Genomic DNA, 56,900 nt, shown 5'->3' on the forward strand with positions numbered 1-56,900 from the left:
CAGGTCGGTCCCACCACGACGCTTGTCAGGTCCAAAACGCGAATACCCGTAAGTGGCTGATGTGTCACCGGCTCTGCCTCCCTGGTTGCGCTTATTTGGAATCGACGAGAAATCGGTCCGTTGCGCCGCATGCCCGATCATTCGGCACATGATTTATCAAATTCACATATGAAATATCCGACTCTGGGTCCATCTCTATTTTCATCAATGAATATTTGACTTCATATATGAAACATCGTAAAGGCAACCTCAATTAACGAAGGAGGAGGCTCTCATGTTGATGAAGGGCAAGGTCTGCGTGGTCACAGGTGCAGCGTCCCCACACGGGATTGGCTGGGCCACCGCCAACATGCTCGCCGCAAACGGAGCTCAAGTCGCGATGCTCGATATCAGCGAGCGGGTGAACGATGCCGCTCGCGAACTTGCAGGTATCTACTCGCAGTCGTCGGCCCTGGGACTGCATTGCAATATCGCGTCCCCCGCGGACTGCGATGCGGCCGCGGCAAAGGTCATGCAGGCCTTCAATAGGATCGATGCTCTGGTTCACTGCGCGGGCATCATTCGCTCCGGCAGACATGACGAAATCAGCAGCAAGGACTTTGATGAAGTCATCGCCGTCAATCTGACGGGCGCCTTCAACGTGATCCGCTCCTTCTCCGCTCCGATGGCCGCGCAGCGCAGCGGCTCTATTGTCAGCGTCGCCTCGGTGGCAGCACAGCGAGGTGGCGGACTTGTAGGCGGCGCGCACTATGCGGCGTCGAAGGGCGGCGTGCTCAGCCTCACTAAATCTCTCGCCCGCGAGCTTGGACCGGCAGGCGTTCGCATCAATGCGGTTTGTCCTTCGCTGATCGAGACCGATTTCGTGAGCAATGCTGTCTCCAAGGATCGCATACACGAACTCACGGCTGGGATACCGCTTGGCCGCCCCGGTCGGCCCGACGAGGTCGCCGCAGCCTGCATGTTTCTGACTTCCGACCTTTCATCCTACATCACCGGCGCAACGTTGGACGTGAACGGCGGCAGCCACATTCACTAACCCTCGAAGTCCCCATCAACGGAGAACCCCCATGGCGACGCACTTTCACCACATCAACTTCTGCGCCAAAGACCCAACCGATCTCGAGAATTTCTACAAGGATGTGCTCGAGCTGTCAGAAAGCAACGCCTACACCGGCAATCAGAAGCAGATCAAAAATCAAGGATACGGCGGACGGGTCGCCTTCCTGACCGATGGCACGAGCGAAATGCATCTGTCCACGCTCGACTTGAACGTGGCGTTCCGGACCAAGCAGGCAATCAACCCGCTCGAGCGAGGTCACATCGCATTTCGGACGGATGACATCGAGGGCATCAAGCGCCGTCTGACCGAGCACGGCGTGCCTTATGCGGACTTTGGGGCATGGGCTATCGAAGGATGGAACCAGATTTTCTTCCACGACCCCGAAGGCAACATCGTCGAAGTACATCAGGTCGGAACGGCCAAGTCGTAACCGGCCACGACCGCGCGCTCGATCGTCGGTTGCGCGTCCCCCGAAAAAAATCAGAGAGGAATCAAGCAATGTCGGCGCTCGAGCATGGTTTTGCGGACGTGAAAACCGCGAAATCATCAGGGTTCTCAGCGGTGGCCAGGAGAGCGGCAATCAGCAGTGCGCTGGGTTCTGCTCTCGAATGGCTGGACTTCACCGCATATGGTGCGGTCGCGGCGACCGTGCTTCCCGCGCAGTTCTTTCCAACGATGGATCCGGGCACCGCCATCTTGGCCTCCTTCGCCACTTTCGGCGTCGGCTTCTTCGCCCGTCCGGCGGGCGGCCTAGTGCTCGGCGTCCTTGGGGATCGGCTGGGACGCAAGAGCGTCCTCCTGTTCACCTTGATCCTGATGGGCCTCGCTTCATTTCTGATAGGTTGCCTTCCGACCTATGCCAGTATCGGCTTGTGGGCACCCGCATTGCTGGTCGCGCTACGGTTTATGCAGGGTTTCGCATTGGGTGGAGAGGCGACCGGCGCCCAGCTCTTGACCATGGAGCACGCCCCTGCCAATCAACGCGGTCTGTTCGGCTCCTTCATCAACATGGGCGCGCCGGTGAGCCAGGTCTTGGCCAACTTGCTGCTGTTCCTGATCGCGGCAACGATAACGCCCGAGCAATTCATGAGTTTCGGCTGGCGCATTCCATTTCTGATGAGCCTGCTGCTCGTCATGCTGGGAGTCTATATCCGCCTTAAGGTCGAGGAGACACCGGCATTCGAACACATGAAGGCACATGAGAACGACGGCCCGCGACAGACTTCACCGCTCGCCGTACTCCGGACTCACGGAGGCACGGTCCTTCGCTTGACGCTCTTTTGGGCAGCGCCATCTGCCTGCTTCTACGTCGTCACAGTCTTTTCGCTCGGCTACGTGACGAAGACGGTCGGCGTGTCAAACCAAACGGCGTTCCTGTGCCTCATGGGGGCCAATCTCGTTGCTGTCATCACCACCGCTATCGGAGGCGCGGCGAGCGATCACTTCGGTCGTAAACCACCGTCCATCGTTGCCTCGATCATTATGCTCGTGATCGCACTGATTTATTTCCCGCTACTCGGGACCGGCAACGTGTTTCTGATCTTCCTCGCGATGTCTATCTTCATCGGAAGCATCCAGGCGCAGAGCGGCATATTGCCAGCCTTCTTTGCCGAGCCATTTCCCACGTCCGTGCGCTATACCGGCTCTGCCTTGGCTTACACAACTGCCAACTTAGCATTTTCCGGTCCGGCTCCGTTCGTCGCCGCTTGGTTGATGCAATCATCTGGAGGACAGGTCTGGGTTCTTACCGTGATGTGCCTCGCACTCATCGTAATGTCCCTGATTGCCTTGCTGGCCAGCCCCGAAACCCGCAACTTCGAGCTCGACCGCAGCGAATAGCAGTTGACCGACGCCACCGGGTGAACCGGCGTAGTCATTGCGTACAAACCATAACGCTGTTCGGCAGGGGATGAAGAGATGGACCGAGCCGATGGAAACGAGCATCGAGTCGTGCGGCAGGAGGCATGCAGCCTCGCCACCGTTCGGCGCGTTGCCGCCATGCTTGATCTCGACCCGGACAAATGGACCGAGCGCGACGTATTGCCTCGCGGTTGGCAATTCATCCTGCTTGGTGCCGATACGAGGCGCTCGGCGCTTCGCGACGACGGTTTTCCGGGCCTTGGCGTCCCCCTGCCGGATCTGGGCCTGCCCAGGCTCATGCTAGGTGGCCGAAGCGTGCGCTACAACGGAGACATCCGGATAGGCAGCACCTTTCGTCGGGAGAGCTTTGTCCACAAATTGTCGCATAGGGAAACGGCGAATGGTCCGATAGCCATCGTGACGCTCGCCCACTCACTTTACGACGCGGCTGCGCCGCACCCAGTGCTGACGGAGGCGCAAACCTACATCCTTATGAGCGCCGGACGCGCGACCAAGAACGAAGTAGTATCTGCCCCAGCGGAGCTGCCCGCAACGCTCAAGCGCGTGATTCCCGACGAGACATTGCTATTTCACTACTCGGCGCTAGGCTTCAATTCCCACCGCATACATCTTGATCGGGAGTTTGCTCGCGAACGAGAGGGCTTTCCCGACCTCGTCGTCAATGGCGGACTCGTCACGCTTCTCATGACGGAATTGCTCAGAACCGAGCTAGGCGGGCGCCTCCGTGAGATGACATCGAAGCATGTGGCGCCCCTGTATTGTGGCCGGCCGATCCTGCTCGGAGCCGATCGGCAAGGCGGGAAATGGACGTTACGAGCCTTCGATGGCGAGGGGCGCCTGGCTGTGGATATCCAGGCCGAGGTTGATGAGAACGAGGCTTCGTCATGAAAAGCGTCGAAGCACGACAGTAACGATCGAACCCACGCCGATCTCAAACGAGCGAGGCCGAACGCATCGTGGGCCTCGCCCCACTTGCCTCTGCGAGACTAGATCATCCGATCGGCTTTCTCGCGAAAAGCTCGCGGAGTCACTCCCGTATCCCTGCGGAAACAGCGTACGAAATGGGACGGATCGGCATATGCGAGATCATATGCGATCTCGCCGATCGGTTGATCTGAGAATGCAAGCCTTCGCTTGGCTTCGGTCAACACCCGCTGCCTGATCAACTGGCCGGCCGTCACGCCCCTCAATCGCTTGACGTGCTTGTTGAGACGATCGGATGACATCGCAAGCTTCCCGGCGTAGAAGGTTAGCAGCCGGTGGCTACGAAAGTTGGTCTCGATCAGTTTGAACAGCTCGTCGATTACCGCATCGTCGTGGCACGCCGTCGTTAGGTCGCGATTCACGATCAGGCGCCTGACCTCGACTGCGATCAGAGCAAGATAGCTAATCATCGCAAGTCGGAAGCCCTCACGAGATAGAAAGCGCTCTTCGCTCAGGTAACCGCACAATTCGGATAGACGTACAATTTCCCTGGCGTCCCCGACCGAAACCACGGGCCCGGTCGTCAAACGCTTGAGAGGAGCAATCGTCTCGCCCAACGGGTCGCCGAACGCTCTGGCGATATCCTCGGTGAAAGTCACCACCCACCCGGTCGTCGACTCCTGAAACCGAAATCCGTGAGCCGCAGTTGGCGGAACCACGATGATGGCGGGAGCAGAAAAGATCGCGCTCGACGTTTCGTATTGTATCTCGCCGCTGCCCCCCTCGATCACCAGGATCTGCAGCAAGTTGGCGTGGCGATGCACGCCGATCCTCCAATCGTGAAGCGAACAACGCGATGCGATCGTCTCGGCGTGGACGAAGTTGAACGCGCGTGGATCAGGCGGGTCGCCGTAGAGGTGAAATAGCGGCAGGTCCATCGAACGGCTCCCCTGGCACGAGCGACTGACCGACGATCCTAGACCCACGCGATTGGGGCCGGAATATATACTGTCGAATGTTTGCGCCGACTGGACAGGATTGCGCGTTTGGGATTGATTTAAACTGGCATGACTCCTTCCTGAACCGACGTGACCTCATGTTTACCGACCTCAGCAGCCGTAACGAGAGCTTCGAGAAGTTTCTGAGCACGTTCAACCAGCTCGCACCGCACGCGCGGATCGACCTCGACAGCGGCCAGAGCGCATTTCGCTGGAGCGGCACCTTTGCTGCAACAAGCGGCTTCTCTTGGTGGGAGGTCGGGTCAGAGATCGACTGGACGTGCCGATTCCCGCAGCAAAAGGAGAGACTCGGCCTCGTCCTACCGAGCGCTGGCACCGTGCATGCCAAAATTCGAAACCGGACGATCGTGATCGACCGCGACTCCGCGCTCGCGCTGAGCGTGCCGGACGTGAGCTCGATCTCCTATGCCGGCCGGGGTGGCCATGGACACGTCACGCTCGAATTCGACATGGCTCTCGTGCAGAAGACACTGTCCGCCAGCTTCGAAGGCGTGGCACTGCGAAACATCGAGCTGAGTCCGCAACTCGGACTCGCCGGTCCGGCAGGGCGGATGCTGAGGATGCTCAGCGAAGCGGTCGGATCTGGGATGCGCGACACCTTGTTACGATCCGACAAATCCATGGCATTGCTCGGCGAATCCATTTTGCGATTGGTTCTGCTGGGCTTTCCCCATTGCCTCGGCGATCGCCTGCTTCGCGACACGACGAACGCCGCACCGCACCAGATCATGGACGCGATCGATTTCATGCGCGCCAACATGCACCAGCCGCTGACTTTGAGCGAGATAGCGGGCGCTGTCGGTATAAGCATCCGATCGCTGCAATATGGATTCCGCCGATATCGAAGTGTAACGCCGCTCGCCTATTTGCGAGAAATACGGATCGAGGCGGTGCAGGCGGAATTGTCGTCGCCGCTGAATGCGCTATCGATCAAGGACGTGGCGCTGAAGTGGGGGTTCACCCACATGGGGCATTTTGCTGCCAGATATCGTGCAGCTTACGGCACGGCCCCTTCAGAAACGGCCCGCCTGGCACGAGCCGGGTCCGCAAGGTAGCTCTCCGCGTCGATCGGCCGCCGCAAGGCCTAGCGGTCCCCACGCGCGGGCGCCCTGATCGCACCCAAGGGTCCGCAGCACGCTTCCAACGAAAAAATTGCGGTCGTCGAATGGTTTTGTTCCATCCGGCGACGCTCTTGTTCTAAGGCCCTCCGCGCCGTGATGCTACCAGTTGTAGAAAATCACGAGCAAATCGGGGAGGACCTTCATGAAGCGTCTAGCAGCTACGCTGTGTCTATGCATACCGATCATCACGCCCGCCGCAGGAGCCAGCTCACTGCCGGATCATGCAGAGGCCAACGCTGCGCCGTCATGCGCAAGTCTTTCCACCGACCCGCGGTTTGAACTGAAGGGCAATCCCGCGATCAAGTCGGTGACCAGCACCATCAAGACCACCGCGGCGCCAGCCAACAAGCAGTACTGCAACGTGACGCTGGTCTATGGCACCAATCCGAACCAGAACATCACGATCGCCGTCGGCTTGCCACTAAGCACGGCTGACGGCGGGGCGGGCGGCATCGAAGGCGCATGGAACGGCCGAACCGAGGGGCTCGGTGGCGGAGGCTGCTCGGGAAATCTCAATGTTGATGCAGCTGTGAACGCGGGCTACGTCGGATCGGGCACAGATGGTGGCCACAGCGGCGGCGATTGCACGCCAGGCGTGAACACAAATCACACCTTCAATCTCGAATTCATTCAGGACTTCTTCCGCGTCGGCATCAAGCAGCAGATCCTCTGGTCGAAACGCATCGCGACATCCTACTACAGCAAGCCGCCGAGCTATAGTTACTGGAACGGCTGCTCCACGGGTGGCCGCCAAGGATATCTCCTGGCCCAGGAACTCGGTAGTCAGCTCGACGGCGTTCTCGCAAGCGCGCCCGCGATGTACTGGACCCGTTTCCAGACCGCGCAGATGTGGGGACAGCTCGCCATGTTCAATCTTGCCGGCGAATCCCCGAGTGGCCCGATTCCTCCGGCCAAGCTCGTTGCAGTGCAGAAATCGGCGATCGCCGCCTGCGATGCGAATGATGGCGCGACCGACGGCATCATAGACGATCCCCGAACCTGCCATTTCAGCGCCAAAGCCAATGTGTGCGGACAGCCCGGCGCGCCGGCGGCTCCGGCCTGTCTGACGCCGGAGGAGGCAACCGCGGTCGACGATATCTGGGACGGACCGCGCAATAAGCACCACGACCGCATCTGGTTTGGGTTGGATCGCGGCAGCGACTTCAGCATCCTGGATGGGCCGACCCCGTTCGCGCTCGGCGTCACCCAGTTCGAATGGAATCTGATCGATCCGAGCTTTGCTCCGCCGTCGACCAAGTGGACAACGGTTAACCTCGGCGGCAAGGATCTTTCCTATCCTGACGTGGCGCAAGCCGGCTCGCGCAATATCGCGGACGTCACCGACACCTTCGGTCCACTCGACGCCTTCAGGGCGCGCGGTGGAAAGATGCTTACTTTCGTCGGGGCGAACGATCAGTTCATCTACCCACGTGGCGTGATCAACTACTACCGGCAGATGGCGGAGCGCTATCAGCGGCGGGGCGATCGCACCGGTTTCGAGGGCGTGCAGAGCTTCTACCGCCTGTTCCACGCGCCCGGCGTCGGTCACTGCGGCGCGCCTATCTTCAGTCTGGGCACCACCGGACCCTGGCCGCAGAACGGCGCCGACTTCGCGGCCCTCGTAAATTGGGTCGAAAAAGGCGCCGCGCCGAACCAGGTGATTGGTCAAAGCCTGTCACCGGCTCTCTCACGGCCGCTGTGTCCCTATCCGCAGACTGCGAAGTACAAGGGGACCGGCAACGTCAACGACGCCGCCAGCTGGAGTTGCGGTGGCAATCTCGAGACCAGAGAAGCCGTCTGCCCTGACGTCCTCGTGAAGTACAAGGATGAGGTCGATGGACCGCTCGACTATCAGGCAAGTGCTGTCGATCCGAGCTTCTGCAAGAGCAGACGCATGGCCGGGGACGACGACGGCCGCCATGGATCCGACTGACGGCCGGTTCTCCACCGAGGCGTGCGCAATGCGCGCACAACGATGCGTGAGGCCAAACATCTTCGAAACACTCCGCCTCGACACGAAGGAATGCGCGATCGTCGCCGTTCGCCCGATGCGCGCACGCATTCCGCAACTGGTTGCGGGTGATTTGAACCTACGACACCAAGTCATTGATTTTGCTGGAGCGGGCGTTCGATCTCAAAAACAAAACCCAGCAATCCATTGAGATTGCTGGGTTTTCATATCTCAAATTGCTTTTTCAGGCGTTCGCTTAGCGTTGCCCTCCGAAGGCAAAGGTCACACGTTCGAATCGTGTCGGGTGCGCCAGTTTTCTTTAGTTTACAGTGCGGTATGCGCGCCTTAACCGAAACTCTTAGCTCTGTCTCATTTGAGCGAGTAAGCAATCTGGAAGAAAATCGCCGCCGAGTGCAGATTGCTTGATGGCGAGCCAAGGCCCTATTACGCGCGCCAACGCGCGGGTTCTTGCTTTTTTCTGGTTGCGGAGACATGCACCCATCTCAAATTGCTATTCGGAGCAGCGGCTTGAGCTGCGGCCGGCGTGGAGCAAAACATCGATTGCAAGGTTCATTTACGGCTTCAGCACGATCGCACCGGCCGATTTTCCGGATTCAAGTGCCTCATGCGCCTGGGCGACATCAGACAGGGCGTAGGTCTTCCAGATCGCAGGATGGATCACGCCGCGTTCGACCGCGTCGAATACATCGAGGACACGCTTTCGATATTCCTCTACATCGGTCGCGTGTGCCGGAAGGCCCGGACGCGTCAGAAACAGCGAACCTTTCGCATTGAGCGTGCCGACTTCCACCGGCGGAGGGGATCCCGACGATGCCCCGATGGAGACCAGCGTGCCACGCTGATGCAGGCTATCGAGAGACGCCGCGAATGTCTTGCGCCCGATGCCGTCATAGATCACGTCGGCCTTGTGACCATTGGTTACCCGGGCCACATCCGCCGGCAGGTTGTCGCTCCAGATCAGAACGTGTTCACATCCCGCCTCCTTCGCACGCGCGACGCTCGCTTCCTTCGACACCACGCCGACAACTGATGCGCCGAGATGCTTCGCCCAGGGGACGAGCAACTGTCCCAGCGCTCCTGCGGCTCCGTACAGCAACACGACCGTCCCCGGCCCGACCGGAAAGGTGCTCTTGATGAGGTATTGAGCGGTGATGCCCTTGAACACCACGGCAGCCGCAGCCTCGAAACTGATGGTGTCGGGAAGCTTCACCAGGCGATTTGCGGGATACAGCCGCCCCGTCGCGTAGCTGCCCAAGGGACCAAGGGCATATGCGACCCGATCACCGGCCACGACATTCTCGACGTCGGGGCCAACCGCGGCGACGATCCCCGCCGCCTCCAGTCCAAGTCCGTTCGGCAGAGGAATCGGGATGGCCCCGTTGCGTTGCGTCACATCGAGATAGTTGACGCCGATGGCGTGCTGTTCGATCCAGGCCTGGCCGGGACCGGGGGCGGACTGTTCAATTTGTTCTAGCTCGAGGACCTGAGGTCCTCCGGATTGCTTCAATCGAATTGCGTGTGTCATGTTGTCCTCCAGATCGTTGGGTTGCTGGTTAGGGAAGCCGGCGGACCGGGCCGGCGTTCGCAACGGGTGGTCGCCTGCCTCCGTCTCCATCGCTGTCGTCAGCGTGGATCGGGACGACGGTCGAGATGAGCTTGCCTTTCCGAAGTGGGCCGCGCGGCTCCGCGTGGGGGGCGCCGGCGGGTGAAGCGCGCCGACAGCCCCGAGCGCGACTTCGGCGAATGGTGGAAACGCGCGCCCGAGTTCGAGGTCGTGCGCGACTATTTGCGGGTCGAGGACGAGGCCGGTGCGCGCTTCTGGGCCGATGCGCGTGGCGAGCACATGGCCCAGCGCCACCGCGACGATGCACAGCACGACGGTGATCAGCACGTTGCCCATGGCACCCACCCAGTCCCCGGCGCGCATCAACGCCAGCGTCTGCAGGCTGAACGAAGAAATGTGGTGAAGCCCCCGCACAAGCCGACCATGATGAAGGTACGTAGGTCGGCGCTCCCCGGCAGCGGGCCTCTGGGTAACGTGAGTGTCGAGAAGAATCCGATGATGAAGCTGCCGACGATGTTGATTAGGATCGTGCCCCAGGGGAACGGCTCGCCCAACGCGCGGTCGGTGACCAGCCCGACCCAATAGCGGCCGACACTGCCGATGGCTCCGCCGGCGGCGACGCAGAGATAGGGAATCATAAACGTACGCTCCTGTTGGAACCCCCAGCAGCGTGACGATCGGGCCTGGACAGGTCCGGATAGGGATTTCGGCCCGGGCTCATCCCTTCCAGTAACGAAGCCAGGTGCAAGATTGTCGACTCCGCCAACCGCGGCGAGCCGCGCTGGGTCGGCACGCACGCGGTGTCGATTGAGTCCTTCACCGTAAAAGAGACAACGTGTCGCGGCCCTAGACCATTACTCCGCAGCACCGCCGCCTCGGGCGCCTTTGCGTCGTCGAGCGCGTCGGCTGCCAGCGACACAATCGCATTGATCTTCGAATCCACGGCGCTGATGCGGGCCAGATGCGCTTGCACGACCTGGACGGAGACCTCGTTGCTCCGGATCGGTTCGGCCAGCTTGGTGGCGTCTGGATAGATGATTTTAGAACCCATCTCGGAACTCCGAATTTCGCCCGGTTGATGATTGATCGGTGTCGCTGGCGCGCTTAGGCGGAGCGGAGCGCCGGCATCGCCACGCGTCGCACGATGTCGGGGCCTCATTTTCGTCAGAGGTTCGGATGCAGGTTCCGCACGGTGCTGACGCTTTCGAGCAGCGAAGCCAGGTGCAGGATCGTGGACTCGGCCTGCCACTTGGCGATGACCTGCACATTAATCGGCAGCCCTTCCTTGCTCGTACCGAACCGCATCGCCAGGCCGGGCAAGCCGGTGACGTTGAGCGGCACAGTCGCACCCTGCAGGTAGGTGGCATCCACGGTCTGGCCGTCGATGGTGAACTTCTCGACGCCATGCTTGTGGGCCGGGATCGGCAGCACGTGGGTAATCAGCGCGTCGTAGCGCGAGAAGTAGTCGGCATAGCCGTCGCGCAGCCGCTCGGCCGCCTGCTCGGCGTCGATATAGTCCTTCATCGACGTGTCGGGCAGCGAGAGCATGGTCTTGGCCATCTTGTACATTTCGTCCTCATGGCCGGCCGTTGCCTCGGCAAACGCGGGCTTCATCTCCATCACATGGAGGCGGTTGAACACGTCGAGGGGAAAATCGCGCTCCAGCGCCGGGATGCTCACCTGCTCGACAAATACGCCGATGTCCTTCAGCGCCTCGGCCGCGACCTTGACGATCGCCGCCACCTCGGGATCGACTGGCCCCAAGCCGGGTCCGACCATCCAGCCCACCCGGAGCTGGCGGTAGGGTGAGCGGCCGATGCCGGCATCGAACTCGACGGTGCTCGTGGCAAATCCGTCCTGGCCGTCAGGCCCGACCAGTTGCGAGAAAGCGAGCGCGATGTCGCGAACCGAGCGCGCCATCGGCCCGACATGCCAGAAGCGGCGCGGCACGCGCGGCCAGATGCCGGTCATGGGCACGCGGCCATGGGTCGCCTTCATTGAGGTAATGCCGGTTTGCGCGGCCGGTCCGCGCACGGAGATTGCGAGATCGGTGCCGATACCGATTGGCGACATGCCCGCCGCGATCGCCGCCGATTCACCGCCGCTCGAACCGCCCGGAGTGCGGGTCACGTCCCAAGGGTTGTTCGACCGGCCCGTGAGCAGGTTATCGCTCTCGATCCAGTAGGAAAATTCGGGAAGGTTGGTCTTCGCCAGCAGGATGCCGCCTGCCTTCTTCATTCGCGCGACGCTCGTCGCGTCGACATCGGGAACGCGCCCCTTGAAGATCGGCGAGCCGCGCTGGGTCGCCACATCAGCGGTGTCGATCGAGTCCTTTACCGTAAAGGGGACACCGTGCAGCGGGCCGAGTGCGTCGCCCGCCAATACCGCTGCCTCCGCCGCCTTTGCGGCTTTGAGGGCCCCGTCCGCGAGCGTGACGATTGCGTTGATCTTTGGGTTCACCGCCGCGATGCGATCCAGGTGCGCCTGCATGACCTCGACCGGCGAGACCTCCTTGGTGCGGATCAGCTCGGCCAGCTTGGTCGCGTCGGAAAAAAGGATCTCTTTGGTCATAGCTGTTCTCCTACCTGTTGGTTATTGCGGAAACTCTACCTGTCACTTGGTAGGTCGGAACCTAGGCCTTTATTTCGTCCGGAGCCGCCCACCGAGCCTACTTGCGGTTCGGCACGGTCTTCTGCTGCACCTTCTCGAGCAGCCTCTCTGCGGCCGCATAAGATGACGCGGGGTTTTGACCGGTGGTGAGCAAGCCATCGGTCACAATGAAAACGCCCCAGTCCTCGCTACTTTCGAACTTGCCACCTTTGGCCTTGAGTTCGTCCTCGACGAGGAACGGCACGATATTGGTGAGGCCCACTCCTTCCTCCTCGCTGTTCGTGAAGCCGGTGACGCGCTTACCGTCGACGAGCGGACGGCCAGCGGGCGTCCTGACGTGGCGCAGTGCGCCCGGAGCGTGGCATACCAGCGCCACCGGCTTGTCGGCGGCGAGAAACGACTCCAGCAGCCTGATAGAGTCTTTGTCCTCGGCAATATCCCATAGCGGACCATGGCCGCCGGGATAAAACACTGTGTCGAAATCCTCATGGCGGACGGAATCGAGCCTAACGGTCTTTGCGAGCAGTGCGCTTGCCACCGGATCGGACTCGAAGCGCCGTGTGTGATCCGTCTGAAAATTCGGCTCGCTGCTCTTCGGATCGAGCGGCGGCTGGCCGCCCTTCGGCGAGGCGAGTGTGATCTCCGCACCGGCATCCTTGAACACATAGTAAGGCGCGGCCAATTCCTCGAGCCAGAAGCCGGTTTTCCGCCCGGTGTTTCCCAACTGATCGTGCGATGTGAGAACGAACAGGACCTTCATTATATTTCTCCGTGTGTCATTGAGGAACTCAATGGCCGTTGGGATGAGCTTTCCGTTGCTTGCTAAGGGGCCGCGGTTCCGCAGCCCGCGTACGGTTTCTGTGGCGCGTACTCGTTCCTTCCGGCCTTTATGCGGATGAATGTCGCGAACAGGGCTCGCCGTCTCCAGTAGCGAGATGCGGATTAGACTGAAACGATGGATTCTTTTTCGAATAGCTTGACGACAGCGGTCATATTGAGTTCGCCAAGATTTTCGGTGATAGCCTTCTGGACCACACCCCGCACTGCGCTGACGGTAGGTACAGATGCATCTCCACCCGCGGTCTTCACCGTGTAGCCGAGGTCCTTTGCGAGATACTTGATTGGAAAATGCGACTCAAAATTACCGCTGAGCATGGATTCGGTATCGCTGGTCAGATGAGCGCTCCATAGCGGCGTAGCTGCCACGGCATCCAGCACCTGTTTGGGATCGACGCCCTGCCTCTTGAGCATGCCAATCATCTCCGCAATGGCGGTCAACTGGACGCCCATCAGCGCGTTTGTGATCAACTTTGCCAGTGCCCCAGCACCCACCGGCCCTGCATGCTGAACGCTGGAACTCATGCTCTTGAGCAGGGGCTCCGCGTGTTTGAGCGTCTCTTCGCTGCCTCCGACCAAAAATACTAACTTTGCAGTCTCGGCCTGCGGGGTGCTGCCGGATACGGGCGCTTCCAACATTGCGGTGCCGGCATTGCTTATGGCGCTCCCAAGTTCACGAGCCCACGCGGGGGTTATCGTAGAGCACTCGATAGCGACAGCCCCCGGCTTCATGTCTGCTAGTGCGCCGGTCGTTTCGTCCAGCCAGACCTTGCGCGAAATCTCATCATCACGAACCATCGTAAGGACGAAGTCGTTACCTTCCGCCGCTTCCCGAGCGGAAGCCGCTGTCTTCGCGCCGATATCGGCCAACTTCTTGACCGCGTCCGAAGCCCGGTCGCACACCGTGACCTCGTGGCCCGCCTTGAGCAGATTAGCCGCCATGTGCGACCCCATCGCGCCCAGTCCGATAAATGCAGCCTTGCTCATGTTTACATCCCTCTCCGCGCACGCTCAGCGAGCGCCGCTTATTGCTTCCATTTCGTTTTCGTCTCGTGATCCGAGCTGCGAATATTCCCTATAGATTCTCTATCCATACCGTTTGCGGATTGACAAAAGCATGGGCTCCGAAACGAGAGAGCTCCCGGCCATACCCGCTATTCTTGACCCCGCCGACCGGGACACGGGGATTGGACGCCGTGAAGCCATTGATGAACACGCCACCGGTGTAGAGCTCACGCGCGATCTTGCGAGCCGCATCCACGTCCCTGGTCCATATATTGCCGCTGAGACCGAACTCGCTTGCATTCGCCGCGTCGACGGCAGCGTTGATGTCCGGGACGCGGGTGATCGCGGCAACGGGACCGAAAGTCTCTTCGTCGAAGGCGGGCATACCTTGCGTCACTCCGCTGAGTACCGTGGGCGTGTAGAAGGCTCCTTTGCCTTCCGCAGGTTTGCCCCCGCACAACGCCCGTGCGCCCTTTGCAATGCTGCCTTCCACCTGTTTATGCAGAGAGTCCCGGAGATCAATCCGTGCCATTGGTCCCATCTGGGTTGCTGGATCTGTCGGGTCGCCAACCCGGATCGCCTTTGCTGCTTCCACAAACAACTTTTCAAAGTCATCTGCTATTTCTTCGACCAAGATGAACCGTTTTGCCGCAAGGCAGACCTGACCCGCATTGCTGAAGCGGCTCGTGATGCCCGCCGCAACGGCCTTGGGTATGTCGGCATCTTTACAGACGATAAAAGCATCAGAGCCACCCAACTCCATGATGGTCTTCTTGATCACTTTTCCGGCCTGTGATGCGACTGCAGAACCGGCTCGCACGCTCCCGGTAACGGAAGCTCCCTGAACACGCGGATCATTGATGACGTTGACGATATCCTCCGTCTTCAGAATTAGGTTCTGAAACACCCCTTCGGGAAAGCCGGCTTCACGCATCACGCGCTCAAATTCGAGCGAACTTCTCTGCGTGTTGGTGGAGTGCTTTATCAAGACGACGTTTCCTGCCAGGAGCGTCGGCAGGGCCATGCGGGTCAACTGCCAAATCGGAAGATTCCATGGCATGATCGCAAGTATCGGGCCGAGCGGCAGATACGAAACGTATGCTTCAACCTTTCCCGTTGGAGCGGGTGCATCCGCAAACATTTGCGGTCCGTGCTCGGCATACCAATCCGCTTCCATGGCGCACTTCTCAATCTCTGCTCCGGCTTCGGCCGAAACTTTCCCCATCTCGGCTGTAATCACTTTCGCGAGTTGGGCCTTCTGCTTCCTCAATGTCGCTGCGAGGTCGGAGAGGAACTGTGCACGCTGATGAACGGACACCCGTCGAAAGGATTGGAAACTTTTATCGGCGCGCGCGAGCACGGCTTCTGTTTCCAGGGGAGAAAAAACGGAGAATGTCTCAATCTGCTCTCCTGTGGCGGGATTCACGGTCGAAAAGCTGGACGAATTCATGTGCTCTCCCTGAAACTTGACGCTTGTGCGATTGCAAACTCGGTCACGCGAGTTTGGATCTCGCGATGTTCGGCGAGCCCGTCCTAGTTCAGTAACGCCGTGACCGCGCTACCAATCGGGGTGCTGCCTGCGGTCACTTCAAGAATTCGCCTCCGCACAACCGAGTGGAGGAGGGCTGCAATCGTCGCAGCCACGTCGTCTCGGGAAATATCCACATGAATCTCAGCGAGTCCCAGACTAACGCTTCCGGTCCCGGGATCGTTCGTGAGTGCAGAAGGCCTTAGAATTACCCAGTCGAGTTCGCTACGGACAAGATCCACGTCTGCCCTCTTTTTAGCTGCCATGTAGTGTTCGAAGCTTTTCGGCATATCTCTTTCTCGCCATGCTTCGGGAAATACTGAAACAAGGAGGAGCCGGGATATACCCGCCGAGCGAGCAGCGGCGGTCGCTTTGCGAACTCCATCACCGTCAACTGCATCGATCATCTTGTCTTGGTCATGTGCTCCGGCACCTGCGGCAAACACCATGACGTCTGATCCAGAAGCCGCAGACGCCAGCTCCTGCTCAGAGATAGTCGACACATCCCCGAGCGTTCCGTCAGCTCCAACCGCGTGTAAGGCGGCAATCTGTTCCGGTCGGCGGTACAGTCCGGAAACCAAGTCTCCTTGTTTCGCAAGGAGCCCGGCAACGCGAGACCCTGTCCCTCCAGTGATGCCTATTATGAAAACGTTCATCGATATCACCTCTGTGCGTCTATGACCGGCTCGAAGAGAGAGTTCCCGGAGAATCCAGCCGTATGTTGAGAAATCATTGAGTGACCGTGGAGCTTAGCTCGTCGTTGTAATCACCCTTACTCACCTCCGGGACAGTTCAGTCGATCGCCTCGGCATCACAAGGCGACCGTCCGCACCGGCGCGCTCTGCATCTCGACGCGTCTACGCCGACCGAGTTTATTCGGCCAACACAGCCGACCTAGGCAAAACCATGAGACCGCCGATGATAGTCCGCCTAACTGACTTTTCTCGAACCGATGGCCAATCAAGTCCAAGGATCGCCTTTGCCAAATGACCAGTCCGAACGCTCGACGAATACGAGGTTGATCATGACGTCATCAGGGCGAATAGAGAGCCTGCTCTTAAGTTCGTCAGCGATGTACCGGAAGAAGGCAAGCTTGGATTCCTTGTCATTCCCGACCGTGCTGGTCACCTGGATCAGGACGAAGTCAGATGATCGCTCACTGCCGAGGAAGTGGCGGTCGTAGATCAAATTATCGGGCTCATGCTCGCTGACGACGATGAAACGGTCGCCTTTCGGCGCCTTCAAAACTCCGACGATCCCGTCCGCTACGACATTGGCCACAGCGGCGCGATATTCGGCGCTTTTTCCTTTAACTAGATCGACACGTGCAAACGGCATAGTGATCTCCTCATTTGAAGGGAACGACCGTGCCTGTGCAAAAGGGCTCAGTCACCGACGGGGGATTGTGCCAGCGGTCTTAGTGAAATGGCGCCTTCCCATCTCACCAACTCCGATCCTTGCATTTAGATCAGACTAATGTGGGCGGCCTCGGTAAATTGAGGTAAAGGCAGTGTTCCTTTTTGCTCACCATCCGTGCCTGATCGTGTTCCACTGGTTCGTCTTCGCAACAGCTGAACGACAGCAATCGGCAGGAATCTCGGCACGCTCCTGCGCCCTGTCAGAAATGTTTAGCCAATGCCGTCCGAACTCGGCTTCCTGCTCGAAACTTTTAGGTATCTCCATTTCTTCGTGAGCGAGAAATTGCAGCGCGGGGACGCTTCGTCTGTTCAGCTTAATTTGGGAGTAGCGGGGGTGCCGCGGTGCTTACGTCTGGGCGGGAGCGACCGTTCTGACGTGCGCAATCACGCGGTATTTCCGGAGGTCAAAGACGGCGGCATTACGTGGAAGGGTTGCCTCTGGTGTTGAGCTATGCACCAGCCTTCGTGGACTCCTATCGGCCGCCTTCGGACGGTAAACTGTGCATTCGCAGCAGCATCAGAAACGGTTCGCGCCCGCGGCGGTGAGCAGGCGAGCGGATCGCTTCAGGTCCTCGGTCGCAGCTCTTTCTTCGAAGCTCTCATACACAGACACGAGGATCTCGACCGCCTCCTTATTCCCTTCGTCGATTGCCATCTCCGCCATGTCATTCACGATCCGCAACTCGAGGGATCGCGCGCCGATGGCCAGGGCGGTTTCTCGCGCTCTACCAAACATGCCGCGGGCATGGTCACGCTCACCAAGCGCCGCCATCGTCTGTGCCTTCACCCGAAGTAGTTCCGGCAGGCACCAGTTCTCCTTTGACTCGCGCTGTAGCGTGAACGCGAGCTCTACCGCTTCGTCGGCGTCGGCGGATCTGCCCATTCCTAGCAGGGCCTCGGCCAACACGCCGAGATACATCGGAGTGCGCACCAGGAATCCGTCGCGAACAAGATCATCAACCGCCGCCCGCATGTCGTCGACTGCGTTCAAGCCACCCCGCGCGTGTCGACCGACGGAGGCGTAGAACCGGTGCACCGGCTCCCAGAGCGCAATATTCTCGCGGTCGAGGTTGCCCCGAAGGATGGTAGAATACCTCTCCAAGGCGTCGATCTGGCCGCTCCAGAGCGCGAGCGGCATGGCGACGAGCGCGAGGATGTTCGACTGGCCCATCAACTGGCCGATCTGCCCCGTCTTCAGCACCATCTCCTCGGCCATTGTAAGGGCACGCGCGGGTCGACCGGTCAGCCATGTCGAAAATGCGAGCGTGCTGTGGATACTGACATACCTCTCCTCCTGATAGCGCGTGATCCTCGATGGGGGCATGCCGTGGGCAAGGTCCTCGGCGAGCCGCGCTAGTTTGGCGCACACGTCCGCCAATTTACCGAGATGCATTTCTGCCAGAGCACCCAACCTCTCCGCGTCGAGCAGCGATGCCTGGTCACCGACTTTCGCGGCGATCAGGACAAAATCTTCCAAGAGGCTGACCGCCCGCTCGTTCCGGCCCGTGTAGATGAAGAAGACCGCCTGGCCGAACATTGCGGACAGGTATCGACCGACGTCGCCGCTGAGTCCGGCGAAGTTGAGTGCGGAGTTCCAAGCTTCGTCCGTTTCGGCGTGGAGCTGCCGGGCAAGAGTCATGCTCCATGCCCGAGACATCGCGAGCGTCGCTTTTTGCCAAGGCGCAACCGCCGTTGACGCGCAGCGGTTCAACGCCCTGTCGACCTGACATAGTTGCTCGTAGATGGACGATTGCTCGTTCCAAAGCCGGATCGCAGAGATCGCAAGGTTGACACCAAGGGATACATCGCCTTCGTCGCTGAAGCACCAGTCAAGAGCCTTGCGTAGGTCACCGGTCCGCGCCCAGTATCGCGCGCGCCAGATGCGATTGTCGACCCAGGCCCATTCGGCCTCGGAGTTTTCGAACGCGGCCAGCACGAGTTGCCCGTGTTGGCGCTGCGCGTCTTGAGCAAAGGGATCCTGGAGCAAGCGCTCCGCCGCGTAGCAACGGGCGCTTTCCAGTAACCGGTAACGTAGCTGCTCCCCATCGATCTCCGCCGACAGCATGGACTTGGCGACGAGGCCGCCTAGTGCCACGGTGGTCTGATAAGGGTCATACTGCACCAATCGAGCCATCCCGGCGACGTCGGTCCACTCGAAAGAACCAGCGAAGACTGACAGCAGTCGAAATATCGTCGACTCCTGGGCGGAGAGTAGCTGGTAGCTCCAGTCCAACATCGCCCAAAGCGTCCGATGTCGTGAATGCGTGGCTTGGTCGTCGTTCCGGAGTTCGCTGAGATGACGGCCAACGGAATCGAGGAGGGCTGCAGGAGAGAATCGATCGAGCTTCGCAGCCGCGATCTCGATCGCGAGCGGAAGGCCGTCCAGCGCTTCGCAGAGGCTTGCAACGGTGTGGGCGTCGCGGTCCACCAACTTGTAGTCAGCCGTTTCAAACGCGCGCAACGCGAAGAGTTTGACCGAGGGATAGGCCAGTGCTTCCGTTGCGCTTTGCACATTTGCCCGGTCGGGGAACGCAAGAGGCTCGACGTGCTGTAGATTCTCGCTAGAGACTCCAAGCGGCTCGCGGCTGGTAGCGAGTAAGCGGCTGCTGATCTTCGCCTCGACGAGCCGTGCCGCAATCGTCGCGGCAGCGTGCAGTACGTGTTCGCAATTGTCCAAGACAATCAATATGCGCCTGTGTTGCAGGTGTTGCACTACGGCCGAGACCAAGTCTGCCGGATGGCCGCGAACGCCTAGAGCCGTAGCCAAGAGATTTGGAACGAGCGCGGAGTCGTTGGTCGCGGACAGATCCACGAAGTGAACGCCGTCAGGAAATTCGTCATGTCTTGTGTGGGCGACCGCGATGGCGAGGCTGGTCTTCCCCACGCCGCCGGGTCCGACAAGAGTCACAAGGCTTGTAAAGTCTAGTGCTCTGGCCACACCCTCTACATCGCGCTGCCGGCCAACGAGTGTGGAAGGCGCGGGCAGACTGGAGACAATCGGCGGATCGTCAACTGAGAAACCCTCAATTTCGATGGGTTCCGTCTGGAGGCGCCCCACAAACTGGTATCCGTGTCCTGCGACTGTCGCGATGTAGGTTGCTTGAGGAAGAGTATCTTCGAGCGCCCGGCGCAAGCTACTGATGTGGACCTTCAGATTAGATTCGTCGACGAAGACGTTAGGCCAGGCGAACTCAATCAGCTCGTTCTTGCTGACCTCCTCTCCGGCCCGCATCAGCAGCAGGTGCAAAATGTCCAGCGCCCTGCCACCGAGCTTCAGAGGACGGTTTTCCCGCACCAAGACCTGTTGGCTTGGAATGAGCCTGAACGGCCCGAACGCAAATGCAACATCGACACTCGGATTAACTCGCATCGCTTTCGTTCATCCCTGAGTATTGCGCGACCACCATCGCTCGCATCCCGTGGCAACGGTGCCGGAGGTCGGTTACCGCGGGTTTCCGCGTCTGTACCAGCCGCCGGCGGTCTCATGATGGGTCGGCGCGACCCAGGAACCGCATCCCGCAATTCCGATACCGTGCGACTTCCCGGCTGCGATGCACGTCGCGACCGTACGGATGGTTGACGACCGGCTGCTGCCCCGACTCGACGCGTTGGCGAACCTGATCGAGACCAAGCCGGCTGGCTGGATGGAAGTGGTTAAGAGAAGCACTCCACCTCACCGTAAACAAGGAGTTTGAGTACAGAACCTAGCTGGATTCGCTAACTTCCGCGCGGTCAGTCTGCAGACACGGCCTGACCGTCATGAACGGTCGGTGCGGCTGCACCGCCCATAGGCACGCAGCCGCCCCGATGCCCGATGCCAACAGGAGGAACCGAACCATCCCCCAGTCTCCGGATGTTGCGACCATGATGGCGGCGATTAGGGGAGCAAGTCCGAGGCCGACTCCGCCGAGGACCTGCACCCACGCAGTCGGGAATCCGCCTGCGCCAGATGTTGCATCCTGAACTGCCGACCACAACACGACTTGTCCGATCCCAACGAATGCCATACCGGCACATGTGAACAACATCATTGTGATGAGACCGTTCATGGACATGCCGATCGCGAAGCAGGTCCCGCTGCCGATCATGGCGATGCCTCCCACGGGAACGCGCGCAACAAAGAGTGACTTGGTCCTCTTCAAAATCGCATCCGAGAGGATGCCGCCCGTCAGAACCGCGAGATAAAGCGCGACGAAGGGTGCGGACGAGAGCCAGCCGGTCTCGATAAGCGAGATGTGGCGGTCATGTGCGAGGTAGATCGGCAGCATGACGTAGACAAAGCTCTGGACGCCCGAGAATAGCAGGTAGGCGGTGGCGAGCGCATGGATGCGCGGTTGCTTCATCGTCTCGATCAGTCGCAGTCCGCTCCAATCGCGACTCGTCAGTGTGGCCTGAGGCCGCCGGAGGTTGGTGACCGCAAATACAAGCAGGCTAATGCCGAAGAAAACTCCGCATATTCCGAAGACCCGGAAGCATGCACGCCAGCCCCATTCGCTGGCTATCACAGCAGTCAAAGGCCCGCTTACGATGGCCCCGAAATAGGCGGCACCCAGCAGCGCCGCGCTACCGCGCGAGCGCAGCCGGAGCGGCACTTCCCGTTCGAGGATCATCACGCTGGACAACCAGTCCGGTGCCTGCAGCACGCCCATCGATGCCCTCAAAAACATGAGACTCATTGGACCGATCGCGAACGGCGTTATTAGGACGGCGAACGACCAGCCGGAGACGCATAGCCCTATTGTGAGCAATGGTCCGAGGCGGGCGGCAAGCCAGGCTCCCGGGATTTGGAACATCGCGTAAGACCAGGCACCCACGGCTAGTATCTGGGTGATCGTGACGAGATCGAGTTCGAACTCCTTCTGGATCATCGGGGCTAGAATGACGATGACCTGTTTGTCGATATTCATCAGAAATGCCGCCGGCATCACGGTCAGGGTTAGCTTGAGCCATGGGGCTCGAGCACCAATATCACCCGTAATTTCTCCGGAAGGCGGCATCAAGCTCCTACTTTCTTATTGCGATTCCATCGACGTCTATGATTTGAAAATTGGCAGGTAGGCGGGCATCTTAAGGTCTCATCGCCTGCGTTAATATGGGGATCTACCTCAATTTGCCGGAGCGCCTTCGCGCCCTGTGTGATCACAAGGCCTAGTTGAGGCTTCGTCGGGAAGATAAGCCAAGGTGCAAACGTGCGGCCATTTTGAGATCGCGCTGCCGCCGGCGGCGGCTCTCTCGTCGTCAATCCCTTGAAGTCAAAGGTCGGGCATGGGAGTGCCACCACAACAACGACAGACCTCACGCCCCCCTCGGCAACTTGACGCCGAACGAGTTCGCACGACAAACTCGAACAACCCGAGAAATTGCCTAGCATCTGGACCACAAAACGGGGCAGCTCCAACCATGGCCCAAACATGCTTCAGGGGGACGACTTCAAGGGGGCAGATCACCAAAAGCAGACGTCGCGTTTTCAGCCGAGTGGCATTCCAAACATTGGGCCGGATGGTGCGGAGGTCGCGGTCGGCATAGCCTCGATAGAGTTGAAAGAGCCGCCTACTCGTCGCGATGTACAGTGAGCGTTCGGTAAGCGATCTAGCGCTGGTCAGCGTATACGGCGCAGGCGTTAGTTTGAATGTCGCATGTTCGCAGCTGCTTCCGCGACTTGAGTCTCGCGCAGTGCGCGCCGTTTGGTTGAGTCGGCCAACACGGCGGCCACGATCTCCGGTGGCGAAGTATAAGGCGTGCCTCCCGTGAACGGAGGCGCTGGATCGTACTCCATGGCAAGCTGGATCTTGCGAGCAATCTTTTCGCCAGCGAGGTCGGCCACTACGCGGAGCGCCATATCGATGCCTGACGTTACCCCACCCGACGTGTAGATATTGCCATCTACGGTCATTCGATCGTTGGAGACCGTCGCGCTAAAATTTGTAAGGAGGTCGCGGGCCTGCCAATGCCCGCCAGATCGCCGGCCAACCAGAAGACCAGCCGCCCCAAGCAGCAAGGAGCCGGTGCAAACGCCAAAGATGTATTGGGAGTGGGCCGCTTCCCGTTTGACGTATGCGACCCACCCGGGATCAAGCATCGCCGTATCGATTCCCGTGCCTCCAGGGATAACAATAATATCGCTCTTTTTGGCGGTCTCGCGTGTGACATTCGGGACTAAACGAAGTCCACGGTCTGTTCGCACGGGATCCATTGTTGCCGCAACAAGATCGACGGTCCATCCCGGCGTGCGAGAAAGCACTTCGAATGGACCGGTAATGTCGAGCTGCACCATGTCGGGTACGGTCACGATATTGCAATGCGTCGGCTGTTTCATTGATGGTTCATCCGGATTGTCTTCCGCCGCCTGGACAACATTGCTACTGTGAATGATCGCCGAAGCGGAAATTGCGAAAGCCAAGGCATCACGCCGCGTCAGTTTCATCTGTATCTCCGCTCAGGAACTTGACAGAACCGTTTGCCTCGCAAACATGTATGTCTGTGTCGTTCATGATCAGCGGCGTGTATATGTCAAACAAGCGACAGAAACTGCCATCAAGACTGGTTTTGATATTGGCGTTTGACGGTGTCCAGATTATTGACATCGCCGAGCCAGCCCAAGTTTTAAGCACAGCTAACGAAGAAGGTGCGGACCCACACTACGATGTCCGAATCGTTGCGCTTAAAGCCGGTTTGATCGAGAGCGAATCCGGCTTCGCTATATTGGCTGGGGAGATTCCAAAAGAGGGCGCGGTGGACACGCTCGTGGTACCCGGAGGGCCTGGCGTTCATATCCTCCGAAAGAATCCGTTAGTGAACATTGCACTGAATGACTTGAGCCAACGCGCCGCTCGGGTTTGCTCTGTTTGTACGGGCTCCTTCCTTCTGGCCGAGGCAGGCATTTTGGACGGTCGCCGGGCGGTTACGCACTGGCGCTCCACCGATCGCTTAGCCAGAGAGTTTCCAAATGTGAAAGTTGATCCCGATCCAATATTCCTGAACGACGGACCCGTGTGGACGACGGCTGGCGTCACCGCTGGTATCGACCTCACCCTAAGCTTGGTGCAACAGGACCACGGTGCGGCACTTTCCGCGCGCGTCGCCCGCCGCCTCGTCGACTATATGCGGCGAGCCGGCGGTCAGAAGCAGTATAGTGAGCCTTTGGCGTTACAGGCGGCGAGCGGGGCACCCTTCGATGCCTTGAGTTGCCAGATTGCAGGCGATCCTCGTCTGCAGTGGACCGTGGAGAAAATGGCCGAGACGGCCGGCCAGTCGCTGCGAACGTTTCATCGCCGGTTTGAAGCGGCTACGGGCCAGTCTCCTGCCAAGGCGGTCGAGAAGATCCGGTGCGATCTCGCACGGTCGCTTCTTCACACAACAGATATGAGTCTTGGGCAGATTGCCGATCGCACGGGGCTAGGCTCCGAGACTCCGCTCAGACGTGCGATGACCCGACAGTTCTGCGTAAATCCGGGCGAGATGCTCGACCGGTTTGCATGACTTCGCACATAAGGCACTCGCTGCGTCTATCCGGATGGTATCACAAATGCCATGCCACTTTGGTGAGGAAGCTCGGTCCCACAATCTAAAATACACGTGCGTTTTCAACTTGAGTCACGAGCCAGATTCGGAGGCACTATCTCGAGTTCAATGGGAAACATGCAGACTGCCTTGAGCCAAATGTCTGCATTGGTTGATTCGCTACATGGCCGGCCCAGCGGCAACTCTGGCCATGTCCTCTATGCCGCCAAAAGCGGAAGTGAATTCAGACCATTAACAGCTTCGCGGTCAGCTAGTGCGGCTTGTGGTGTTCTCGTAAGCATTCCCATTCGTCATAGGCATGCGTGTCCTGGAGTCGTGCCTCCAGAAATCTGTCACCGATGGCGACAGTCGGGGACGGATCCAGCGCGTTCCATTGCGGTTCGTTCCACGAATTGAGCTCTGGGCAGGCCGCGATCGGCGACGTAGTCATCATCCATCACACGCCTATAGAAAGCATCGCCATCATCGCTTCGGATTAACGACTTCCGCGCCGATATTGCGCACGCTTTCATCGAGTTCGATATCAAGTTGAACTCGGCCCGAGGCATAACGCGATGCACCGAAGTCGACAGGAGCACCTGCCTGATCCACATAAGTACTTTCAACGACGAGTATTGGATGCGGCAATCCGAACACTTCCGTTTCCTCCTGATCTGGCATCCGCGCCATTACTCGGACCCTCTGGCGCTTCGAGTGCACTCCGTAGGACAAAAGAGCAGCGCGAATTGATCCTTCGGTTTGGTAACGCTCGATGAGATCCGGAAAACGGTCCATCGGGAAGCTATGACGCGCAATGAGAACCGGTTCCCCATTTGCGCGGCCGATGGAATCGAGAAATACGGTTGGTATTCCGTCGTCAATTTGCAACACATGCGCAACTGCGCCTGACGCTGGAGCTACACCGGACGAGATGAGCTCCACACTGGGTGATTGGCCACCAAGAGCCACGGCCTCCCAAAAGCGCGTCGACGAGGCTAGTTGGTAGTTGAGCACATCCTGACGAACGAACGCACCTCGTCCATTCTCCACGCGGACAATCTTGTTGCTGACGAGTTCCGCAAGGGTGCGGCGGATCGTGTGACGGTTCACGCCAAACCGCTCAGCAAGGGCCGCTTCGCTTGGAAGCTTGTCACCGGGGACGAACTGCCCACTCCATATTTCGCCGATGAGTACCTGCTCGACCTGCTTCCAAACGGCAGTGCCCTTTCGGCGTTCGTGGACGGGAAGCGATTGTGTTGACATGCGAATCCGGATACCTATCTATGTTCCTCTACAGGTAGCAAGGCAGCGCGATGGATTCAACACCTGATGGAACGACTGGCCTCCCGCCCATCGAGGGAGCGTCCCATGCCGATCGAGAGGCGATCGTTCGCCTTTGGGAGCGAGCTGGCCTCGTCGCAAGCTACAATGATCCCGGCGATGACTTCGACTTCGCCGTTGCAAAGTCCAATTCGGACGTCCTTGTTGTACGCGAGCACGGAGCGATCATCGCATCTGTGCTCGTGGGACACGATGGTCACCGTGGTTGGCTTTGGTACGTATCCGTCGATCCCGATCATCAAAAGCGGGGGCTCGGCGTTGCCGTGGTTACGGCGGCCGAAAGCTGGCTCGCCCGGCGAGGCGTTCGCAAGGTCATGTTGCTCGTCCGCGAAACCAATACAGCGGTCGTCAAATTCTACGACAGGCTGGCGTATGAAACTGTTCCTCGAACGGTCATGCAGAAATGGCTGGTTCCCCCGAACTAACCGACGAGCGAGCGTAACAATGCCATCTGCATGTATTTTCGGTTCTCCGCCTGGTCGAGAACGATCGACCGCGCGCCGCGCAGAACGTCACTGCTGATCTCCTCACCCGGATGCGCCGGGAGGCAATGCATGACAAGCGCGTGGCTAGGGGCGCGTGCAACAAGCTCTTTATTGACTTGATAACCGGAGAAGGCGTTGAGCCTTCGATCGCGCTCTGCTTCCATACCCATCGATACCCAAGTATCGGTGTATATGACGTCGGCATCGGTAACGGCGTGTACCGAGCTAGCTGATAGTTTTGCGAACTTGCCGGCCTTGGCGAGAGAGTCCGGAGATGGCTCGTATCCTGGTGGCGTGGCGATCGTCAAATAGACGCCATAGGCGGATGCTACCTCAAGCAACGATGCACACACGTTATTGCCATCCCCAACGTACGCAACCTTCAACCCGCGCAGATCTCCGAAGACTTCCGCCATAGTCATGTAGTCGGAGAGCGCTTGGCAGGGATGATGGAGATCGCTCAGTCCGTTTATGATCGGAACATCGACGGCGTCGCGCATCGTCACCAAGTCTGAATGGTTGCGCACGCGGGCAACGATCGCATCATAATATCTCGCAATCACTCGAATTTCGTCTTCAAGATCGGACAAGATAAAGTTGCTCGTGTTCCAGTCGATGACGGATGCGCAGCCCCCCATGTCCCATATGCCGACTTCGAAGGAACAGCGTGTCCGGGTCGACGTCTTTTGAAAGAGCAGTGCAATGCGCTGATTGGCCAACGCGCGTGAAACATCGACCGTACCGCGCTTGATTGCGAGGCCGTCGCGCAACAATTCTGCCAAGACAGGCGGCGGCAGGTCGGAAGGCGCAAGCAATGCTTGCGCCTTCCGCGGAGGCGAGACCAATCGATGTTGTTGCCGCGTTATGACCGAGTTTGCGGCATCAGCCCGGTCTTGAGGTCGTGTGCTCATGCCGCGACAGAGGCTCCGAGCTTTGGACCGGCCGCCAATTTCCGCACATCAGGCAACGGCCGCCGCAGTTCGGTGCTTTGTGCAAAATGGCTCTCGAGCGCGAGGCAGATCTCCAGTACCCGTCGATCGCCATTGCGCGGCCCAACGACCTGAAGGCCGAAGGGCGTCCCTTGTGAGTCGAGACCGGCCGGAATCGAAGCAGCCGGATGCCCGACAAGCGTGATGCCGTACGTGATGCTGTACCATTCTGCATAGTGTTGCGCCGGACGGCCTTGCAGAACCTTTGGAAAGCCAATCGCGTGCTTGTAGGGAGAGACATTCACGGAGGGCACGATCAACACATCATAGCTGGTGAAAATCTTTTGAAATTCGCGGTAAATTCGGGTCTGCTCGGCCATCGACCAGGCGATGTCGGCTCCCGACATTGCCAACGCCTCATTCATGTTGGAGACAATGTTGGGGTCCAGCTCATCGCCGTACTTCTCAAAACGGTCCTTCATACCGGCAAGGAGATAGAGCCCTCGAACGCCCCAGTAGGCGCGTTCTGCATTCTCCATCGATACGGCGTACGGCTCCAGGCGCGCAAACGTGCCGTCAAGGTGTCGCATCTTTTTCCGAAACGTTTCCCGAACGTCTTCGTCAACAGGTGCGAAGCCTAGATCCTCCGAAATTGCGACTCTCAAGCCGGAAATATCTACGGGCTGAAGATTCATGAAGGAGACAGGATCTACCGGCGTCGAAAGCATGTCTCTGGGATCGTACGCCGCCATGGCTCCGAGCAGGAGAGCCGTATCACGTACGTCCCGCCCCATCGGGCCTTGGACACCGTTCGTGGTTAGCCCCACTGTTCGCCGCTCGGAGGGTACAAGTCCTGGCGAAGGCCGCAATCCGAAGACGCCGCAAAACGCCGCGGGGTTGCGAATGCTTGCGCCGGAGTCTGAGCCGTTCGCGATCGGAACCATATTGGTGGCAAGGGCGACGCCGGCTCCCCCCGATGAGCCTCCGCAGGTCCTTGTCGTGTCGAAGGGGTTTCCCGTCTGTCCGAAAACGCGGTTTACCGTGTTCGATCCGATTCCGAATTCCGGCGAGTTTGTCTTGCCAAGGATAATGGCACCTTGCGCTCGCATCCGAGCGACGACGGCTTCGTCTTCCTTCGGCACGTGATCCTTGAAAAGTGGCGACGCAAAAGTCGTTCGAATGTCCGCCGTTTCGTTGAGATCCTTGATGGCGGCGGGTAGACCGTGAAGGAGTCCAAGCTTTTCCCCCTTCATCACGGCGACTTCCGCGCGCTTCGCCTCCTGCCGCGCACGCTCGTAGGATTTCGTAACGATAGCATTGACTGCAGGATTCACCCACTCAATCTGCTCGATGCATGACTCCAGAAGCTCCACCGGAGAGAGTTTGCGGGATCCGATGAGTCGCCGCGCCTCAACAGCGCTGAGGTCGCATGGCTTTGTCATTATAGTCTCCTTTTAGTACCCGACATTAGAGGTGTTGAGTTCGACGCAGATCACGCGATCTGGCGACGAACAACTCGTGACGCGAAGTCAATCAAGGTGACAACCGCCAGAATCATCAGCACGACCATAAAGACTTGATCCCAAAGCAGCAGTTGCATCCGCTCCGAGAGCTCATAGCCCAATCCACCGGCGCCGACGACGCCAAGGATCGTCGCCGAGCGTGCGTTGCTTTCGAAATAGTAGAGTATGTTGGATAGAAAGAGCGGGAGGATCTGAGGAACATACGCCCAGCGCAGCAAAGTCAGGCGATCTGCACCACAGGACTGCACGCCCTCGATTTGCTTGTTGTCGATCTGCTCGATGATCTCAGAGAAGACTTTCGCGAGGACTGCACCGTCGGCAATGGCGATTGCCATAATGCCGGCGAAAGGCGTTAGGCCAACAGCGCTGACGAAAATCAACGCCCAGATGAGCACATCAACGCCCCGAACGAAGTCGAAAAGGCGTCGAACGACGAAACGAAGAGGCCAGACCCCCACAACGTTACTAGCGCCCAAGAAGCTGAGCGGAATCGCAATCACAGCGGCAAGCACCGTCCCGACGAAGGCCATCGCGACGGTCTGCCCCAAGGCGTACAGGAGTTCGGAAAAGTGCCCTCCCGCCGTGGGCGGTACCATCGACCTCAAAAAGCCACCAAGCTTCTCGAGCCCACGCGCCATCGACAGGGGATTCAAGCCAACTTTATATGCGGCACCGATGAAGACAGCGAGCCCGAGAAGCAGCAGTGCAACGCGCCTTTGTCGGGTACGCCGGTGAGCGATAAGAATCTCAGAGAGTGCGAGGTTGCTGGGCTGAGTCTGCCCAGCAGATGCGTTATCGCCGGGTTCGACGGCAATTATGGCCACTGCACTATTTGGCATGCGATCGTCCCGCTTTGATTCAGCGTTCATGTGAATAGCCGACGCGCGCGGTCACAGGTCATATCCACAACCATGACGGTGCAGATGATCATGAGCACGATTGCGCTGACGTCTTGATACTGAAAAGAGCGAATTGCGACGAATAATTCCTGCCCTATTCCACCAGCGCCGACCAAGCCAATGATGGTTGCCGATCGGATGTTCTTCTCAAATCGGAGCAGTGTATAACTGACGTAAGCTGGCGCAACTTGCGGCAACAGAGCAAAGCGAACGACAGAAAACCATCCACCTCCGGCGCTCTGAACGGCCTCGAATGTTTTGCCATCCGCAGTCTCGTTGACTTCCGAAAACAACTTGCCGAGCGAGCTAGCGGAGTGCAGAGCCACCGCTAAAATACCCGCCGTCGCCCCGAGTCCGAAGGCGAGCACAAAGGCCATTGCGTACACCAGACTGGGAACCGTTCTAATCAGCTCAAGCAAGCGACGAACGACGAAGTAGGCCCAGCCGCTCGTCAAGTTTCGTGAGGCGACGAAGCTAAGCGGGGCTCCGATGACGAATCCAATGACTGTGCTCAAGAATGCGATGAGAATCGTGTCCGATAACGCATTGAGCCAAGTGCCGGCAGACCAATACCAACTCTTCAGATCCGGTCCGACGGTATTGAAGTGGAGCGACGGCACCATCCTTCCGATGTAGTCTGCCGCCGCGGAAGCGCCGTCCAAGAGTGCCTGCGGGCTCACTTCGCCGATGCGGGCCGACAATGCCAACAGAACGATAAATACAGCGACTGCGCCAGTCGCCGAGATCAGCTCGCGGGCACGCTTTGATCTCGTAACTTCTTCGAATTCTATCAGGGATGACCAGGACATAAGGATACTCAGTTGGTCACTGCTTCCGCTTCGCAGCGAGGTTTTCTCTGATCATCGTGACGATCGGAACGTAGTCATCGTGGGTGATGGTAACGATTCCTTCGTATGTGCCGTCCCCAAGGCGCTTCAGAAGCGCGGGGTCAGCTTTCGGAAGATCAAGCAACGCTTTCTGAATGTCTAAGCGCATCGAGCTTGGCAGGTCGGAGCGTGCGGTGAACACATCCCCCTCAATCTTGGGAGACTTCCAGACGAGGCGGACGGCGTTGGGCGGAATAAGCCCTTTGCTTTCCATCCGTGTGACGTTGGTTCTCGTCTCCGCCGTGTACCAGGTTGCGGCGGCATCGTAGGTACCGTTATAGACCGCCATCACAGCGTTCTCGTGTGTTCCAGCAAAACCCGTCTTCGCGAAGAATTTTGAAGGATCCTTCCCCTCCTTGCGTAGGAAGAACGATGGCACTTCAAATCCGCTGGTCGAGTTCGGATCCGTATAGGCCAGCGTCTTGCCTTGCAGGTCATCAACGGTGCGATAGTTGCTATCGCTCTTGACGATGATCATCGAATAATAGCCGGTGTCACCGCCAGCGGCGACCACGGCCGCAATTGGCTCCACATTTGCCTGTGTCACCAACCACGCCTGGGCATAGCCGGCGGCGCCGAGATAGGCCAATTCAAGCCGTTTGGACCGCAACGCCTCGATCGTGCCTGCATAGTCCGTTGTTTGTCGAACCACGACTTTCGTACGAAGGGCGGAAGCCAAATATTCGGCCATTTCGCCCCACCGGCTCATCCCCTCTGCATTCTCGTTGGGGCGAACGGAAAATCGTATCTCTGGAAATTGAGTGCGCCAATCATCCGCGGCCTTTGCATTGGGTAGTTGCAGGCCTAGCGCAGCAGCAGCAGACAGCCGGAGAACATCTCGCCGAGTTTGCATCGATCCCTACTCCTGAAACTTTCGGGGGTGTCCGGCGGCTAATCGACGTTAGCCAATGAAGCGTCGAGCTCGCTCTCGGAGGCGACGCCATAGACTTGGCTCACCCTGGCCGGGCTAAGTTCGGTCGGGGAGCACTCAAACGCGATCCGTCCATCGACCATGCCAATGATGCGATCGCAGTAGTTACGAGCGGTATGCAAATTATGCAGGTTGCAGATAACCGTCAGCCCGCGCTCCCTGTTGATTTTTCGCAAAGCGTCCATCACCACCTTGGCGTTCCTTGGGTCCAGTGAAGCGACAGGTTCATCTGCCAGAATGATTTGGGGGTTCTGCATGAGTGCGCGCGCGATGGCTACGCGCTGCGCCTGACCACCCGAGATCCCGTCGGCCCGGTGAAGCGCTCGAGCTGACATGTCGAGCTCATCCAAGAGGCGGTACGCCTGTCGGCGCTCATCGTCGGAGAACACACCGAGCAGATTTCGCCAAGACGACCGACGAGAGACGCCGCCGATCATCACATTAGTGATGACGTCCACACGTTGAATCAGATTGAACTGCTGAAAGATCATCGCGCATTGCGCGCGCCAGGCCCGCAGATGCGCTCCTGAAAGACGAGCAATGTTGCGGCCGTCCCAGGTTAGCGATCCCGAACTTGGATCGATGAGGCGATTGATGAGGCGCAGGAGCGTGGATTTTCCCGCTCCAGACCTGCCAATGATCCCGACCATCTGGCCTTTGCCCACCGACAACGAGACACCATCAACCGCGCTGAGAGCACCGTAGGTTTTGGTAAGACCTTGGATCTGCAGCATTGCCGGAGCCCTTTTCCCAAGAGGCCTATCCTAGTTTCTAGGTAGCTAGACCTGTTGACGTATCTATACAGCTCAAATACAAAGCCACCCATCCTCACGTCAAGGTGAAATTTTGTGCTGCACTGCACGATATTCGGACAACTTTCTTTCGCGGCTGCGTCGCCAGTCTTGGATGTTGTTGAAGTCGGGCGCGCTGGCGGAAGCAAACAGCCCAGCCGCAAGCGAAACCGGCGCGGAAAGGCGAACCCATGAAACAACCGGGAGACCGCGCACTGAGCGAGAGCTTGTCGCGAATGGGAGACATTCTTGAGCGCTTGATCGCCTTCAACACGATCAGCGAGAGGTCAAACAAGGACCTTTCGGCGTATGTCCGCGACTATCTGACCGCGTACGATATACCCTTCGAAATATCGGAAGATCCGACCGGAGAAAAAGTCGCGATACTCGCGACTGTCGGGCCGATGATCAATGACGGCGTCGTGCTCTCGGGCCACACTGATGTGGTGCCGGTTACGGGCCAGTCTTGGACTTCGGACCCGTTCTTGCTGCGTCGTGACGGCGATCGTTTCGTAGGCCGCGGCGCCGTCGACATGAAGGGCTTTTGTGCCGCTGCCCTGGCCGCACTTCCCAGACTTCGAGAGCGTCCCCTCAAGAGGCCTCTTCATCTTCTTCTATCCTACGACGAAGAAACCAGCGGTATCGGCTCACTCTCATTCATCGAGAGTTTTGGCCGTGACCTACCTCGCCCCTCTCACGCAATCATCGGCGAACCGACCGAAATGCAGGTCGCTATCGCTCACAAAGGCCTCGTGAGCTACCAAACAAAGGTGAGTGGGATCGCTGCCCATGCTTCGCGGCCCGCCGACGGCGTCAATGCCATCGATATCGCCAACGAGGCAATGACCTTCCTCAGATGTGCCGCAACCGAGCTGCAGGCAGATCGCCTCAAAGATGCGCGTTTCGACCCTAGCTTCACAACTGTGCATGTCGGTTGGATCAACGGTGGGACGGCCGCCAATGTCGTTCCCAGCGATTGCACGTTCGAATGGGAGGTCCGAAGCGTCCCGGGGGTCGACGACGGACTGGTAAATGAAAAGCTCGATGCCTGGGCTGCGGCCACCTTGACCGCATTGCAGCCGACCGTGGATATATCGACGACAACTACCTGCATGCTCCCCGCTCTTTCGACGGACGCAAAGCACGCCGCCGTCTCCACTACCCTAAGACTGGCCAAACGAGATCAACCCTGCACCGTACCGTACGCAACCGAGGCTGGGCATTTCCAGCGTGCAGGTATTGCCGCAGTCGTCTGCGGGCCAGGCTCCGTCGAGCAGGCCCATCGCCCCGACGAATACATTCGGCTCAGCGAATTGCAGCGGTGTGGAGACTTTATCACGCAGCTTGGTGATTCCTTGTGCGTCTAAATCGTCCTAGCAAATCGCGCGAATTTGAGGCTCCGTAATGCCTGCCATTCAACTTGCCGTCCCGCTGCCCACGCCGCCGCTCAACGTCGTACCTTTCGTCAGCGTCGAGCGGATGATGCGACTCGTTTTGCAGACCGGCATCGAGCGATTTCTGGCCGAGCTCGCGGAGACTATTGAAAACGACTTTCGCCGCTGGAACTCCTTTGAGAAGCATTCTCGTCTTGCGGCTCACAGCCGAGACGGCGTTATTGAGCTGATGCCGACGAGCGACGGAGAGCTATACGCCGTCAAGTACGTGAACGGTCACCCCTATAACGGGCGAAGCGGACGCCAGACGGTCGCGGCATTCGGTGTCCTATCCGAAGTTTGGACTGGCTATCCAGTGATGATTTCAGAGATGACCCTTTTGACCGCGTTACGGACCGCGGCGACGTCAGCCATGGCGGCCAAATATCTTGCGCCGCAGGGCGCCAGGACGATGGCGATCATCGGAAACGGTGCGCAAGCCGAATTTCAGGCACTCGCGTTCAAGACCCTTCTTGGTGTCGACCAGTTCAGATTGTTCGATATCGATGCTTCCGCCAGCGAAAAGTGCGCTCGCAACTTGGCGAAGGCGGGCCTCTCGCCGAAGATCTTGCGCAGTCCGGAAGAGGCTATCGAGCATGCCCAGATCATTACCACGGTCACGGCAGACAAGCAGATGGCCACTATCTTGATCGACAACATGGTCGGGCCCGGTACACACATCAATGCCGTGGGTGGCGACTGTCCCGGCAAGACGGAGCTGCATCCCGATATCCTGCGCCGATCCGGTATTTTCGTGGAGTTCGAGCCGCAAACCAGGATTGAGGGAGAGATCCAGCAACTTCCCTCAGACCACGCGGTCGTTGAGCTCCATCGCGTCATCTCTGGAGAATACCTTGGCCGCACTTCAGGCAACGAGATCACATTGTTCGATTCGGTCGGCTTTGCGATCGAGGATTTCTCGGCCTTGCGCTACGTCCGTCATCTCTTGCGCGACACAACAGATTACGAGCCGTTGGATCTTTTGGCAGATCCCGACGACCCCCGCGACCTCTTCGGAATGCTCATGCGCGCCGAAGCGAGGCTTTGACCGGCCGATAGCTCGCCGATGCCGAACCTAAGCGGCGCTAAAAAGGTGATCGATGTCCGGGACGCGACTTGATCTTGTATCAAAATTATTGGAGCCCGCGTGCTACCCTATTTAACTGCTCCGGAGATCAACGCGGGGCTGGATTATCCCCGGCTCATCGATGCTCTTGATGAGGCCTTTCGTTCCCTGAGCGAACGCATGCCCGTCCGTCAACGCTATGATGTCGGGACGACGAGAAGTCCCGGTCATCTTTTGACGATGCCGGCTTGGGAAAGAGGCCACTCCTTAGGAGTGAAGCTTGTAACCGTATTCCCCGAAAACGCCGCATTCGGTCTCGGGGCAGTTTCGTCCGTGTATGTTTTGTTGAACGCCGTCACGGGCCAGCCACGCGCAATCATAGATGGCGAGGCGCTGACGAACCGGAGAACGGCCGCAACTTCCGCGCTGGCCTCACGCTACTTGTCGCGTTCGGACAGCTCGACCTTGCTGCTCGTCGGGACAGGTCGCCTGGCTTCATGCTTGCCCGAGGCTCATCGAGCCGTGAGGTCAATCAGCAAGATCATCGTATGGGGCAGGAGCAGGCAGCGCGCGATCACGCTTGCAAATGAGTTGATCAAGATGGGTTTTGACGCCCGAGCGACAGACGATCTCATAACTTCTCTGAATGAGGCGGATATCGTTAGTTGCGCAACGACCTCCCGCGAACCGATTGTGACAGGACGACATCTGCGGCCAGGGACGCATCTCGATCTGGTAGGCGCTTTTACACCAGATATGAGAGAGAGCGACGATGACGCAGTATGCCGCAGCCGGGTGTTCGTCGATACTATCGCAGGAGCGTTGACCGAAGCCGGCGATCTTCTTCAACCAATCGCCGCTGGCCGCTGGAGCGCCGACGACGTTTGCGCCGATCTTCATCAACTCGCCGCCGGGACCTCCGCGGGACGTCTTAGCCTTGACGAGATTACGCTCTTCAAATCCGTAGGTAGCGCGATCGAGGATCTGGTCGCAGCTTCGCTTCTGATCTAAAAGATACCTGATGGCTGCCCTCAGTGTTCCGTCATGGTATCGACAAGGAATTCGACAAACGCCTCAGCCTCCGGGGAGAGGGCTTCTTGGACAAGCACGTGGGCCTCTATCACCCCAATGTCCCAGCTTGCCAGCACCGAAATGAGACGCCCTTCTTTAATGTCATGACGAAGGATCGGTTGAGCGGAAATTACCAGACCCATGCCACCGATGCCGGCAGCCAGCGCTGATTCAGTATCCGTGACCGTGAGCGGTCCAGCAAGCCGAACCGAGAGATTTCTTCCGCGTTTCGTTAGAGTGAGGCGCACATCTTTCGGAATGTCCCCCCCGACGAAATGATGTGAAGACAAATCCGTCGGCACTCTCGGTACACCATATGTCTGCAAATAGTTGGGGGCCCCAGCCATCGTCAGGGGCCAGCTGCCCATCGATCTTGCCGACATTTCGCTGTTTGAGGGGCTGCCCAGGCAAACCGCGACGTCTGCTTCACCCAGACCTCGGCACCGTTCCTCTGTGCTCACTTGGATCGATAGAAAAGGGAATTTGCTCCTGAAAGTCTGCAGCCTGGGGATGATGATCCGGCTCACAAGGATCGAATCGGCCGCCACGCGCAAGACTTGGCTCGTCATTTGGGACCGCATGATTTGTCTTCTGGAAAGAGAATAATGGTATCGCGCCGCCTTACCTGTCGGACCATGTCTCACAGTCGGAAATACTCCAAAGTACGACCTAGCACCGATTGGGACGGTACTTAGAAAAGTGGCCGCTGCCCTCTGGGGCGGCGGCCAAGTCTATCGGGAGGAGGCAGACGACCGGTCTGCCAGCGGCTTCATGCACGACCACCGCGAACGGTGAGCGAATGGACGGTCCGCGGATCGCGGACCGTCGCTTTCGATAGGAACTCACGCGCTTAGTCCGCGACCCCGTTCAACGCAAAATCAAAAATGTCGTAGTTGTGCAGCGGTCCGGCATCCGCCTTCTTTTTGTACTCTTCGCTGATTGGACGAGAGATCAGGAATGGCACCTTCTGCTCGCCGAGGCCACCGTGAGAACGCAGCCGATGGCCGGCCAATTGGCTGAGATTATGATCTTCGCGCCGCGCACCGACCACGGTATGCCGATCGCTGAAGACCGCGAAATCTCCCTCACGGTCGATGGGTAACTCGAACTGCTTGCACACCTGCTGCTTGTCCAAGACCAGCTCGATCCCCGGCAATGTCTTGGTGAAAGCGATCATCGCCTGAACATCGCCGGCCTTTTGCAGGTGCACCCGAACAAAGGATCCGAGAGCTCCGTGATGACGAACGAAGGGGTCGGCAATCGGACAAATGACGCGCACCGAGCCATTGCCAAACCGAGAATTGAGTTCATCCTCTAGGTACACCACGTTCGGTGTGCCATCCTTGGCGGACTTGTCGTTCATGCCGTGGTCGGCGGTGATCGCAACCGTTGCCCCGAGCGCGATGAGGGATGCGACCGCTTTGTCGACGGCCTGATGGTACGCATCAGCCTCGGGCTCACCCGGCGCGTGCTTGTGTTGGACGTAATCAGAAGTCGACAGATACATCAGTTGCGGCTGCTCGGTGGACAAGATCTTCACGCCGGCGTCGAAGACGAAGTGTGAGAGATCTGCCGAGTATTGGTCCGGCGTAGCGCGGCCAACCAGCTTTTCGACGTTCTCGATGCCATTTTCCGCCAGATTGGCTTTGCCGGCGTACTCCGAGGAGAAGTTGATCCCCTTCATCTCGTAGGCGAGCACCTTCAACAATTTATCCTTGGCGGTCACAACGGCCGTCTTGGTGCCGGCACGGCTCAGCGCGCCTAGGATCGTGCCGCACCTGAGGCGCTTGGCATCGGTCACCATGATCTCCTCGCCGGTTTCGGCGTCGAGATAATAGTTTCCGTTGATCCCGTGCACGACCGGCGGAACACCGGTGACGATAGAGGTGTTATTCGTGTTGGTTGTGCTCGGCATCGAGCAATCTGCGACCGCAGCGAATCCATGTTTCTTGAAGGATTTCATCGTCGGCAACGTGCCGTTCGCAATGCCATGCTCAAGATAAGCTGGATCGAAGCCGTCGACGCAGATCACGACGGTCGGACGCTTGGGCGCCGCGTAATATCGTCCGTTCACTTCAACTCCCGTTCCGGGAATTTGTGAAGGGGAAAGGCGTTGGTTCATGGGTAGGACTCCTGCTTGGATGAGGTGGATGAAGCTGCGCCTGTTGGCACAGCATTGTTGATCGTTTCATTGTGAGGGAGGATCGTCTGGACGAGCCCCAGCAGCTGATCGAAGCGATCTACCAGGTGTTCCGCGCCAAACTCGGTCGGAGACCGGTGATGATAGCCATAGGTCACGGCCGTACACCGCATGCCGGCAGCATGGGCTGCTTCGACATCATGAAAATTGTCCCCCACCATCATGCATCGGTCGACCTGGACGCCCAATCGTTTGACCGCTTCGAGAATCGGAGCCGGATGGGGCTTGCGGAACGGGACGCTATCGCCGCCCACCACCACCGGAAAGAAGCCCGACATCGACAAAGCGCCGAGAATCTTCTTGGTGGCGATCACCGGCTTGTTCGTCACAAGCGCGAGCTGGACGCCACGACGTTTCAGCTCGGTCAGGGTCTCGACAACCCCAGGATAGGGGCGCGTAAATCTGGCGGGATTGGGCTGATAGATCTCGAGGAACCGGCGGACGAGATCCAGATTGTCCATGGGCATCGCATGTGCCGCCGCCAATGCTCGCTCGATTAGTTTGGGCACGCCATCGCCAATCATGGCCCTGATTTCGACCGCCGTGATTGGTCTCAGGCCGATTTCGGCAAAGAGCGAGTTGACCGCGGCGCGAATATCTTCCGCGCTGTCGACGAGCGTGCCGTCCAGATCAAAGATGATCGCCCGTAGGGCGTGAGTCTTGAGCATGGCGGCACATTCTCGATTGAGGCGGTGAGTTTCAATCGAATAAAATGCACCGATATGTGAATTCTAGTCTCAACTGCACAATAGGGGACCAACCGCGTGCTCGCTCGGCGGGAGAGGCTCCGAGTATAATTCGGGGAACACGGACCAGGGATCGACTGGCGCCAGGAAAGTTATCCGCGCCTTCATCGCACGAGCGTACACACAGGCCGACCGGGACAGCATGCATATCGCGTCCGGCAGATGCAGCTCTCGTTCCCTACTTGCCGATCTCTTCTTTCATCCAATCAACGAAGCGGTTGACATGTCGGGGATCAGCTCTCGAAGTAGAATGCGCGAAATACTGCTCTCCTTTTACCACAATGTCAGGAAACGGGCAGCGCAGCTTCCATCTGCTCGGGCCAACGAAGAACTCTTTGGGTGCAACAATTGACCCCAACCCTTCGCGCACCGCGTGAATCGCCACGAACATGTGGTCAAACCGATGGCCGCCTTCGAGCAGATAGTCTCGCACCCCGGCTTCTTGCAGCCATGCTTCCCAGTGTCCCGGCCGCGTTGCCGACGTTATCAGAGAATGCCTCAGTATGTCGGCCGGCTTCTTAAGGGGGCGGCGTTGCAGAAGGACTTCTGCGCTGATGGGCGTCAGGTTCTCGGCAAAAAGCGTCGTGGTATTCTTGAGGTACGATCCAATTCGTTCAGCTATACCCCTCGTTATCACAAGGTCATTAGCCGATATGTCGGGGGTCTCTCCGGTCATACGTGTTGAGATCCAGACGGAGACGTTGTCGTAGCGCGCCTCGAAACGCTTCAGTCGGGGCATTAGAAAGTACATTGCGAATGTGGACGGGGCTTCTATGGCAAGGACAGTCTTACTACGCTGGCGTCTCACATACTCGCAAGCGGACCCGATATCCTTGAAGGATTGCCCCAATTGTTCCGCGAGGATTTTGCCATAGGGAGTAAGGGTAAGACCCCTCCCCTCACGAGTGAACACGTGTTGGCCAAGCCAACTCTCCAGCGCTCGAATTTGCTTGCTAACCGCTCCGTGAGTCACACCCAGTTCTTTCGCGGCAGAACTTAGACTGTGAGCTCGTGCGGCGACGGCGAACGCTCGAAGCGCGATGAGAGGCAACTCTCGTTCTTTGGTCACTGCGGCCTTCCTGATACCAGAGCTCACGTATTTTCGCTATATTAACGACTTTACGTCGGTCAGCAAACGGCTTGCAGCTTCGAAATGCTCGGCCCCTCGCGGAGGCAAATTGGCCCCAAATATAGCGTCTCGACATTTTCTCACAGCTCGCGCCCTTTTGTTCGCTTGATGCCCGACCGGCCCGCATTGGTAATGACGCGCCTCGGCGCTCACAGCATCACCGCAACCAGCCACATCGTGGAGCAGTTGCCGCCTCCTGCGGTGCTCACTCGCGATCAAAACGATTTAAATCGATGTCATTTACAATGCCTGATCTCGACCAATCGGTCCTTCAACGGCACCAGGAAATTGTCGGCGCATTACATCCTGAATTCATTCCAAGTCCTGCTCTTGCTCATACACGCAGATCTGAAGGGTTTGAAACCGGCGCTTCAATTCCACGGCCGCGCGTTCGGCACCGGCCTTGGTACGAAATTCGATCTTGACTTCCCCGTCGATCTCAAGAGCAAACAGTTTCGCCGGAGGCTCATCAAATTGCGAAGTCATTCCGATCCTTTTGAGTATGGGACGACTTGTTGCCAAAGCGTCCTTGTCGCCGACCAAGATCGCGATACTCCACAACGGGAGACCGCCTTAACGTTCTCTGAACAGATGTTGGTGGCCGACAATTTCTGCCCCGCCGATGATCGGTCCCGATTTCATCTTGTCATCAATTTCGAAAAATTCCGGTCGCTTACAATCGAATAGAACGCAACGACATGTGAATTTTTTTGCCGGGATAGGTGGCTCCGCGGGCCGAAATACTGCTGCCCGTCCCTTCAAATATTCTGAAAGGCTCGGCCGCACTTCGCCCTTAGTATCCGGCATTTTTCCGTGTAACCGCCGATCAACGCGGTCGCGGCCATCGGGGCCGACCAAGGGGCTCGCTCGAGAGCATGTTGATGCGAGACGATGTTCGAGTTCCGAGCGAGGGCATGCACTTGGCGCCGACTCAAACTCACATACCGTTTCGATTTATTCGATTGAACCTCCTTTCGCGAGCGATAGAAGAGCTTGCTCGCTGTTACGGCGCAATGGGGATGTCAGACATCCTCTCTTCCTCTAAGAACTATCGTGAATTATCGGCGAAGTGCCGACGCGCACCATCAACCTCCTTAGCCTGGCATCTACTTTTTTCGTCAATGCACAATGAAGTTTGGGCCGGTCGAATCGAACTTCAAGTTGAACTCGTTAAGCAGAGGCGATGGCTCGAGCGTAGCCAGCACGAACAACCCACAGGGCGCGCTTTCAGGCGTTGACCGTCTAGCGAATCGAAGATCGACGCTCTGAATGCAGATCAAGTTGCCACATGAAACGCCTTGAGCTTCATCTTTATGCCGATCCAGAGGCAGCAGCTCGCAAGCTCGTCGAGCTCGCTGCGAGCATCGTACCGGTCCAAGACGGTCGCATTCACATAGAGAAGTTGAACGCGCCGTTCCTTTACTCCCTGAAGGCCAGCGGGCCTGAGTTCGGCGCCGGTATCAGATATGCCGTCGAGAAAGGATGGCTTCAGCTTCACATGAGTGGAACATTCGTGCGACTGCTGAAAGACGGAAGTGATATGCTTGCGTCTACTGTTAAATGAACTCTAAAGGGTTCATTGGTTGACCACCGCGCGAGTCACCAGACCAACCATTTGGCCGTTATCAGATTGCCGGGTGATCGAGTCCTAGCAGATCGCTCCGATTCGAGCAGTGTATCCTCCGAAACGTTTTCGCAACGCGTGGTTTTTTATTCGATTGAAGAACGCTACGCGAGCTCTTTAAATGAATCGATCTGGCGAGATCGATGACAACCGGCTCCATGTTGCCAGCGTTGGCGATGATCGACGTTTCCGGCAGGAGCGGCGTAAAGCGCGACCCAATGCATCGCATCTTTCAACAATTCATTGATTCGTTGGCGGAAGCGCGCGACGCCGCTGAGTTTTCACAGACTATGGCGGCAGTCGCCAGTGCTCTCGAACTGTCATGCTTCGCCTATCTTGCACTCCCAGACACCAGAGATCGAAAGCCTCGTCTGATCTCAACATATCCAAAGGAGTGGACGTTTCGGTATATTCAAAGCCGGTATGAGCTCATAGACCCTGTCATCATCCGAGCCCTTCGGACGGCCGAGCCGTTTCAATGGGGACGGGGAGTTGCCTCCAGCCAAAGCTCGCCGGCCCAGAAGCAGTTGCTCGACGAAGCGGCTCAGTTTGGAATTGGCATGGGATTTACAGTGCCAATCCACGATGGTCGCGGCCCGGTGGCTGCTCTGACATTCGCGGCCCGCGGACGCAGTTCAGTCTTCGAGGATCGCGTCCAGTCGCAAGCACGCGTTCTTCAGCTAATGGCACTGTTTTTTCATACTCACGTTCGTCGCACTCTCGCGAACGATCAGGCCGTAGGCGGAATTAGATTATCTCGCCGCGAGTTCGAATGCCTAGAGTGGGCGGCTCAAGGTAAGAGCGCCTGGGAGATCGGACGCATCCTCGGCATCTCGCGCAACACCGTAGCATACTACCTAGAAAGCGCGAAGAAAAAGCTAGGGGTCCGGACCATTGTTCAAGCGGCGACGCACCTAGCCGCTGCAAAAAAAGATAAGCGAAAATAGGACGCACATCCCCTACAACTGCAGGTAATGAATCTGACCAATGGTCCGCTCTAAAGGAGGTGATGTCGACCTTTGGAGAGATCTATGATTCAGCTCATCACGCAATCTTCTTACGGGGAATTTTCCAACACTCTCGTTGAGATGTATCGGCTGCGACATCGTGTTTTCAAGCTCCGCATGGAATGGGACGTTCAAACCAGCGGCGATATGGAGATCGACGATTTCGATGCGCTGCATCCCGCCTACCTAACGCAGCTATCCGACAACGGCCAAGTGCAAGGTTCGGTACGCCTACTCCCCACACTTGGTTCGACCATGCTTCGCGACACCTTTCCCGCGCTTCTTAATGGCCAACCCGCGCCGTCAACTCCTCACGTCTGGGAAAGTAGTAGATTCGCAATCGATGTTGCTACCAACGCCCCGAAAGGAGATCACGGCATCACTCGTGCCGCTTACGAGCTGTTTGCGGGAATGGTCGAGTTCGGGCTTTCGCGGCAGCTCACTGATATCGTAACCGTCACAGATGTCCGAATGGAAAGAATCCTTCGGCGCGCCGGTTGGCCCCTGCGGCGCATTAGCAATCCTTCTACAATTGGCAGTACCTCTGCCGTGGCGGGTTACCTTGTCATTTCGCGTGAGATTCTCTCCAACCTTCGTAGGGCTGGCGGTCTTTCGGCGCCGGCTCTTTGGACGCCAGTAATCTTTGCTGCCGCCTAGAACGATCCATGCCAACCAACGAAACGTCCCCGCCTAGAGCGGGGACACCGTGTCTTGCGGTTTGCTCCCGAGCTACGAAAATGACGGAAACTGAGATTAGGAACAATCGACGGAACGCAACAAGAGCTATTGAGCTGCAACAGCTTCGATTAGCCGTTGTCGCTTGTGACTACGGAAGCTTTCGTCGAGCCGCAGAAATGCTTTCAATCAAGCACACCGCCCTCAGCCGTTCTATCGGTCAGCTCGAGCATGTGGTCGGGACTTCGCTGTTTGAGCGCTCAAGCGGAGGAGTCAAGCCTACTTTCGCTGGCCGAGCGGTTCTGCGAATTGCACGGTTGATTTTGGAACAAGTCGATACCCTTGTCGACGCGGGCCAATCTAGTGGTCGCGGTGAAATTGGTCGCCTGGCGATGGGTTTCTGCACATCCATTTCGGCCGGGAATCTGCGAGCTACTTTGGGGGAATTCAAGAAGCGGCTCCCGCAGATCGAATTGGCAACGGTGGAACGCTCTCGCCTTCGTCTAATGACTGCCCTTCGTAGCGGGACCGTCGATGTAGTCGTCAGCCCTGGACGCCTGCTTTCGAAGGACACCATTGCATTGCCGCTCTGGAGCGAACGCATCCTGATCTCGCTGCCTCAGGATCACAGCTTAGCACCACGTGAGATCGTCTATTGGACCGATCTGCGTAACGAAACGATCCTTTTAAGTCAGTATGATCCTGGAAGAGAGCTTGAGACTCTCTTGATCTCGAAGCTCGTACTACCTGAGGACCGCCCCAAGATCGAACGTCACGACGTTGGCCGAGGCATCATCAAGAGCCTGATAAGTATGGGCATGGGGCTCAGCCTCGTGATGGAATCGGATATTGGAGCGAGCTTTGCTGGCTTGGTATATCGAGAGCTGCAGGACGGAACGGGACCAAGCCGGTTGGACTTCTATGCGCATTGGCGTGATGACAATGAAAATCCGGCTCTGAAGCGCTTCCTCAGCCTGTTAACAGAACGCTATCCCTCGCCCCCGCCGGTTCTCGGGGAATGATTGACTGGTTGCGCCTTTGCAAATCCGCGGTCCGTGGACAACCCTGAAGGATCGAGAACCATGTCTCGATCTGATCGAGCCACGACGAGCGGGTCGCGGTGAAATGGAAATGCACCTTCGGGTGTTTCTTGAACCAACCCTCGTTCTTCTTGTGAATCCGTGTCGTGGAACAGGAAACTGCTCTCGCAATAGGAGGTGCGCCGTCATAGCGATCGCACACCATCCTGCCAGACGGGACGGCTATCGTGTTGGAGCGCCAGCCGAACGCCGACACAGGTAGCTATGCCGGACTCGGAGACGAGGTCGACAATCATTGGGCATGCTGTTTAAGGCCGCCGTGCTGTCGAGGGCTGCTCAGCGTCGGCGTCGAGGCCGGCACCAGACAGGACGAGAATAACCTGGGCTGGTGACCCGCTTCGACGATGCCGTCCGGCAATACGCCCGGCGCGTCTGGCATCAGGCATAGTCGGGCAAAGTAAGTGCGCTGTGAATCTGACGGGAGCTGTCCTTCTCAAGAACCTTGCTTCCCTCGGCCGCCATCTTCCGGAGCATCTCGTTGCGGACGTCGATTTCCTCCTGGGTGTCCGGGATCATGATCCGCTTGCCTTCATCTACCAGAGCCTGGTTCATCTCGACGAAGGGCCGCACCAGCTTTTCATAAGCCTCGAAGGCAGAGCTGTAGTCGGCATTGGTCGCGATCTCGCCGGCCAGGACATAGGCGCCGACCAGCGCCATGCTCGACCCTTGGCCCGACATGAAGGAGGTTGCGTGCGCCGCATCACCGGCAAGCACGACGCGCCCCTTCGACCAGACCGGCATGTGAATCTGGCTGACCGAGTCAAAGAACAGGTCCTCGGCCTTGCACATCGCCTCCACCATTTGGGGCACGATCCACCCGTCGACCCCTTTGAACATACGGGCGGACAGACTGCGCTTGTCCGCGTCGGTAAGGCTCTTGCGAAACGGCGAGGTCGGATATTTGAAGACCAGGAATGCGTACGCCAGACTGTTTTCGTCGGTCGCATAAACGACCGCATTCCTTCCCGGTAGCGTATAGGCCAGCGCACCGCGATCGAGACCGAAGGTGTTCGGAATCGTAAACCCGGCGAAGCAGTAGCCGATATATCGCTCGAATTGGGACTCGTGGCCGAAGACGAGCGATCGGATGTTCGAATGCAGGCCGTCCGCGCCGATAACGATGTCGTACGTCCCGGTGTTTCCGCTGACAAATTTCACGTTGGCGCCGTCAGCGTGCTCCTCGAGAGTAGCGATCGAGTCGTTGAACCTGTAGTTCGCCGTGTCCTTCGTCGCGGCATACAAGGTTGTGGCGATGTCGCCCCGGCGGATCTCGATATCCTTGCCCCTGACGCCTCCGGTGATCGCTTCCGGATCGATCTTCGCGACCACTGCGCCGTTGGCGTCCACAAAGCCGATGCTCTGCGTGTCGACGTGCGCCGCGCGCATCTGCGCGTACAGGCCCATGCGCTCCACCGCATCGATCGCGGTGCCCCGGACATCGATCGGGTAGCCGCCGCCGCGCAACGACGAGGCCTTTTCAACGACCGTTACATCGATGCCATAGCGGGCGAGCCGGAACGCCAGCGCGGGACCCGCAATGCTCGCGCCGGAGATCAGGACATTCCTGACGTTCCTTTCAGTCACGATTCGCATTCCCATCTTGTGTTCCGGCGGATCTTTCCGCGAGCGCCTCGCGGTTCGCGATCCGAATGGGCTCTCCATCGAGCCACGCCGCGACGGATTCCACGGTGTCTGAATAGATCGCGGCGAGAAGTTCACGGGTGACATATCCAAGGTGCGGAGAAAGCGTCACGTTGGATAGTGACCGCAACGGATGATCGGGTGGCAGCGGCTCAACGTCATAGACGTCCAGCCCTGCTCCGGCGATCTGTCCTGCTTTGAGTGCGGCGATGAGCGCCACGTCATCGACGATTGGACCTCTGGAGATGTTGATTAAATAGGCTCTTGGCTTCATCAGGGCCAGTTCGGGTCCAGCGACGAGACCTCGCGTGCGTTCCGACAGCACCAAGCCAATGGAAATCACGTCGGCTTCCTTAAAGAGAGTTTCTTTCTCGACCCGGCGCACCCCGACCGCTGCCGCGGCCTCGTCGGTAAGATTCTGGCTCCAGGCGATAACCTCCATCCCAAACACCTTCGCGTATTCGTTCATGCGCCTGCCGAGCCTGCCGAGACCAAGCAGGCCGAGTGTCTTGCCGGACAGGGTCACCCCTGCGGTGGCCTGCCAATCGCCCTCGCGCATCCGCCGATGCTCTTCGCCCAGATTGCGCACCGTCGCCATCATCAAGCCCCAGGCCAGTTCCGGGACGCCGGCGCCGGCGGCGGCGAATGCGGGGTTGGCGAAGTTCGGATGAGCCACAAGGATGCCCTGTTCGGTTGCGGCCGCCATGTCCAGGTTCGCTAGGGCCATGCCGACGATCGTGATCAGTTTCAGATTCGGCAGCCGCTCGATCAGCGTGCGCGAAAAGGCCATGCGCTCGCGCAGCGTACAGATGACGTCGAACGGCTGCAGCGCCTCGACGGCCTCATTCTCGGAGAGGTGATGGTCGAAGACGGCCACCTGCGCCCGGCTCCGCACCGGTGACCAATCGGCGAGGTCAAGCGCGACCCCGGCATAGTCATCGAGTATCGCCACCTTCGTCATTCGGCCTCCTAGTCAATCAACGAACGGGCTTGGGCTGGCACGTTGCGCGCAAACCTAATAAGATGCATTAATGTTTCTTATTGTTCCGAAAGCGGGGCGTCAATTAGAATCACTCGTGCATCTAAAGGGGGCGGTGTGGAGACGAAGAAGGGTCGACGACGCGGGGACGCGCTTGAGACAGCAATCCTTGGCGCCGCTTGGGCCGAACTGCTGGAGGTTGGATATTCCAGCTTCACGGTGGAAGCGGTGGCGAAGCGGGCGGGAACGAGCCGCCCTGTTTTGGCTCGCCGTTGGCCAAGCCGTGCCGATCTGGCCGTCGCCGCGCTGGCGCATTACAATAGGGCTAATCCCGTCGAAATGCCCGACCTCGGAAACGTGCGGGCCGAATTGATTTTTGTTCTGCAAAAGCTCTCGGAACGAGGCGCCAGCACCGTGATAAATGTCGTTCTGACCATGAACGACTATTTTGCGGAGACCAATTCCAGCATGGCCGATCTTCGGGGGCGTCTGGTCGGCGAGAACAAATTCGAACAGGTGTTACGGCGCGGTGTCGCGAGAGGCGAACTTGATCAGAGTAGATTGACGTCGCGCGTAGCGTCGCTGCCGCTCGACCTTCTCCGTCACGAAGTGATTATGACGCGCAAGCCTATTTCAAAAGAGCTGATTGTCGAAATCGTAGATACGATATTCTTGCCGTTAGCGGCCACTAGGGCGGCGGATTGATACGCACTACGCTCGACCATGAACGAAGTTGTGCGGCATGTGATTGCCGATACGAAATCGCTTCTGTACCGCGTTCCGCAAACGGGACAAGGGCTCAGATTCGTTCAAAACCAGAAGGCGATGGCGCTCGCGAGCACCACGGCTGGAGGGGACCAGGGCGAGTTGCTCTTAGTTAGTCGGACTATCTAGCTTCCTGACTGCGCAGTCGTGGCGCGACCGCGCGCACTAGCTCGGCGACCAGCGCCACCGCCGGATCCATGTCGGTGCGCTTTGCCGGTTTGATTTATCGCGAATTGCACGACGGGACGCGGCCGAGTTACCTGAGCTTTTCAGCACATTGGCGAGGCGACAACGAGAACCCAGCCCTTCACGGCTTTCTAAAACTGCTAGCCGGACGTTACCCCTCTCCAGTTTCTCGCGAATGAACTGCACGACGCCATTTCGCAAATCCCCGATCTGTCGCCATGAATCGCATCAGCATGGGCGCGATGAGCTTTGACGGATCATTGACCGGCTGGCCGGTTTCACGTGCGAGGGCCCCCGCATAGGCGACGAGATCGCGATGCACAGCAGCCGGTAATTCAGCGGTGACTTTGACAGGCTTGTCGTCAGCAAGCGCTCTAATCTTAAGCTTGGCCATCTTCTTTCCTCACCCTCTGTAAGGCTCTAGCACGAGGTCGCGATTCACGATCACGCGAACCGGAAATCCCGGCCTTATCGTTAGCGTTGGCTGGATGTTGAGGTTGCGTTGAACGATCTTCTGGCCGGTCTGATTTATGCTATCGCTCGATCCGCGGCGAAGAGCTTGGATGATGTCACCGCTGTTGCCGGTGTCGGAGCCGGCTCCCACTTCGCTGCCGACTGCTAGTAACGTAGACAGGAGCGCCGCCTTGAAGAGAGCGTCCCAATGATTGTCGACTTCGTCCTCTAGACCAGCGTAGCCACCTGAATCCGCGCCTGGTTGACGTTCGAGCACGATCGAACGGCCGTTCGGCATGATCAAGCGTGTCCAGACCAACAGCACGCGTGACTGACCGAATGCGATCTGGCTGTCATAGGTTCCGATCAAACGAGCTCCCTGCGGGATCAGCAGCAAGCGACCGGAGGGTGTGTCAAAAACATTCTCGGTCACCTGTGCCGTGATCTGCCCGGGCAAATCTGAGCGGATGCCGGTGATGAGCGCGCCGGGGATCACCGTCCCCGCCTGCACCACATACGGCGAAGCTGACTTCGTGACGCGATCGGGGCTTGTGGTACGGCGATCGACCGATGCATTGACGAAGGCAAGCTTGCGATCCTGGCCGTTCTGCGCAAAGCCGTCGTCAGTTCCCGGCATGGACGATGGGGCGGCTCGGTCAAAGCTTGAGGCCTGGGCTGCAGCGGGCATCGTCTCGCGAATATTGGTGGAGGCGAACAGATGGCTCACGCGCGCGGCTTCGGTCTCCTGGTCACGACGCTGCTGCTCCTGATCGAAGCCCGTCGCGGCTGTGGTTAGCGGCTGTCCCTGAGCGGCGAGGATTGGGCGGCCGAGATCACCAGGAAGCGGTGGGCCCAGCGAGGGCACCTGGCGCGGAACACCAGTATAGTCCCGCGGCAAACCGGCGAGGCCATCAGCGACGTTATGGTGATCGGTGCTGTAGAGTTCGTCGGGCGGGGCTGCGAGAGTGGTTATTTTGGAGAGCCCAAAGCACGGCACCCCCAACAAGAACCAGTGCAACAGCGGTCCCTCCCGCGAGGACCTTACGGGACAGCCGCGTGGCACGTGGATGATTGGCTCTCCGACAAGCCGATCGAAATACTGCGGCTCCGCTGCGGCTTAGTGGGTCGGCCGAATGGGCGTGGTCAAGACCCTGAAGGGGGACTGTACCGCCCCACTCACAACGCGATCACGTCTCGTTCATTGCTTCGACCTACGCGATCCTGATCAATTGCTAAGGTGTTGCACAAAATGCCCACTCGCGATCCGATACGGGCGGGACTGCTCAACTTCAATGCTTCCAGTTCGGTCAAGAAGAAAGGGCCATGCAACAGTTGCACGGCCCTTCCAATCTGGTCCTCGCGCGGAAGAGTAACCCTATGTGTAGGGCGCCTTCCAATTAGGAGGGGTAATAATGATGACGCGTCGCGTCAGCGTCATCGGCCGCCCTCTTGTGACGAGAATTCTTGAAAGCATCAGAATACCTCCTATGTCAGATATCCGACGATAGGCCCAGAACGTGGGCCTGCAAATACAGCGCTTCGCAGGCGTCTACGAACAGAATCCAGAGGTTTTCTATTCAATCATTTTTCGGCTTCTTGACCTCTCTGGTCTCCATGTACTCGGCAACGACACCCGGATGTATGGTTTTTACGTACTCAGTCAGTTGCTTAACTTCAACAGGTTTGGGGTCTGCGGCGAAAACCGGCTTTAGAAGCAAAATCGCGGGATGGCGTGCTGTTACTGTTTCGCCCACTCTGGTCAATGCAAGATCTATAGCGGAGACCGTCTTGCGACCGAAATAGCGCATTCGTCCGACATCTTTCTGCGTCCCATCGCTCACGCAGCATGCTACCTGCAACGCCTGCATCATCCCATCCACTTTCCAGGGATAAAGCTTGTTAAATCGCCTCGCCTTTTCGAAAAAGTCCTCCCGCTCAACTGCACTTTTCAAGTCTGATTGACGCGTATCGTCTACCTTGATTAGCGCGCAACGGTGAGACAGTTCATTGTTAATCTGGATGTAGTCTTCCAAATCGGTCAAAGGTGATCGATTGCTAAGGTTTGCAATGGCATCCCGAAGGGCCTTAATACTGTCGATCGTTTTCTCTATGAGTTCTTTTGGCGGCATCTTCCCTTGAAGATCGCTCTCCAGATCGTGCAGGAAGACCATCCACGAATCGTATTGGGCGATCATTCGCGCCACATTGAGATCTGCTCGAGAAGCTCGAAGTGGCTCTATCAGAGCCGAATAGCGATCGCTAAATGCTTTGCGTCTCGCGCTTGGTGGACCTTTTGAAAGTTCAGTTGAATCCATCCCGTCGAGTACTCCTGACGATTCACTCGAGAAAATGGGCGGAAAAATTAGGTGGGCTAGCTGCATAGCCGCGTCAGTCGTGGGAGTATATGTTCGCGGTAACGTTTTCACCTTGCCCCTTATTATCCCGTTCGGATTATTCCAAAGCAGATTTATCTGACTGGGAGTGATCGCGGCATCTTCTCCTCCAGCGGCTGGCAATTTTTTCGCAATCATCGCCAGGATTGCCGCATCTGATACTGGCTGATTTAATTCCGATGTCTTTTGCCAATTTTGGGCGGTGGGTGGAAATTGTTTGACCAGCCACAGGCGAAGCGATGCCCGGGGGACTTCCGGTGCATATTCACGAGGCTCCCAAATATGAGCCTCCTCTCCAACATCCGAGGCCTCAGGCATCTACTAGACTCCCGTCAATTTCTATAACCAGTGAATCCAACGTGACAGAACAGCGAAGCATTGCAAACTCTTCTCGTTGAAAAGCCAGACTTCATGTAGCGAGGCTTTCGAACGTCACGCCAACTACTTCCATTCCGACCTAATCGACGATCGCGGCCATCTCGAAATCAAGAGGTGGCCACATGGCTCGGATCAGCTATTACGTACTTGCAGCGTTCATTCTCCTCACCTTGGCTCTAACTTATTCTATCCGCAAACTGGCGACGCCCGCGGCACCGACGGTAGTCGGCGGCCTCACAAAAGTATCTGGCGCCGGTCATACCAACTTCATGACCGGGCCGCTCCCTGACCAGAACACCATGACGTGGGTAAAAACGTCAAAGGGAAAACGCTTCCAAGCGCATCCCAAATCTGCCCCGTACCTCCTCGCCTTCGTCAATAAATTGGAGGCCGCGGGCGCACCAATCAACTCGATCGGCGGCTATAATCGCCGCCATATTGCAGGCAGCAGCCGTTGGTCGCAGCACGCGTACGGCAATGCAATCGATATTGATCAACTTGGCCGCAACCGGGTTACTGCCGCGTTCGCAGGTTGGTCGCGATCGCACCCCGACGTTGTCCGTAATGCGGCGCGGAAGCACGGCATTATCAGCGGCGGCGACTGGAAAGCGCCTGACTACGGCCATTTCGAATGGGGTGGCACCACCCGCAGTAGCCACAGCCGCATTCCGGCATCCATCCGCTTTAACAACCCCGGCGCTCAGTACCCGGCAGAATGGGCGAAGGCGTTCGGCATGGACGGCTATGCCGTCATCGGCGGCGGCCACCTCATCGCACGTTTTCCCGATCCAGTTGCTGGCGCCGCAGCGAACATGTTCTTGCTCAACAAGTCCTATGTCGGCATGACCATTGGCGCCGCAGGTACCAAATGGACAGGTGGCAACGGGTCGGGAGTTCCTGGATACGATCCCGCTCAAACATTGACTCACGAGATGCTCAACGAGCGCTCGTTCGTCATTCCATTCATGAAGGCCATTGCCGAACGTGAGGCAGGACGTGAGTCTCCATTGACCGACGATCAATGGATCCGTGCGTTCAACGCGTACCGAGCCGGGAAATATTCTGCAGGCATCAAAGCGGCATCCGCAGAGATTGACTCGATCTCTCAGTCCAACACCTGGACGAAGGAACTCCCCAACTCTAGAGCACTCGCATTTACGGTCCGCCAAGGCCGACGCTATCATGCGACCGTGAGGCTCCCCGGCATCGAGCAGTGGGCGACGAACGAGACGATCGCACAGAACCTACGAAAGGTAGGCTTCTCGGAAATCGAAGTGGAAGGTAGCGGACACACTCGCGAAGCCCGAGCTCTATGGCCCAAACCCGACTCCACATCATCAATTGACGAACACTTGGTCGACGTGTTCGAGTTACCTGACGGATAGTCTGCATTGATGAGCATGTTTGATCGAGAAAAATGACCCGTGAAGCAACGTAAACATCACGAACGGTCATTCCGCAAAATGGTCAAGCGCGTCCAGGCTGTGCCGCCAACACAGACCGCGCCCAGGGAAGCGAAGATCTCACACCAAGCCAGCGAAGGCGCGCCGATCTGGGACAGGGCGAACACCACATGATAACCGGCGACGGCAGCGGGAATGGCGAATGCTGTCGCCATCGCGATGCGCAAGGCCAGCGACCGAGCGACGGCAACGATGATCTGGCCGAGGACGAGCGTCAGCGCACCGCCCGCCATTGCAATGAGCAGCGCGCCGACGACGCCGGTGCCGCTCTGCAACGCCTTCATGCCGATACTCAGTGCGACGAAAAACGGCAACGCATAAACAGTGAGCGCAAAGATCGCCCAGCAGAACAAGCCGATGCCGAGTGTGTTGAGAACAAGCCCAAGGGCGAGCATGGTGGTGGCTCCATGTGCATAGATTTCGGAGTCGCGCCTTCCACCACCACCACGACGCGGCTTGGCCTTAAGTTCAAAACAGGGCGGAGTTGCGGCGTGCACAATTCCGCCTCGAAAGCTGAGCGAGAAGACGGCGCTCACGCGCCGCCGAACCTCCAGACGCGGATGCCGAGCCGCTTTGCCTTATCGGCGAGGTTGTCCTGGATGCCCGTGCCCGGAAAGTGCATAACGCCGATCGGCAGCAGTTCGAGCATGGAGTCATTGCGCTTGAATGGTGCCGCCTTGGCGTGCTTCGTCCAGTCGGGCTTGAAGCCGATCTGAGGCACTTTACGGTTGGTTGCCCATTTGGAGGCGATCAGTTCGGCTCCTTTCGGGGAGCCGCCGTGGAGCAGCACCATGTCTGGATGCTTGGCATGAACCTTGTCGAGGCGGTCCCAGATGAGGTGATGGTCGTTGAAGTCGAGCCCACCGGTGAGTGCGATCTTTGGTCCCGGTGGCAACATGACTTCAGTCTCGGCGCGACGCTTGGCTGCGATGAAGTCGCGGGAGTCGATCATAGCCGCGGTTAGCGTACGGTGGTTTACCAGCGATCCCGATCGGGGGCGCCAGGTTGAGCCGGTGTGGATCTCAAAGCGCTCGATGGCCTGGTCGCGGAAGACCTCGAGGCAGCTGCGGCGCTCGATCAAAGTGATGCCCTCGGCCGTCAGGCGCTCGAGTTCGACCGATCGGACTTCGGAGCCGTTCTGCTCGCGCTGGCTTCTCTGCTGCGCCTGTTCGTTATGGTCGAGGTGGCGTTCGATACGGTCGACGGCACGGTGGAACAGATTGACGGTCGACCAGAGCAGATCATCAAGATCTGGCTCGAGCCGTGTGTCGCTCAACGTCGCGACCAGGGCATCGAAGATATCGGCGACGGCGACGGTGATGATCTTGCCCTCGGGAAGCGGCCGTGGATCAGGCTCGTTGTCGAAGGGGCGGTAGACACGTATTCCGGATGAATTGTGCAGGAGACCGCGATTGGCCCTGCGGGAGGCATCTGGACGCTGCCGCGTATCGTCGCAGCGCGCACATGGTCGAAACAGTGAGCAGCGGTCAGGAAAATCCGTGGGCCAACTAGCGTCGTCGTGCAAAATGTTTGATCTGAAATGCACAAGATGAGCGTCGCCGGCCAATCCGCCGGGGATGCAAGTTTACCACGGATGACCTCGATGAATTTCATCGTGTCTTCCACTTCCGCACCCGCCATGAATTTGTTGAATTCGTTGAAAGCCGGCGGCCGCACGATCGCAAAGACCTCGCCCGCTGGATAAGAGGATGGGCAAGCGCCTGACGCAAGTGCGACCGTGCTGAACGGGCCGCCGAGATACAGAACGGAAAGCGCAATCGCGTAGAGTGCAAGTCGTTTGAGACTTGTGCAATCAAGCACGATCATTGCGAAGGTCGCGTCAGCAACAGGATTGCATTGTTAATGAGGCGCGTCTGCTCTGGCGTGGATTTGGTCGCTCCACTTCGCGGACCGAGCGCGAGGTTGAGAATATTCGTTCGCACGCCTTGTGCCGACGCTGCGGGAGCGTTCAGACCCGGCCCTTTCCAATTGATAAGGGTCCAACTCGGGGTGACTGTGCCACCAAATGCGACCACGAACTGGATGGAGTGCAAGATCGAGTCGATCGGCGGATCCGGCGTGTAGGAGACCAGGGCCGCGGTCTTCTGCAACGCTTGAGCATGATCCGAAAAAAGCTTGGCATTGTCTGCGGCGGCCTTTGATTTAGTGTCGTCTAACTTGGTTTGTTCGACGTCCGTCTCATAGTCGGCGGTTCGACCGTTTTTCCTATTATCCTCAAATTGATCGTAGTGCGTTTTGGCATCGTCGAGCGCGGCGCGCGCATCGTTGACCGCCGTTTTCGCACCGCCTTCGTCGATCTTGGCGTATTTGAGGGCTAACCCAATCGTCTCAACGACTTCGGTTGCGCTGGCATTAGCTTTGGGAATGGCCACAGGCGCAAATGCGTCGCGCGCTTTGACAGCCGACTTGTAAGCGTCCTCGATCACCTTGCGGGTCAGCGTCGCATTATTCGCGTTCAAGGTCGCTTGCTGCAACGCATTTTTTACGTGCGAATAGGCGTCGGTAATATCCTTGATCTGTTGGTCCGTTGGCTTGTCAGTGGGCACCGGCGCAGCCACGGTGCCAACCAGGGGCTTCGGCATTGGCACAGCGGTTGGCGGCGTTGTCGCCTTTCCGGTGCCCGGTGCCGGATGATTACCAGCCCACAAGTCCAGCCGGTGGACGGGATAGAAAGCTGAGGCCACCCATTCGCGCAGGCCCAAGTCTCCTTTAAGCTCTCTAGCCCCGGAATAGTCGCAGACCCGTCGCTCCGGCGGAAAATCCGGGGCACTTTCCATTGCGCGCACGTACTCGCGCCAGTTGTGCAATTCGTCTAATGCGAGTGAAAAGCTTACGGTCTCTGTTCGAACGGCTTGCTCTCCTAGCCGAATGCCCGCACGCTCGCCGACGTGGCTTTTCATGGTCGCTGTTGTCTGTCCCTGATCAGTCGACGGAGCGCGGAGGCGAAAAGTGACCGGGCGTTGTGGACGGAAGCCGCCAAAAGCGGAATTGTGCAACTCGGGTTCGATTTGCAAGTAACGGACTCGAGGAAAGCGCGATGTCGCCACGCTCTCCCCTCCCCGCCCGCTATCCTTCGACCGGCGCATGGCCCACGGTTATGCGTGCCGATATGGCAGCCGCATATCTTGATTATCGTGATACAGGTGAGCTGGCGCGTGGGGTGAGCCGGGGTGAGGCGCCCCTACCGATCGGCTATCACGGAATTGGACCCGCCAGAGAACCAATCTGGTCTAAGGCCGCCATTGACAATTTCCTCGAGCCAGATTCGGATAGTCCCGCAAAACAAGACTTGGCGTCACTCGCATGAAACCGCCTCGCACAGCATTGAAGCTTCCGCGCTATTGCCGGCGAAAGCCGTTGAAGAATGGCCGATGGGCATACTTTTTTGAACCGCCGACGTGGGCCCGCGCACAGGGTTGCCAAATTGAAGCTGAAGCATTGGGGCAGGATTACGTGGCCGCCGTCGATCGTGCGGAGAACGTCCTCTTGCCGGCCTTCGATAGCTGGCGTTCTCGCGGGCTGACGGACATGGTGCCGGCAGCCGTGACGCCAGGATCGTTTGACTGGCTAGCGGGCGTATTCAAGGCGCACCAGAAGTGGAAGGAGATCGATCACAAGACACAGCGTCTTTACGAGCAAGGCTTGTCGCTATTCGCCAACCACAGGCTGAAGGATGGCACCCGAACCGGCTCAAAGCAGATCTCAGATTTCACGAAAGGATTCGTGGACGCGGTGTATGCGAAGTTGCTCGTCGTCGAGGATAAGGACGCAGATGGCAACGTCGTAAGGCGAGAACGCCGCCGCTTCGCGAATGCCGCGATGGTCGCCTGCCGGCGGGCGTGGTTCGTCGGCCAGCGCGCAGACGAGAAGAGGGTTCCAGCCATCAATCCGTTCTCGCGCATGGGGTTGAAGGCACGCGCTCCCGGTCAGGCCGTGCGCGAGACGCCGACCGCGACGTGGGAAGATCTCGTTGCATTCCGAGCCGCCGCAAAGGACCTTGGATATCGGTCGGTGGCGACGGCCTCGCTTGTGACCTGGGAATGGCTGCAGCGGGAAGAGCACGTCTTCGGAGCCTTCGAGATCGCTCACTATCGACCCAAGGAGCGCCCGAACAGCGTCAAGATCGTGCATCCCAAGAACGGTGAGGAAGCGTGGTGGCCGCTGTTCGACGAGGCTGGCGAAGCCCTTTTCCCGGAGCTGATGGCCGAACTCGACGAAATCAAGAAGACGACAGTCTCAGGACTCGTTTTCCGGCGGGATCACGCCCACCGTAGATCTCGCACGCCGCTACCTTGGATCACCGATAAGAAGGATCTTCGCTATCTCCGGGATGTGGTGAAGGAGA

General features: G+C 58.4%; 54 protein-coding genes and 3 pseudogenes (2 of these 57 cut by a window edge). 21 read left to right on the forward strand and 36 right to left on the reverse strand.

Going from position 1 to position 56,900, the window contains the following annotated elements:
• Positions 1–68 carry the beginning of a CaiB/BaiF CoA transferase family protein gene (locus UP06_RS01130; RefSeq protein WP_044999920.1) on the reverse strand. It extends 1,138 nt beyond the left edge of the window, so the window shows 68 of its 1,206 coding nt (coding positions 1–68); its start codon is at positions 66–68; its stop codon lies off the left edge, out of view.
• Between the two features lie 206 nt (positions 69–274).
• Here UP06_RS01130 and UP06_RS01135 point away from each other — a divergent pair, with 206 nt between their 5' ends.
• The 4 genes from UP06_RS01135 (at position 275) to UP06_RS01150 (ending at position 3,829) form a co-directional block, all read left to right on the forward strand.
• On the forward strand, positions 275–1,036 hold the full coding sequence (locus UP06_RS01135) for an SDR family NAD(P)-dependent oxidoreductase (RefSeq protein WP_044999849.1): 762 nt from the start codon (positions 275–277) through the stop codon (positions 1,034–1,036).
• A gap of 31 nt (positions 1,037–1,067) precedes the next feature.
• Positions 1,068–1,490: a VOC family protein gene (locus UP06_RS01140; protein ID WP_044999850.1), complete on the forward strand. Its 423-nt coding sequence runs from the start codon at positions 1,068–1,070 to the stop codon at positions 1,488–1,490.
• Between the two features lie 68 nt (positions 1,491–1,558).
• Positions 1,559–2,899: an MFS transporter gene (locus UP06_RS01145; RefSeq protein ID WP_044999851.1), complete on the forward strand. Its 1,341-nt coding sequence runs from the start codon at positions 1,559–1,561 to the stop codon at positions 2,897–2,899.
• Positions 2,900–2,977: 78 nt separating this feature from the next.
• Positions 2,978–3,829, forward strand: coding sequence for an HTD2 family dehydratase (locus UP06_RS01150; protein WP_044999852.1), 852 nt, complete (start codon positions 2,978–2,980; stop codon positions 3,827–3,829).
• 98 nt (positions 3,830–3,927) lie between these two features.
• On the opposite strand, the gene UP06_RS01155 is transcribed toward UP06_RS01150, so the two are convergent.
• Positions 3,928–4,803, reverse strand: a complete 876-nt coding sequence (locus tag UP06_RS01155; protein WP_044999853.1) for a helix-turn-helix domain-containing protein — start codon at positions 4,801–4,803, stop codon at positions 3,928–3,930.
• Positions 4,804–4,961: 158 nt separating this feature from the next.
• Between UP06_RS01155 and UP06_RS39180 the strand changes: the two genes are divergently transcribed.
• The 3 genes from UP06_RS39180 to UP06_RS40530 all read left to right on the forward strand — a co-directional run bounded on the left by UP06_RS39180 (position 4,962) and on the right by UP06_RS40530 (position 8,167).
• Positions 4,962–5,939 (forward strand): helix-turn-helix transcriptional regulator, encoded by a 978-nt coding sequence (locus tag UP06_RS39180; RefSeq protein WP_050031523.1) that lies wholly within the window; start codon positions 4,962–4,964, stop codon positions 5,937–5,939.
• Between the two features lie 208 nt (positions 5,940–6,147).
• Positions 6,148–7,938: a tannase/feruloyl esterase family alpha/beta hydrolase gene (locus tag UP06_RS01165; protein WP_044999854.1), complete on the forward strand. Its 1,791-nt coding sequence runs from the start codon at positions 6,148–6,150 to the stop codon at positions 7,936–7,938.
• Positions 7,925–8,167, forward strand: a complete 243-nt coding sequence (locus tag UP06_RS40530) for a hypothetical protein (protein WP_156162696.1) — start codon at positions 7,925–7,927, stop codon at positions 8,165–8,167. The genes UP06_RS01165 and UP06_RS40530 overlap by 14 nt, the downstream gene beginning before the upstream one ends.
• Before the next feature lie 363 nt (positions 8,168–8,530).
• Here the strand turns inward: UP06_RS40530 and UP06_RS01170 are convergent, their stop codons facing one another.
• The 12 genes from UP06_RS01170 to UP06_RS01230 all read right to left on the reverse strand — a co-directional run bounded on the left by UP06_RS01170 (position 8,531) and on the right by UP06_RS01230 (position 23,363).
• Positions 8,531–9,877, reverse strand: a complete 1,347-nt coding sequence (locus UP06_RS01170; protein ID WP_502691507.1) for a quinone oxidoreductase family protein — start codon at positions 9,875–9,877, stop codon at positions 8,531–8,533.
• A gap of 26 nt (positions 9,878–9,903) precedes the next feature.
• Complete coding sequence (locus tag UP06_RS01175) at positions 9,904–10,179, reverse strand: CrcB family protein (RefSeq protein ID WP_063778850.1); 276 nt, start codon at positions 10,177–10,179, stop codon at positions 9,904–9,906.
• A complete protein-coding gene (locus UP06_RS01180; RefSeq protein WP_044999856.1) occupies positions 10,176–10,592 on the reverse strand; it encodes an amidase family protein in 417 nt (138 codons plus the stop codon). Before UP06_RS01180 ends, UP06_RS01175 begins: the two co-directional genes overlap by 4 nt.
• Before the next feature lie 113 nt (positions 10,593–10,705).
• Positions 10,706–12,112 (reverse strand): amidase, encoded by a 1,407-nt coding sequence (locus UP06_RS01185; protein ID WP_044999857.1) that lies wholly within the window; start codon positions 12,110–12,112, stop codon positions 10,706–10,708.
• Between the two features lie 97 nt (positions 12,113–12,209).
• Positions 12,210–12,911: a type 1 glutamine amidotransferase domain-containing protein gene (locus UP06_RS01190; protein WP_044999858.1), complete on the reverse strand. Its 702-nt coding sequence runs from the start codon at positions 12,909–12,911 to the stop codon at positions 12,210–12,212.
• Between the two features lie 182 nt (positions 12,912–13,093).
• A complete protein-coding gene (locus UP06_RS01195; RefSeq protein ID WP_044999860.1) occupies positions 13,094–13,975 on the reverse strand; it encodes an NAD(P)-dependent oxidoreductase in 882 nt (293 codons plus the stop codon).
• 88 nt (positions 13,976–14,063) lie between these two features.
• Positions 14,064–15,443 (reverse strand): NAD-dependent succinate-semialdehyde dehydrogenase, encoded by a 1,380-nt coding sequence (locus UP06_RS01200; protein ID WP_044999861.1) that lies wholly within the window; start codon positions 15,441–15,443, stop codon positions 14,064–14,066.
• An 83-nt stretch (positions 15,444–15,526) separates the two neighbouring features.
• Positions 15,527–16,177, reverse strand: coding sequence for an NAD(P)H-binding protein (locus UP06_RS01205; protein ID WP_044999862.1), 651 nt, complete (start codon positions 16,175–16,177; stop codon positions 15,527–15,529).
• Positions 16,178–16,481: 304 nt separating this feature from the next.
• Positions 16,482–16,859 carry a tautomerase family protein gene (locus tag UP06_RS01210; RefSeq protein ID WP_044999863.1) on the reverse strand — a complete coding sequence of 126 codons (378 nt, stop codon included), beginning with the start codon at positions 16,857–16,859 and terminating at the stop codon, positions 16,482–16,484.
• A gap of 597 nt (positions 16,860–17,456) precedes the next feature.
• Positions 17,457–20,309, reverse strand: coding sequence for an ATP-binding protein (locus tag UP06_RS01220; protein WP_044999865.1), 2,853 nt, complete (start codon positions 20,307–20,309; stop codon positions 17,457–17,459).
• A 334-nt stretch (positions 20,310–20,643) separates the two neighbouring features.
• On the reverse strand, positions 20,644–21,936 hold the full coding sequence (locus tag UP06_RS01225; protein WP_044999866.1) for an MFS transporter: 1,293 nt from the start codon (positions 21,934–21,936) through the stop codon (positions 20,644–20,646).
• A 623-nt stretch (positions 21,937–22,559) separates the two neighbouring features.
• Positions 22,560–23,363: a DJ-1/PfpI family protein gene (locus tag UP06_RS01230; RefSeq protein WP_197087097.1), complete on the reverse strand. Its 804-nt coding sequence runs from the start codon at positions 23,361–23,363 to the stop codon at positions 22,560–22,562.
• A gap of 50 nt (positions 23,364–23,413) precedes the next feature.
• On the opposite strand from UP06_RS01230, the gene UP06_RS01235 reads away from it, so the two are divergent.
• Positions 23,414–24,418, forward strand: coding sequence for a GlxA family transcriptional regulator (locus UP06_RS01235; protein WP_050031524.1), 1,005 nt, complete (start codon positions 23,414–23,416; stop codon positions 24,416–24,418).
• Between the two features lie 292 nt (positions 24,419–24,710).
• Here the strand turns inward: UP06_RS01235 and UP06_RS41845 are convergent, their stop codons facing one another.
• Both UP06_RS41845 and phnF read right to left on the reverse strand, forming a co-directional pair.
• Positions 24,711–24,893, reverse strand: coding sequence for a hypothetical protein (locus tag UP06_RS41845; RefSeq protein ID WP_210166313.1), 183 nt, complete (start codon positions 24,891–24,893; stop codon positions 24,711–24,713).
• Positions 24,894–24,922: 29 nt separating this feature from the next.
• A complete protein-coding gene (gene phnF, locus UP06_RS01240) occupies positions 24,923–25,702 on the reverse strand; it encodes a phosphonate metabolism transcriptional regulator PhnF (protein ID WP_044999867.1) in 780 nt (259 codons plus the stop codon).
• Positions 25,703–25,752: 50 nt separating this feature from the next.
• Here phnF and UP06_RS01245 point away from each other — a divergent pair, with 50 nt between their 5' ends.
• Positions 25,753–26,205 carry a GNAT family acetyltransferase gene (locus UP06_RS01245; protein WP_044999868.1) on the forward strand — a complete coding sequence of 151 codons (453 nt, stop codon included), beginning with the start codon at positions 25,753–25,755 and terminating at the stop codon, positions 26,203–26,205.
• On the opposite strand, the gene argF is transcribed toward UP06_RS01245, so the two are convergent.
• The 6 genes from argF to phnC form a co-directional block, all read right to left on the reverse strand.
• A complete protein-coding gene (argF, locus tag UP06_RS01250; RefSeq protein WP_044999869.1) occupies positions 26,202–27,080 on the reverse strand; it encodes an ornithine carbamoyltransferase in 879 nt (292 codons plus the stop codon). The genes UP06_RS01245 and argF overlap by 4 nt on opposite strands.
• Positions 27,081–27,172: 92 nt before the next feature.
• On the reverse strand, positions 27,173–28,636 hold the full coding sequence (locus UP06_RS01255; RefSeq protein ID WP_044999870.1) for an amidase: 1,464 nt from the start codon (positions 28,634–28,636) through the stop codon (positions 27,173–27,175).
• Between the two features lie 50 nt (positions 28,637–28,686).
• Positions 28,687–29,586, reverse strand: a complete 900-nt coding sequence (gene phnE, locus UP06_RS01260) for a phosphonate ABC transporter, permease protein PhnE (RefSeq protein ID WP_050031526.1) — start codon at positions 29,584–29,586, stop codon at positions 28,687–28,689.
• Positions 29,583–30,425 (reverse strand): phosphonate ABC transporter, permease protein PhnE, encoded by an 843-nt coding sequence (gene phnE / locus UP06_RS01265; protein WP_044999871.1) that lies wholly within the window; start codon positions 30,423–30,425, stop codon positions 29,583–29,585. Before phnE (UP06_RS01265) ends, phnE (UP06_RS01260) begins: the two co-directional genes overlap by 4 nt.
• 16 nt (positions 30,426–30,441) lie before the next feature.
• On the reverse strand, positions 30,442–31,356 hold the full coding sequence (gene phnD / locus UP06_RS01270; RefSeq protein ID WP_044999872.1) for a phosphate/phosphite/phosphonate ABC transporter substrate-binding protein: 915 nt from the start codon (positions 31,354–31,356) through the stop codon (positions 30,442–30,444).
• A 38-nt stretch (positions 31,357–31,394) separates the two neighbouring features.
• A complete protein-coding gene (phnC, locus tag UP06_RS01275; protein WP_044999873.1) occupies positions 31,395–32,168 on the reverse strand; it encodes a phosphonate ABC transporter ATP-binding protein in 774 nt (257 codons plus the stop codon).
• 248 nt (positions 32,169–32,416) lie between these two features.
• Here phnC and argE point away from each other — a divergent pair, with 248 nt between their 5' ends.
• The 3 genes from argE to lhpI all read left to right on the forward strand — a co-directional run bounded on the left by argE (position 32,417) and on the right by lhpI (position 35,735).
• The gene (argE, locus tag UP06_RS01280) at positions 32,417–33,592 is read left to right on the forward strand and encodes an acetylornithine deacetylase (protein ID WP_082078503.1); all 1,176 of its coding nucleotides are present in this window, start codon (positions 32,417–32,419) and stop codon (positions 33,590–33,592) included.
• 37 nt (positions 33,593–33,629) lie between these two features.
• Positions 33,630–34,706 (forward strand): ornithine cyclodeaminase, encoded by a 1,077-nt coding sequence (gene ocd / locus UP06_RS01285; protein WP_044999874.1) that lies wholly within the window; start codon positions 33,630–33,632, stop codon positions 34,704–34,706.
• Positions 34,707–34,805: 99 nt separating this feature from the next.
• On the forward strand, positions 34,806–35,735 hold the full coding sequence (gene lhpI / locus UP06_RS01290; RefSeq protein ID WP_044999875.1) for a bifunctional Delta(1)-pyrroline-2-carboxylate/Delta(1)-piperideine-2-carboxylate reductase: 930 nt from the start codon (positions 34,806–34,808) through the stop codon (positions 35,733–35,735).
• Between the two features lie 20 nt (positions 35,736–35,755).
• Here the strand turns inward: lhpI and UP06_RS01295 are convergent, their stop codons facing one another.
• The 4 genes from UP06_RS01295 to UP06_RS01310 all read right to left on the reverse strand — a co-directional run bounded on the left by UP06_RS01295 (position 35,756) and on the right by UP06_RS01310 (position 39,810).
• Positions 35,756–36,364 (reverse strand): LysR substrate-binding domain-containing protein, encoded by a 609-nt coding sequence (locus UP06_RS01295; protein WP_197087098.1) that lies wholly within the window; start codon positions 36,362–36,364, stop codon positions 35,756–35,758.
• A gap of 281 nt (positions 36,365–36,645) precedes the next feature.
• Positions 36,646–37,917 (reverse strand): phosphonoacetate hydrolase, encoded by a 1,272-nt coding sequence (phnA, locus tag UP06_RS01300; protein WP_044999877.1) that lies wholly within the window; start codon positions 37,915–37,917, stop codon positions 36,646–36,648.
• The gene (gene gph / locus UP06_RS01305) at positions 37,914–38,663 is read right to left on the reverse strand and encodes a phosphoglycolate phosphatase (RefSeq protein ID WP_063778851.1); all 750 of its coding nucleotides are present in this window, start codon (positions 38,661–38,663) and stop codon (positions 37,914–37,916) included. Before gph ends, phnA begins: the two co-directional genes overlap by 4 nt.
• 256 nt (positions 38,664–38,919) lie before the next feature.
• The gene (locus UP06_RS01310; protein WP_044999928.1) at positions 38,920–39,810 is read right to left on the reverse strand and encodes a LysR substrate-binding domain-containing protein; all 891 of its coding nucleotides are present in this window, start codon (positions 39,808–39,810) and stop codon (positions 38,920–38,922) included.
• Positions 39,811–39,978: 168 nt separating this feature from the next.
• Here UP06_RS01310 and UP06_RS01315 point away from each other — a divergent pair, with 168 nt between their 5' ends.
• The 5 genes from UP06_RS01315 to UP06_RS01335 all read left to right on the forward strand — a co-directional run bounded on the left by UP06_RS01315 (position 39,979) and on the right by UP06_RS01335 (position 44,198).
• Complete coding sequence (locus UP06_RS01315; protein ID WP_044999878.1) at positions 39,979–40,557, forward strand: hypothetical protein; 579 nt, start codon at positions 39,979–39,981, stop codon at positions 40,555–40,557.
• A 601-nt stretch (positions 40,558–41,158) separates the two neighbouring features.
• Positions 41,159–41,434, forward strand: a complete 276-nt coding sequence (locus tag UP06_RS01320; RefSeq protein WP_044999879.1) for a hypothetical protein — start codon at positions 41,159–41,161, stop codon at positions 41,432–41,434.
• 278 nt (positions 41,435–41,712) lie between these two features.
• Complete coding sequence (locus UP06_RS01325) at positions 41,713–42,441, forward strand: helix-turn-helix transcriptional regulator (RefSeq protein ID WP_044999929.1); 729 nt, start codon at positions 41,713–41,715, stop codon at positions 42,439–42,441.
• 84 nt (positions 42,442–42,525) lie between these two features.
• A complete protein-coding gene (locus UP06_RS01330; RefSeq protein ID WP_044999880.1) occupies positions 42,526–43,158 on the forward strand; it encodes an acyl-homoserine-lactone synthase in 633 nt (210 codons plus the stop codon).
• Positions 43,159–43,238: 80 nt separating this feature from the next.
• Entirely contained in the window at positions 43,239–44,198 is a 960-nt protein-coding gene (locus tag UP06_RS01335) for a LysR family transcriptional regulator (protein ID WP_044999881.1), read from the forward strand.
• Positions 44,199–44,238: 40 nt separating this feature from the next.
• Here the strand turns inward: UP06_RS01335 and UP06_RS41890 are convergent.
• The 3 genes and pseudogenes from UP06_RS41890 to UP06_RS01345 form a co-directional block, all read right to left on the reverse strand.
• Positions 44,239–44,352: pseudogene (locus tag UP06_RS41890) on the reverse strand (IS630 family transposase); the annotation flags it as partial.
• A 302-nt stretch (positions 44,353–44,654) separates the two neighbouring features.
• A complete protein-coding gene (locus UP06_RS01340; RefSeq protein ID WP_082081203.1) occupies positions 44,655–45,860 on the reverse strand; it encodes an FAD-dependent monooxygenase in 1,206 nt (401 codons plus the stop codon).
• Positions 45,853–46,878: a D-2-hydroxyacid dehydrogenase family protein gene (locus UP06_RS01345; protein WP_044999883.1), complete on the reverse strand. Its 1,026-nt coding sequence runs from the start codon at positions 46,876–46,878 to the stop codon at positions 45,853–45,855. The genes UP06_RS01340 and UP06_RS01345 overlap by 8 nt, the downstream gene beginning before the upstream one ends.
• A 135-nt stretch (positions 46,879–47,013) precedes the next feature.
• On the opposite strand from UP06_RS01345, the gene UP06_RS01350 reads away from it, so the two are divergent.
• Entirely contained in the window at positions 47,014–47,601 is a 588-nt protein-coding gene (locus tag UP06_RS01350) for a TetR/AcrR family transcriptional regulator (protein WP_044999884.1), read from the forward strand.
• Between the two features lie 266 nt (positions 47,602–47,867).
• Positions 47,868–48,026, forward strand: a pseudogene (locus UP06_RS41900) (LysR family transcriptional regulator); the annotation flags it as partial.
• On the opposite strand, the gene UP06_RS39550 reads toward UP06_RS41900, so the two are convergent.
• From UP06_RS39550 to UP06_RS40540, 3 genes and pseudogenes are all read right to left on the reverse strand, one after another.
• Entirely contained in the window at positions 47,999–48,241 is a 243-nt protein-coding gene (locus UP06_RS39550; protein ID WP_045011028.1) for a DUF2274 domain-containing protein, read from the reverse strand. The pseudogene UP06_RS41900 and the gene UP06_RS39550 sit on opposite strands and share 28 nt — an antisense overlap.
• A 9-nt stretch (positions 48,242–48,250) precedes the next feature.
• A pseudogene (locus UP06_RS01355) lies at positions 48,251–49,379 on the reverse strand (TraB/TrbI/VirB10 family type IV secretion system protein); the annotation flags it as partial.
• Between the two features lie 498 nt (positions 49,380–49,877).
• Positions 49,878–51,011 carry a hypothetical protein gene (locus UP06_RS40540; protein ID WP_156162697.1) on the reverse strand — a complete coding sequence of 378 codons (1,134 nt, stop codon included), beginning with the start codon at positions 51,009–51,011 and terminating at the stop codon, positions 49,878–49,880.
• 182 nt (positions 51,012–51,193) lie between these two features.
• On the opposite strand from UP06_RS40540, the gene UP06_RS39185 reads away from it, so the two are divergent.
• Positions 51,194–52,456, forward strand: coding sequence for a M15 family metallopeptidase (locus UP06_RS39185; protein WP_050031528.1), 1,263 nt, complete (start codon positions 51,194–51,196; stop codon positions 52,454–52,456).
• Positions 52,457–52,512: 56 nt separating this feature from the next.
• Here UP06_RS39185 and UP06_RS01370 read toward each other — a convergent pair whose 3' ends face one another.
• Genes UP06_RS01370 through UP06_RS01380 form a run of 4 tightly spaced genes read right to left on the reverse strand, consistent with a single transcriptional unit; the run spans position 52,513 to position 55,455 of the window.
• Positions 52,513–53,070, reverse strand: coding sequence for a hypothetical protein (locus tag UP06_RS01370; protein ID WP_349509920.1), 558 nt, complete (start codon positions 53,068–53,070; stop codon positions 52,513–52,515).
• Positions 53,067–53,918, reverse strand: a complete 852-nt coding sequence (locus UP06_RS01375) for a DUF2493 domain-containing protein (RefSeq protein ID WP_502691508.1) — start codon at positions 53,916–53,918, stop codon at positions 53,067–53,069. The genes UP06_RS01370 and UP06_RS01375 overlap by 4 nt, the downstream gene beginning before the upstream one ends.
• On the reverse strand, positions 53,807–54,361 hold the full coding sequence (locus tag UP06_RS42630) for a trypsin-like serine protease (protein WP_082081202.1): 555 nt from the start codon (positions 54,359–54,361) through the stop codon (positions 53,807–53,809). The genes UP06_RS01375 and UP06_RS42630 overlap by 112 nt, the downstream gene beginning before the upstream one ends.
• On the reverse strand, positions 54,358–55,455 hold the full coding sequence (locus UP06_RS01380; RefSeq protein WP_156162698.1) for a hypothetical protein: 1,098 nt from the start codon (positions 55,453–55,455) through the stop codon (positions 54,358–54,360). The genes UP06_RS42630 and UP06_RS01380 overlap by 4 nt, the downstream gene beginning before the upstream one ends.
• A gap of 553 nt (positions 55,456–56,008) precedes the next feature.
• On the opposite strand from UP06_RS01380, the gene UP06_RS01385 reads away from it, so the two are divergent.
• Positions 56,009–56,900: the 5' portion of a site-specific integrase gene (locus tag UP06_RS01385; RefSeq protein ID WP_156162699.1), read on the forward strand. 230 nt of this gene lie beyond the right edge of the window; the window shows 892 of its 1,122 coding nt (coding positions 1–892); its start codon is at positions 56,009–56,011; its stop codon lies beyond the right edge, outside the window.

The sequence above is a fragment of the Bradyrhizobium sp. LTSP857 genome, assembly GCF_000938285.1.
Lineage (GTDB): Bacteria > Pseudomonadota > Alphaproteobacteria > Rhizobiales > Xanthobacteraceae > Bradyrhizobium.

Coding starts and splice junctions, on each gene's coding strand:
- UP06_RS01135 (WP_044999849.1), top strand. CDS start 275: ATGTTGATGAAGGGCAAGGTCTGCGTGGTCACAGGTGCAGCGTCCCCA.
- UP06_RS01140 (WP_044999850.1), top strand. CDS start 1,068: ATGGCGACGCACTTTCACCACATCAACTTCTGCGCCAAAGACCCAACC.
- UP06_RS01145 (WP_044999851.1), top strand. CDS start 1,559: ATGTCGGCGCTCGAGCATGGTTTTGCGGACGTGAAAACCGCGAAATCA.
- UP06_RS01150 (WP_044999852.1), top strand. CDS start 2,978: ATGGACCGAGCCGATGGAAACGAGCATCGAGTCGTGCGGCAGGAGGCA.
- UP06_RS01155 (WP_044999853.1), bottom strand. CDS start 4,803: ATGGACCTGCCGCTATTTCACCTCTACGGCGACCCGCCTGATCCACGC.
- UP06_RS39180 (WP_050031523.1), top strand. CDS start 4,962: ATGTTTACCGACCTCAGCAGCCGTAACGAGAGCTTCGAGAAGTTTCTG.
- UP06_RS01165 (WP_044999854.1), top strand. CDS start 6,148: ATGAAGCGTCTAGCAGCTACGCTGTGTCTATGCATACCGATCATCACG.
- UP06_RS40530 (WP_156162696.1), top strand. CDS start 7,925: ATGGATCCGACTGACGGCCGGTTCTCCACCGAGGCGTGCGCAATGCGC.
- UP06_RS01170 (WP_502691507.1), bottom strand. CDS start 9,877: ATGGGCAACGTGCTGATCACCGTCGTGCTGTGCATCGTCGCGGTGGCG.
- UP06_RS01175 (WP_063778850.1), bottom strand. CDS start 10,179: ATGATTCCCTATCTCTGCGTCGCCGCCGGCGGAGCCATCGGCAGTGTC.
- UP06_RS01180 (WP_044999856.1), bottom strand. CDS start 10,592: ATGGGTTCTAAAATCATCTATCCAGACGCCACCAAGCTGGCCGAACCG.
- UP06_RS01185 (WP_044999857.1), bottom strand. CDS start 12,112: ATGACCAAAGAGATCCTTTTTTCCGACGCGACCAAGCTGGCCGAGCTG.
- UP06_RS01190 (WP_044999858.1), bottom strand. CDS start 12,911: ATGAAGGTCCTGTTCGTTCTCACATCGCACGATCAGTTGGGAAACACC.
- UP06_RS01195 (WP_044999860.1), bottom strand. CDS start 13,975: ATGAGCAAGGCTGCATTTATCGGACTGGGCGCGATGGGGTCGCACATG.
- UP06_RS01200 (WP_044999861.1), bottom strand. CDS start 15,443: ATGAATTCGTCCAGCTTTTCGACCGTGAATCCCGCCACAGGAGAGCAG.
- UP06_RS01205 (WP_044999862.1), bottom strand. CDS start 16,177: ATGAACGTTTTCATAATAGGCATCACTGGAGGGACAGGGTCTCGCGTT.
- UP06_RS01210 (WP_044999863.1), bottom strand. CDS start 16,859: ATGCCGTTTGCACGTGTCGATCTAGTTAAAGGAAAAAGCGCCGAATAT.
- UP06_RS01220 (WP_044999865.1), bottom strand. CDS start 20,309: ATGCGAGTTAATCCGAGTGTCGATGTTGCATTTGCGTTCGGGCCGTTC.
- UP06_RS01225 (WP_044999866.1), bottom strand. CDS start 21,936: ATGCCGCCTTCCGGAGAAATTACGGGTGATATTGGTGCTCGAGCCCCA.
- UP06_RS01230 (WP_197087097.1), bottom strand. CDS start 23,363: ATGAAACTGACGCGGCGTGATGCCTTGGCTTTCGCAATTTCCGCTTCG.
- UP06_RS01235 (WP_050031524.1), top strand. CDS start 23,414: ATGTCTGTGTCGTTCATGATCAGCGGCGTGTATATGTCAAACAAGCGA.
- UP06_RS41845 (WP_210166313.1), bottom strand. CDS start 24,893: ATGATGACTACGTCGCCGATCGCGGCCTGCCCAGAGCTCAATTCGTGG.
- phnF (WP_044999867.1), bottom strand. CDS start 25,702: ATGTCAACACAATCGCTTCCCGTCCACGAACGCCGAAAGGGCACTGCC.
- UP06_RS01245 (WP_044999868.1), top strand. CDS start 25,753: ATGGATTCAACACCTGATGGAACGACTGGCCTCCCGCCCATCGAGGGA.
- UP06_RS01255 (WP_044999870.1), bottom strand. CDS start 28,636: ATGACAAAGCCATGCGACCTCAGCGCTGTTGAGGCGCGGCGACTCATC.
- phnE (WP_050031526.1), bottom strand. CDS start 29,586: ATGAACGCTGAATCAAAGCGGGACGATCGCATGCCAAATAGTGCAGTG.
- phnE (WP_044999871.1), bottom strand. CDS start 30,425: ATGTCCTGGTCATCCCTGATAGAATTCGAAGAAGTTACGAGATCAAAG.
- phnD (WP_044999872.1), bottom strand. CDS start 31,356: ATGCAAACTCGGCGAGATGTTCTCCGGCTGTCTGCTGCTGCTGCGCTA.
- phnC (WP_044999873.1), bottom strand. CDS start 32,168: ATGCTGCAGATCCAAGGTCTTACCAAAACCTACGGTGCTCTCAGCGCG.
- argE (WP_082078503.1), top strand. CDS start 32,417: ATGAAACAACCGGGAGACCGCGCACTGAGCGAGAGCTTGTCGCGAATG.
- ocd (WP_044999874.1), top strand. CDS start 33,630: ATGCCTGCCATTCAACTTGCCGTCCCGCTGCCCACGCCGCCGCTCAAC.
- UP06_RS01295 (WP_197087098.1), bottom strand. CDS start 36,364: ATGACGAGCCAAGTCTTGCGCGTGGCGGCCGATTCGATCCTTGTGAGC.
- phnA (WP_044999877.1), bottom strand. CDS start 37,917: ATGAACCAACGCCTTTCCCCTTCACAAATTCCCGGAACGGGAGTTGAA.
- gph (WP_063778851.1), bottom strand. CDS start 38,663: ATGCTCAAGACTCACGCCCTACGGGCGATCATCTTTGATCTGGACGGC.
- UP06_RS01315 (WP_044999878.1), top strand. CDS start 39,979: ATGCCCGACCGGCCCGCATTGGTAATGACGCGCCTCGGCGCTCACAGC.
- UP06_RS01320 (WP_044999879.1), top strand. CDS start 41,159: ATGAAACGCCTTGAGCTTCATCTTTATGCCGATCCAGAGGCAGCAGCT.
- UP06_RS01325 (WP_044999929.1), top strand. CDS start 41,713: ATGCATCGCATCTTTCAACAATTCATTGATTCGTTGGCGGAAGCGCGC.
- UP06_RS01330 (WP_044999880.1), top strand. CDS start 42,526: ATGATTCAGCTCATCACGCAATCTTCTTACGGGGAATTTTCCAACACT.
- UP06_RS01335 (WP_044999881.1), top strand. CDS start 43,239: ATGACGGAAACTGAGATTAGGAACAATCGACGGAACGCAACAAGAGCT.
- UP06_RS01345 (WP_044999883.1), bottom strand. CDS start 46,878: ATGACGAAGGTGGCGATACTCGATGACTATGCCGGGGTCGCGCTTGAC.
- UP06_RS39550 (WP_045011028.1), bottom strand. CDS start 48,241: ATGGCCAAGCTTAAGATTAGAGCGCTTGCTGACGACAAGCCTGTCAAA.
- UP06_RS40540 (WP_156162697.1), bottom strand. CDS start 51,011: ATGCCTGAGGCCTCGGATGTTGGAGAGGAGGCTCATATTTGGGAGCCT.
- UP06_RS39185 (WP_050031528.1), top strand. CDS start 51,194: ATGGCTCGGATCAGCTATTACGTACTTGCAGCGTTCATTCTCCTCACC.
- UP06_RS42630 (WP_082081202.1), bottom strand. CDS start 54,361: ATGATCGTGCTTGATTGCACAAGTCTCAAACGACTTGCACTCTACGCG.
- UP06_RS01380 (WP_156162698.1), bottom strand. CDS start 55,455: ATGAAAAGCCACGTCGGCGAGCGTGCGGGCATTCGGCTAGGAGAGCAA.